Below are 44,731 nucleotides of genomic sequence, written 5' to 3'. Positions count from 1 at the left end.
ACCCGCTTAAGACCGCCAAACTTTAGAAACTCTTTAACTACCTTTAGCTTGAACTGCTTGCTGTACTTGCTCATAAAACAAAACCCCCTTGGTTGGACATAGCGTCCAACTTTTGGGGGTCAGTTCACGAAGGTGGCTTACCCATCAATAGTTACAGAAGAAATCTTTATTTACTAATTCTGCACTCAGAAGGTAGTAACTGAGAAATTAGATTGGTCTCAGTCGATCTGCATGACCAACCTCCAGCCCAAGTTGAGCCCTCAGGTTTTGACAAATCAATTGGCTTAGGTGAGTTTGTATCTGGCTCATTGGTGGGAACAAGGTGCAATGTGTTTTTACCTTCAGGCGCCACACTAATTTGGTAATCAATCGCAATTGCCCCTGATGGGGTAACTTCAATCAATTTAACGCTTCGTGTTGGCGTAAAGGTGAAAGATCCGCTTGTGGCTTCATCCATAGGCACAGTTCCACGACTAGCAAATGCTTCTGTGACGGCAAGCTTTGCGCTGGAGGAAAGATTCATGCCTTCAATAACTCGGCTACGAGCAATGTAGTCCTGATACTGAGGCACTGCCACTGCAACCAAAATTCCAATGATCGCCACTACCACCATGACTTCTATCAGCGTAAAGCCAGACTCTTGATGAGCCTCTTGTTGTCCCTGCTTGTCCTGATTTTTACTTTGCATATCTTCTAGCTCCTGAGGTGAAATACCTCATCATCCAGTCTATACCTCTTGAACTCAATGAGGCTAAGAAGTAAAAAAGCCGGCTTTCAAGGCCGGCTTTTCTGATTACCTGGAAAGAAATTTACGCTTCTTTGTGAGCATTCTTTTTCTTTAAATAGGTTCCAACCAAAATAACAATTGCGACACCAATCACCTCAAAGGCGAGCTTTGCATCACCTAATGCCTCTTGGATACTATCTTTAATAGCTGGATCATCAACCAACATACCACCAGCTAGAAGGCCTAATAAACCAGCACCCAAAGTAATAATGATTGGGAAACGCTCCATCACCTTTAACAACATGGCGCTGCCAAAAATGATTAATGGGATAGACATTCCAAGTCCAATAATCAGAAGCAATAAACGAGTTTCTTCTGGACCCTTTTGTGCGGCCGCGGCTACAGCTAAAACGTTATCCAAACTCATGACTAAGTCTGCAATCAAGATTGTACGTATGGCCGCCCAAATACTTGTCTTAGCCTCCATATGCTCTTCCCCGCCGCTATCAGACAATAACTGAATGCCGATATACAACAGCAATAAACCGCCGACGATTTTTAGATAAGGCAAGGTTAGCAAGGCTACTGCAGTAATGGTTAGTACTACACGCAAAATAATTGCTGCTGCGCTACCCCAAAAAATGGCTTTCTTTTGTTGGGCTGGCGGCAGGTTACGTGATGCTAAAGCAATCACTACTGCGTTATCACCCGATAACAAAATATTCGCAACAATAATTGATAAGAGTGCCGCCCAAAAGGTAGCGTCAGAAAATGCTGAAAAATCCATGATGTCTCCTACGTTTTTTATGTTTTAACTTCTTTTAAACCACTGATTACTACAAAAAAGGATGCTGAATATTCAGCATCCTTTTTTGACCGCTCATTACAACATAGCTTTTAACAATGCAGCCATTTCCGATGGGTTCTTTGTCACCTTGAAACCACACTCTTCCATCACAGCAAGCTTAGCGTCAGCTGTATCTGCGCCCCCAGAAATCAACGCGCCTGCATGACCCATCCGCTTACCCGGAGGAGCAGTAACGCCTGCAATAAAGCCAACTATTGGCTTCTTCATATTATCTTTACACCAGCGCGCTGCCTCTGCCTCATCAGGTCCACCGATTTCCCCAATCATGATGACAGCGTCTGTATCTGGATCTTCATTAAACATGCGCATCACATCGATGTGCTTCAAACCATTAATCGGGTCTCCACCAATACCTACTGCAGTAGATTGACCTAAGCCAATTGCAGTCAATTGACCAACGGCTTCGTATGTCAAAGTTCCAGAGCGGCTCACAACACCAATACGACCTTTCTTGTGAATATGGCCTGGCATGATACCGATCTTGATTTCATCAGGAGTAATAATTCCTGGGCAGTTAGGGCCAAGTAACAAAGTTTTCTTGCCGCCCTTAGCTTCTTTAGCTTTCATCTTGTTACGCACTTCCAGCATGTCGCGTACTGGAATACCTTCTGTAATACAGATCACGAAATCAAGGTCAGCTTCAACTGCTTCCCAGATTGCAGCGGCTGCGCCTGGAGGTGGAACATAAATGACAGAAGTAGTTGCACCAGTTTGGGCCGCAGCCTCTTTAACAGTCGCATAAATTGGAATATTAAAAATAGACTCGCCAGCCTTTTTAGGATTTACGCCAGCAACGAAACAGTTTTTACCGTTTGCGTATTCCTGACATTTTTCAGTATGGAACTGACCGGTCTTACCAGTAATACCCTGTGTAATGACTTTGGTGTTTTTATTGATCAAAATAGACATATTGAAATTCCTGGATTATTTGTTTTTGGCAACAGCCGCAACTACCTTAGTAGCGGCTTCAGCCATTGAGTCGGCGCTAATGATTGGCAAACCAGAGTCCACAAGAATTTTCTTGCCTAACTCTTCATTAGTACCCTTCATGCGCACAACCAAAGGAACTGTGAGATTTACTGCCTTACAAGCAGTAACAACACCGTCAGCGATCACATCGCAACGCATAATCCCGCCGAAGATGTTGACCAAAATGGCTTCAACACTCTTATTCTTGAGCATGATCTTGAATGCTTCGGTCACTTTTTCTGCAGTAGCACCCCCGCCAACGTCTAAGAAGTTTGCAGGCTCGCCACCGAATAACTTAATCGTATCCATGGTTGCCATTGCTAAACCAGCGCCGTTTACGAGACAGCCAATATTGCCATCTAAGGAGATGTAAGCCAGATCAAATTTAGAAGCTTCAATCTCAGCAGCATCTTCTTCATCGATATCGCGGTAAGCAACTATTTCTGGATGACGGAATAATGCGTTTGGGTCAAAGTTGAACTTAGCGTCCAAAGCCTTGATCTTGCCATTACCTTCAAGAATCAATGGGTTGATTTCAACCAATGAAGCATCGGTATCCCAATAGGTCTTGTACAAGTTTTTGAATACATCACGAGCCATCGGAATAGAGGCTTCAGGAACACCAATACCTTTTGCAACGATATCGCAGTCAGCATCTGTCATTCCAATCAATGGATCAACAAATACTTTGATAATTTTTTCTGGATGAGATGCAGCGACTTCCTCAATATCCATTCCGCCTTCGCTAGAAGCCATGATCACATTTTTTTGTGTCGCGCGGTCTGTAACGATACTGAAGTAATACTCTTTTTTGATATCTGCACCGTCTTCAATTAAAAGACGATTGACTTTTTGACCTTCTAGGCCTGTCTGGTGAGTCTTGAGTTGCATACCCAAAATTTCGGATGCGTACTTCTTTACGTCATCCATACTTCTTGCCAACTTCACACCACCGCCTTTACCACGACCACCAGCATGAATTTGAGCCTTCACAACCCATACTGGGCCGCCGAGCTTTTCAGCAGCCTTCATAGCTTCATCTACACTAAATGCAGGAATGCCATTTGGAACAGGCACATTAAATTGGCGCAGAAGTTCTTTGCCCTGGTACTCGTGAATTTTCATAATTACTCCGAAACGGTATCTTTTGTAGCAAGCGATGAGGATTAGTAAAACCGATATTGCCTTGATCCCATACTTACTCGAGAAATAGCTAAATTAGCCAAATTTGAATAAATGCGAACGGCTTGACCGACTTCATAAGTCTATCATGTTGCAATGCCGCAAATGGCAATTTTTGATCCGTAATTGCCCTAATCAGGGCTTTGACCGCCAATTATTCTGGCCACCACATCTGAACTAAAACCCTTAGACGCCAAAAACCGATATTGCCTTGCGCGTTCTTTTTGATCCTGGGCTTTTTCCCCGTATTTTCTTGTCCAAAGATCATATGCCCGCTGAAATTCAGTCTCCTTTAAAGCCCCAAGGAGCTTGGCTGATTGCTGCGAGTCCACCCCCGCCCTCTCTAGCTCATCAGCAATTTTTCGAGTCCCATATCGCTCACTGCGCCTTCGCACCAAGGCTTCCGCAAATCGCTCGTCGGATAACCAACCACGAGTCTCAAAATCATCCAAAACAGCCTCAATACTAAGAGTGGTAGCTTGCGAGGTTTGCTCCAATTGCTCAGCGCCCAACCTTGCCCATCTAGCCTCTGATTCGGCCAACTTGGCGGCTAAAGTTTTGCGACTATATTCTCGGAGCGATAAAAGACGCAAAGCCCGAGCTTTGAGACTCGGGCTTTGTTTAGGTTTTTTGCTAGCTAATTCTGACATTGAATGATTCAACGCGGTTATTCGACTTCCTCTTCCTCGCTGAGGACATCGGTCACTACTGCAGAGCCAGATTTGACGCCTAGTTTCTCGCGAATTTTTGCTTCGATATCTTTAGCAATCGCTGGATTCTCTTTCAAGAAATCGCGCACATTGTCTTTACCCTGACCAATTCGGTCGCCGTTATAGCTATACCAAGAGCCAGACTTTTCAACGATATCGGCTTCAACACCCATATCAATGATTTCACCTTCTCTTGAAATACCGGCACCGTACATGATGTCAAAAATGGCCTCGCGGAATGGAGGAGAAACTTTGTTCTTCACAACCTTCACACGGGTTTCATTACCAACGACTTCGTCACCCTTCTTAATGCTACCAATACGGCGAATATCTAAGCGCATAGAAGCGTAGAACTTCAGTGCATTACCACCAGTAGTAGTCTCTGGGGAACCAAACATCACACCAATCTTCATGCGAATTTGGTTAATGAAGATCACGGTGGTGTTAGTGCGCTTGATAGCGCCAGTCAATTTACGCAATGCTTGACTCATCAAGCGAGCTTGCAAGCCGGGCAATGAGTCACCCATATCGCCTTCAATCTCAGCTTTGGGAACCAAAGCTGCAACGGAGTCAATGACGATCAAATCGATTGAGCCGGAGCGCACTAGAGCATCTGCGATTTCTAAAGCTTGCTCACCAGTGTCTGGTTGAGAAATCAATAAATTATTCACATCCACACCTAGGCGGGATGCGTACTGAACATCTAAAGCATGCTCAGCATCGATAAATGCGCAAGTACCACCAAGCTTTTGCATTTCTGCAATCGCATGCAAAGTTAAGGTTGTTTTACCGGACGATTCTGGGCCGTAGATTTCAATCACACGACCACGTGCTAGACCGCCAACTCCCAAGGCGATATCCAAGCCAAGTGAACCACTCGATACCACTTGAATATCTTGGCTAATTTCAGCATCGCCCAATCTCATGATCGAGCCCTTGCCAAATTGTTTCTCAATTTGCGCTAAGGCTGCTGTTAACGCCTTTTGCTTATCTCCACTCATCCCCTCAAATTCTGAGGAAGCTGATTTTCTTTTGTCATCCAAGGCCATTTTTTATTCCTTTTTCACTGTGTATTGGGCTTTTTCCCGAAGTTTCATCTACTGTTTAACAACTTAGGATTTACTGTATATAAAAACAGTAGTATTTGCAAGCGACTTTTCAAGGGAATTTACAGATTTTTTACTAGTCCCTGCTCGATTGGGGTGCGGTCCCAATAGAAAAAGAGAGGCATTGCAATCGCCCATACAACGCCAACTAGGATAAAACCCGTGATTTGACCTCCGGGACCCCATCCTCCAGCCCCTAATCGAATGCCAGCCTCATAGGAAAGGGGGCCAGAAATAGCGCCCAATACGGCTGTCCAGATGGGTCTACCCCGCAACCAAGATAAGGAACCGTTTACGGTAGTGGCCACTAACACCCAAAGAGTCCACATCCATAAAGGGGATAGAAAGGGAGAAGGCCAATCATCTCGGAAATCCAAGTAGCCTAAATACATGATGAGGGAGTCAGTACAAATTCCAAAGAAGAGGGCTTTTAATAGGAGGCTCAATTCGGCTCTAGGGGATGGAGAGCGCCATGCATGAAACGCTATATAGGCCAAAGTACCAATTACCGGCCATAGCACCTGCTGATTAGCTGCACCCAATACACAAGCAAACCAACCAGCTTGAAAAAAGACAAAGTTCCAAAATTTAGCCATATATGAATTCTAGCCAGCCTAAGAAAAAAGCCACTGCCGGTCGGCAATGGCCTGTAGATTTGGTGGCGAATCAGGGATTTGAACCCCGGACCTGCGGATTATGATTCCGTCGCTCTAACCAGCTGAGCTAATTCGCCGAACTGATGATTATAAAACAATAGAAGGGGTGCTGTCTAAATGAAGCTGACTGTGCTGATGACGCTGATTAGTTTCGCCGCTACCTTACGCAAACCTCATCTAACCTCTATTTAAAAGCGATCGGGACCTAAAAGTAGCGGGGGGGAGAAATCACTTATAGTTATAAAAAATATAAAGGGGTTGTTGTGAAACTATTGGTAACACTAATCTTTGTTAGCGCACTAATTGCTTGCTCGCAAAAACCTGACAACCTCACGCTAAGCTGTTACGGCGCCGTTATTAAGACGGAAGCAAAAAAAGAAATTGTTACACCTCAGGTGACGCGAACCTACAAGATTAAAGATTACAAAATCGATGATTATGAGTGTACCCAGCAATCCAACATCATTAGCTGCAATTTGATCAAAGAGTCCAACGGGGCAAGGCAGCGTAAACGTATTATTTACAATACAAGTACGCTCTCATTTGCCGAAATTGATGCCACTTGGTCTATTGGTGAAAAGATAAACCCTAACGAACGCACTATTGCTCGAGCAGAATTTATTGGTAGATGCGAAAAGCCGATCCTGAATTAAAAGAATGACGTAGCTTAGTTACAAGCAAAGTATTCAGTAAACTTCGCTTGCGCTGCTCTTTGTGCCATCAATTCGAATCGGCTACGAATACTATTTCTCACGAAATACTCAATCACCAGGGATGGAATGATGGAGTGCGGCTCCACAATCGCTTCATACCTAAAAAGCGTCTTATCTCTTCCCTCGCTAAGCCTCCAAGACCCTCGATATTGTTTGTTATCACCGCTTAGCTGCTCAAAAGTAATCAGTTTATTTGGGGTCTCTGTGTATTCCATGAGTGATTTCATTTCAACCGGAAAAAAGAGTATCTGCTCTCTAATTAACCTTTGAACACGTACCTTATTACGAGTCCGCGATATCACTTTCGATTCAACAATCCCAGGAATACTCTTGGCCCCCTCATAGTCAGTAATAAAAGCATAGGCAGCACAGATATCGATTGGTACTGCATAACTAGCCTGAATTTTGAAGTACCCATCTTCTGAAATGACGCTTACTTGCACATCATATGGATTCGCATTTTCTTGTGCGTGACTATGCAGTGCGCTGATAAATAAGAATAGGCAAACAATCCATTTCATCATTTAATTTTCATACTAAATTGTAAAGGCAGGATTTTGACCTGACATGTTCTCTCTTGACTTAGATGTAAAGGCAGGATTTTGACCTGACATGTTCTCTCTTGACTTAGATATTGAGGGGTGCCTAGATGCTCCGCTGTTCATATGACAAGTTTATGAATCTAGTCAATAGCTGTCATATTTGAAGTTTAGATATCAAATCTAAACATGAGAATTTCACTTTTTAAAATGTATCCGTAAATATTTTAGTTAGCGATAGAGCTGTCATATTCGATCCTCAAAAATAAGAGTGCATTATGAGGCTTAAAGTGCAATGAGTTTGCTCTAAAGAATCGATCTTGGCACCCTTTTTCTAAGAAATCGTAATATAGATGCATGAAAAGAGATTTCCAAAAACGGCTTGTCTTAGTGTTCTTGAGTGTTTTGATGCCTCTTAGCGCTTCTGCAGCCCAAATCTTCATTACTAACTATCCATCAGAAGCCAATGCTAAGGTCTTTGTTACAAAGTACCTGTCTGAAGCGAACTGCATCGTCTACGAAACCCAATACTCCAGCGACAAGGAACCAGGGGTATGGTTTTATACAAAATATAAAAGTGATGCGCGAGCCACTATCTACTACACCCAATACAAATCCGATGCCGACCTTATTGTGTATTTCACAAAATACAAAAGTGATGCACGCTGCCGTTACTAATAAAGAAACTTAAAGCATGAAACTCATTTCAATTTCAGCAGGAAAAGTTTTGCCTTTGTTTGGCAACCACCACCCCGATTACAAATCAGTCGCTTCGGCAATTCATAAAAAGAGTATTAGTAATTTACAAAATCCCATTTCAGTTGAAATTACTACTCTTGGAGTGGAGAGTGATGAGCAGGCTGACTTGAATGTGCATGGTGGCATTGAAAAAGCGATCTACGTCTATCCAGCCGAACACTACGCTTTTTGGAACGAGCTACTCAGCCGAGAAACTAAAAAAGAAGTTGCTCTCCAACATGGAGCTATCGGAGAAAACTTCACCATCGAAGGTTTGCTCGAGAGCGAGGTCTACGTTGGCGATACATTACTGATTGGCGATCTAGAATTTTCTGTAGTCAAACTGCGTGAACCCTGCTTTAAGTTCAATGCAGCATTGGGCTATAAAGGTGCTAGTAAAGTGATGCTCCAGTCGGGCTTTAGCGGCTGGTATCTTCGAGTACTCAAAACCGGAGCTTTAACAGCTGGCGCCCAAATCACCTTAATTCCAGGGCCCAGAAATATCTCCATTTCCCAGCAAAATAAAAATCTACTCAAGAACCGTAATCAAATCAATTTGTGGGAATAAAAAAACCCGACCATTTTGTGGTCGGGCTTCTTATTTACTGCTGACTAAAGATACTTAGTCATTAGCGTAGATATCTACGTCTTTAGTTTCTTTAATAAACAGCGTACCGATTATCAATGTCATCGTAGCGATGATGATTGGATACCAGAGGCCGTAGTAAATATTGCCGTTTTGCGCAACCAAGGCAAAGGCGATTGTTGGCATCAAGCCACCGAACCAACCGTTACCAATATGGTATGGCAAGGACATTGAGGTGTAACGAATCCGAGTTGGGAACAACTCAACAAGCATCGCGGCAATTGGGCCATAAACCATGGTTACTAAGATCACTAAAATGACCAAAAGAGCCAGGGTTGCAGGAAGATTAATTGCAGCAGGATCAGCCTTTGCAGGATAGCCAGCAGCATTCAATGCATCGCGAATCGCTTTCTTAAACTCGGCATCTTTTGCTTTCGCATCCGCTGGAGCCATACCTTTAGCAGAGTAACCTTGGATCTCTGTGTCGCCAATCTTCACAACCGCAGTTCCACCGGCTGGGCCAGGAATGGTTGTGTAGCTTGCAGAGTTAGAAGCCATCACCTGCTTTGCAATATCGCAAGAGCTAGTGAACTTCGCAGTACCAGTTGGGTTGAACTGGAAGGTACATTCACTCACATCAGCAGTAATGCTTGCTGGTGCAGTTGCCATCGCTTTTTCTAACGCTGGGTTTGCAAAGTGGGTTAAGCCATTAAACAAGGAAACTGGCGTATTTGGGATGTACAAAATGATGGCTAACAACAAACCACCCATGATGATCACCTTACGGCCAATCTTATCTGACAAGCTACCAAACACGATAAAGAATGGTGTGCCAATGACTAATGAGGCAGCAATCAACAAGTTTGCGGTCTTAGGATCCACCTTCAATACTTGAGTAAGGTAGAACAAAGCATAGAACTGGCCTGTGTACCAAACCACAGCTTGACCAGCAACCAGACCAAACAAAGCCAAGATCACGATCTTTAAATTTTTCCACTGACCAAATGACTCTGTTAAAGGCGCCTTAGTCAACTTGCCTTCATTTTTCATTTTTGTAAATGCTGGTGATTCAGCCATAGATAAACGAATCCAGACTGAGACGGCCAATAAAATAATGGAAGCAATAAAAGGAACACGCCAGCCCCAAACATCAAAGTCTGGACCAGTGATTTCACGTGTGAACAAAATCACAAGCAAGGAGAGGAACAAACCCAGAGTAGCGGTTGTCTGAATCCATGCTGTGTATGCACCACGCTTACCGTTGGGAGCATGCTCTGCAACATATGTAGCAGCACCACCGTACTCACCACCCAAAGCCAAACCTTGCAACATGCGTAATGCAATTAGCAAGACTGGTGCAGCAACTCCAATCGTTGCATAGTTAGGCAAAATACCCACGATAAAGGTTGCGCCACCCATAAGCACAATAGTGACCAAGAAGGTGTACTTACGACCAATCAAATCGCCTAAGCGGCCAAACACCAATGCGCCAAATGGACGCACGATGAAACCAGCGGCAAAAGCTAACAAGGCAAAAATGAAGGCAGAGCCAGCATCTAATCCTGAGAAGAACTGCTTGGCAATAACGGCAGCCAAAGAACCGTAAAGGTAAAAGTCATACCACTCAAAAACCGTACCTAAAGAGGAAGCAAAAATAACTTTGCGCTCTGCAGCGGTCATTGGGGCTGCTTTAGTTGATGTTGACATCAGTAGCTCCTAACTATTTATAGAAATAAAAAAACAACTCGTCGATTATCCTTAAAAAAATTCAAAGAAATCCAACACTTAGGGTAATTACTCATGAAATTCAGTCGGGGTATTCCCGAAAACTGCATATTTAATGCAATACACTTAATCCATGATGACATCATGGATTTGCACTATTTCATAGCAAGTTGCCCAATCAAGGTGCATATTCGAAAAACCAAGTGCAATACCCAAAATTTGTCTATTTGCACTTCGATTTAATAGTCTCTGAAGTTATTAAAAAGGCATAGCTCAATATGCCGCCAAAAATATTACATAAGGAGCATTTCAAATGAAAAGACGTGACTTTCTAGGTAAAACAGCAATCGGCGCTGCTGCTGGAGTACTGGCTGCACCCGCCATTGCACAATCTATGCCAGAAGTGAAGTGGCGCTGCGCCTCTAGCTTTCCTAAAAGCCTAGACACCATTTACGGTGGTGGTGAATTTATCTCCAAGCGAGTAGCCGCACTGACCGATGGCAAGTTCCAAATTCGTATTTTTGGTGCAGGTGAAATCGTCCCAGCCTTCGGTACGGTTGATGCCGTACAACAGGGTACTGTGGAATGTACTCATACTGCCGGCTACTACTTTGTAGGCAAAAATAAAACGTTCGCTTTTGATACGACCGTTCCGTTTGGCATGAATCAGCGCCAGCAAAATGCTTGGATGTATTGGGGCGGTGGCTTAAAACTCCAACGCGAGTTCTTGCGTGACTACAACATTATTTCTTTCCCAGCAGGTAACACCGGCACTCAAATGGGTGGCTGGTTTAAAAAACCAGTGAAGACTGTTGCTGACCTAAAAGGTCTGAAGATGCGTATTGCCGGTCTTGGTGGCGAAGTAATGTCCCGCTTAGGCGCAATTCCACAACAGATTGCCGGTGGCGATATTTATCCAGCGCTTGAAAAGGGTGTGATTGATGCGGCTGAGTGGGTTGGTCCTTACGATGATGAAAAACTAGGCTTTTACAAAATTGCTCCTTACTACTACTACCCAGGATGGTGGGAAGCTTGTTCGATGTACTCCATGTATGTCAACATCAAAGAATGGGAAAAGTTACCTAAGCAATATCAAGAAGCTTTGGCCTCAGCATGTGCGGAGTGCAACATTGACATGATGGCCGAGTACGACTACAAAAACCCAATCGCTTTGCAAAGCTTAATTAAGAATGGTGTGAAGCTGCAATCTTATTCAACAGACATTATGAAAGCGGCATCCAATGCGGCATTCGAAATGTATGAAGAAGAAGCAGCCAAGAATCCATCATTCAAGAAGATTTACGAGCCTTGGAAAAAATTCCGCAACGATCAAATGCTGTGGAACAAAGTTGCTGAGCAAACACTCATGAGCTTCATGTTGACTAATCCAGTCAAATAAGGACTTATTGAGAATCTGATATGCCAAAACAATTTTTAGTTTTTGCAAGTTTCGTTGATCGTTTAAATGACCGTTTTGGTGTATTAGCGAGTTGGATGGTATTGATAGCCGTACTGGTCAGCACAGGAAATGCGCTGATTCGGTATGGCTTCAATGTCAGCTCCAATGGCTGGCTTGAAGCGCAGTGGTATTTATTCGCCGGTATGGTGATGTTTGGTGCTGCAACGACTTTTCGTCTCAATGAACACGTGCGAGTAGACGTACTTTATGCAATGTACCCTAACAAATTTCGACTCTGGTTAGACTTTTGGGGTGGCATTGTTTTCTTCTTACCGGTAACAATCATCATTGGTTACTACTCTTGGGAATTTTTTATTACGTCGGTAATTCAAAATGAAACCTCGAGCAATCCTGGTGGTCTGATTCGTTGGCCAGTGCGTGGCGTGATTACTTTGGGCTTTTTCTTATTAACACTCCAAGGTATCTCAGAAATTATCAAACGCTACGCTGCCATTATTGGCATGATTCAAATCGATCCTAAGTACGAAAGACCGCTCCAATGATTAGCCATGAATTGATGGCCCCCATCATGTTTGGGGGCTTGATTGTATTTTTGTTGCTTGGATATCCAGCCGCTTTCTCTCTTGGCGCGGTTGGCTTATTCTTTTCTTTTATCGGCATCGAAATGGGCATGTTTCAGCCCACTTTCTTGCAAGCGCTACCAGACCGAGTCTTTGGCATTCTCTCGAATGACTTACTGCTCTCAATTCCCTTCTTCACCTTCATGGGTGCGATTCTGGAGAAGTGCGGGTTAGCAGAAGACATGCTCGAAGGTTTGGGTCAATTGTTTGGCCCAATCCGTGGTGGTTTAGCGTATGCCGTCATCATTGTTGGTGCGATTCTGGGTGCGATTACTGGGACTGTTGCTGCATCAGTAATTGCGATGGGCTTAATCTCTCTGCCAATCATGCTGCGCTACGGTTACAACCCGCGTGTTGCAACGGGTGTGATTGCAGCCTCTGGAACCATTACTCAACTCATCCCACCATCACTCGTATTAATTGTGTTGGCTGACCAGTTAGGCAAATCGGTTGGCGATATGTATGCCGGCGCCATTGGACCTTCCATCATTCAAGTAGTGCTGTTCTGTTTGTTTATTTTCTTTTTATCCATTTTTAGACCACAAGATGTGCCAGCACTTCCACCTGAAGCGCGTCCAAAAATTGACTGGAAATTATTCAAGCGAATCTTGTGGGGCATTGTTCCCTCAATCGCACTCATCTTCTTAGTATTGGGCACCATCTTGATGGGTCTGGCTACGCCTACTGAAGGTGGAGCCATGGGCTCTGTAGGAGCTTTAGTTCTCGCTGCCATGAATAAGCGCCTAGAGAAACCGCTAGTCTGGGAGGCAATGACTTCCACGATGCGCATCAATGCCATGGTGATCTTCATTCTGATTGGCTCTACGGTATTTGGCTTAGCATTCCGCGGTGTTGATGGGGATCTCTGGATTGAGAATCTCTTATCAGGTCTACCAGGCGGTCAAGTAGGCTTCTTGATTGTGGTGAACTTGTTTGTCTTCTTCTTAGCCTTCTTCCTAGACTATTTTGAGATCGCCTTCATCATCATTCCATTATTGGCTCCCGTTGCTGACAAGCTCGGCATCGACTTGATCTGGTTCGGTGTTCTTCTCGGCGCCAATATGCAGACCTCATTCATGCATCCTCCATTTGGCTTCGCGCTGTTTTACCTGCGAGGGGTAGCACCAAAATCACTCAAGAGCTCTGATATTTACTATGGGGCCCTGCCTTGGGTTGGTTTGCAACTGATTCTGGTGGCCATCATCATCTTTATCCCAGAAACAGTGACCTACTTTGTTGATAAGCCAGCTGCTGTCTTTGATGCCAATGGCCCCTCCGTTGATCCATTGGCTGGCGTTGAACAAAATGAGATCACAGTAGACTCTAGTTCAGAGATCGAGCGACAATTGCGAGAAAATAAATAATATAAAAGCATTAGAAAAAATAGAGGGGTTTTGCAATGCAAGCAAAGTGGGGCATTCAGGGGATGGCGGTAGCGCCGCACTCCCTCGCTTCTGAATCAGCTTTAGCAGTTCTTCGTGAAGGTGGCAATGCATTAGAGGCAATGGTAGCTGCAGCAGCAACCATTGCTGTTGTCTACCCACATATGAATTCCATTGGTGGCGACTCTTTTTGGGTGATCCATTCACCAGGCAAAGCCATGGGCGGTATTGATGCCTGTGGTGCGGCAGCTGGCTTAGCAAGCAAGCAGTGGTACGCGGAGCGTGGCATTACCAAAGCGATTCCTTTTCGTGGACCAGTAGCAGCAAACACCGTTGCCGGCACTATCTCTGGTTGGGGTGCTGCGCACAAACTCTCAAAACAAGGTCTTGGCGGAAAGATCCCCTTATCGCGTCTGCTAGCGGATGCGATTCATTACGCTGAAGCAGGCGTACCAGTAACTTACAGCCAATCAAGCCTGACTGCTAAAAAGCGTGAAGAGCTCAATCCCATTCCAGGATTTGCTAAAACATTTTTAGTGAATGGCAAAGCGCCGGCTGTGGGCAGTATCTTTAAACAAGCGCGCCTAGCTAAAACCTTACGGCAAATTGCCACCAAAGGAACGGATGATTTTTACCGTGGCGATCTTGCAGATTTATTAGGCAAAGAACTCACTGATATTGGTAGCCCCCTTCGTTTAAGCGATCTACATCGTCATCGCGCCAAACTCATTGATCCGTTGGAACTAAAACACAGCCTAGGTAATGTCTACAACATGGTGCCGCCTACCCAAGGCGTTGTGTCACTCATGATCATTGGCATCTTGGATCAACTCAATCTCAAGCGCTTCAAGGTCGATAGCACTGAATATATTCATCATTGCGTTGAAGCGACTAAGCAAGCGTTTAAGATCCGTGATCAGTTTGTCACTGACCCCGCTTACATGACAAAAAATGCGCAGTCTTTTTTATCGCCAGCATTTCTGAAAAAGTTAGCTAAAAATATAGATCCAAACAAAGCTTTACCCTGGGGTCAAGGCAAGGGACCAGCCGACACAATCTGGATGGGCGTGATTGATGGTGACGGTAACTGCGTCTCTTTCATTCAAAGTATTTATCACGAGTTTGGCGCTGGTATTGTGTTGCCTCAGTCAGGAGTGAATTGGCAAAACCGAGGTTGCAGTTTCTCTTTAGATCCCAAGACACTCAATCATCTCGAACCCTATCGCAAACCTTTTCACACACTCAATCCTGCGATGGCTCTATTTAAAGATGGCCGCTCGATGGTCTATGGAACGATGGGTGGAGATGGTCAACCGCAAACTCAATGTGCCGTATTTACTCGTACAGCAACGTATGGACTGGATCCACAAGATGCGATTAGTCGTCCACGCTGGCTACTAGGGAGAACTTGGGGCCAAACTAGCGACAGCCTGAAATTAGAATCTCGCTTTAGCCCATGGGTTGCAAAAGAATTACATGCGATGGGTCATGAAATTGAGATGCTCGATGCTTTTGATGAAACCGTAGGTCACGCAGGTTGCATCATTCGCGAACCATCTGGCACTCTCCGCGGGGGCTGGGATCCTCGCAGCGACGGTGCCGTTAGCGCGTTTTAGTAATCCATATTTTGGGTACGCGCAGATCCCAATAAATAGCGGCTGCGCGTAAACCAAAGATTCCCAACATACAAAGTACGGAACCCTCAATCGCATACTGAGGTATGAAGTTCAATACCAGCACATAGGCACAACAACCCAGTGTTACCGGAATCGCATAGAGCTCATGAGACATGATCAGTGTTTTTCTACCGGCCAATACGTCGCGTATTAAGCCACCGCCAATTGCCGTAATCACCCCCAAGATGACAGGCGCAACAGGCAAGCCAAAATCCATACCCCAGGCCTTGTCTGCCCCCTGAATCGCAAATAGGGCAGCACCAAAACCATCGATATACAACATCCAGCGATATATCTGTGGTTGGGTAAAAAAAGACTCAGCAAAAAATGTCAATACGCTCGCACCCAATGCAAGCCAAACATAAATCTGTCCTTCAGACCAAAAGATAGGGGCTTCCAAGATAATGTCTCGAATAGTCCCCCCGCCTATTGCAGTGATCAAACCAAGTACTAAAACACCAAAAAGATCGACTCCACGATCGGCTATAGCCAATACGCCAGTGACCGCAAAGGCCATGGTTGCAATGATGCCAATCCAAAAATGAATTTCGTACATAAGAAATAGTCTAAAGCAAATGAAAGAACCTTCTCGCCAATTTGCTTCATGAATATACTGTTAGCCATGAATACAACGAAAGCATCTCCATGAAACCCCAGCTCTATAGCTATTGGCGTAGCTCTGCTGCCTTCCGTGTTCGTATCGCATTGAATATCAAAGGTGTGGACTATGAAGTGCTGCCAGTACACCTAAATAAAAATGGTGGCGAGCAACTATCTGAGGCGTATGCAAGTAAAAACCCCAATCGCCTTGTACCCTTATTTGATGATGGAAAAAATAGCATCCATCAATCACTTGCCATCATTGAGTACCTTGATGAGATTGCGCCTCAACCGGCTTTGCTACCAAGTTCACCGATCGATCGCGCTTGGGTACGTTCCTTGGCCATGGATATCGCTATTGATATTCACCCCATTAGTAATTTACGAGTACTACGCTACTTAATTAAACAAGTTGGCGCCAGTAATGAAGTAAAGGATGCCTGGTATCAACATTGGATCAAGTTAGGGCTTGCCAGCGTTGAAAAACAATTATGTAACGATCCACGCCTTGGGCGTTTTGCTTTTGGTGATCAACCTGGCCTGATTGATATTTGTTTAGTGCCGCAAATATTTAATGCCTTAAGCACCAAGATGGATATGAGCCCATACCCTACTCTCATGAAAATCTTCCATGAGTGCATGAATTTACCTGCGTTTATAGATGCTTCATGGGAGAAACAAATTGATGCAGAAGGGCCAAACCCCTCTATTTGATTGGTGATTCCATCATCTTGACTAAGACATGAACAGATTCGTTATACGGCGTCGTAATTCCATGCCGCTTGCCTAGCTCGACAATATAGCCATTTAAGAAATCAATCTCTGTCATTTTTCCTCTAGCCAGATCCTGGGCGGTTGAGGAAACCTGAGTAGCCATAGTGCTAGCAATAGAAGCATTTGCCGCAAGTGCCTCTGACATCGTGATATTGACATCTTCAAGCTCAGCAATCGCAAGAAACTCTTTGGTAATTTCTTCAATCAGTTTCACAATGCCAGGAGACTTCACCATCTCCCCATAAGCAATCTGACCAATCCCAGAAATCGCATTGAAAGAACAGTTCACCAAAAACTTGAGCCACATATCTCTTTTAATCTGCGGCGCAATCGAACACGGAACCTTTGCCCCTTCAAATAACTTACAAATCTCTACAAGCCGTTGATCGCCTTGAGGAACAGCGTTTGATGGATCACCAATCAGCAACTCACCTCTACCATGATGTTTCATAGTTCTTTGATCAATCATCCCTGCAGCAACATAGACCACCGCCGCATAAACCGGATTCACAATGATATTGGTGGCAATGTCAATATTGGCCACCCCATTTTGCAAACTGAGGATTACTGCCTTAATTGGCAAAATTGATTTAATTTCTGCAAGCGTGCGTTCTGTATCGAGCGACTTCACACTGAGTAAAACTAAATCGGCATCACTCAGAATAGCAAGATCAGAGCTTGCTTTGACCGCAATCGTTTCATGAAATGCTTTGCAATCCATCTGCAAGCCAGATTCATTGAGGGCCGTGGCTCGCTCAGGCCTGGCTATAAAAGTAACATCATGATGTGCACGGGCTAACATGCCACCAAAGTAACACCCTACTGCACCCGCACCTAAGACGTATATTTTTTGATTACTTTGTGTTTTATAAATCAAGGACCAGTGTTCCGATTTTGATATGAGAGATACAGGGAGTTAAGTACTCCTGATGCTCGGCATCACTCAAAATACAATCTCCGTGCTCTACATCACCACTGATATATCTTGTCTTACATGTACCGCATAAACCTGATTGGCAAGAAGTCGGTATCTCAATGCCTGATCTTGCCAAAGCATCGATAATGGACTCGTCTCGCGTGACATTTATTTTTTGGCCAGTACTCTGAACCTCAATCACTAGCCCTTCAGAGTCCGTGCTGGAAATTTTATTCACTTTTTTGTCTCACTCCACATCAAGAATGGGCTGCGATTGCAGCCCATCTCTTCTGATCTATAGATTAATGCTTAAACTGTGCTTTGGCAGTTTGCTCAAGCTCTTCCATTTTTTGCTTCACAAAGTCAGAGCGCTCTTTACCCTTGTACTGCTCGCTTTCGGTGAGAATGGCAATCACGCTCTTTGCAACAAAGCGTCTTTGCGCTACTTCTTCTTCAGTCGTGGCGCCAATTGGCAACTCAAATACATTACCTGAACAATAGCTATTGGGTGCGCCATTCAATTCCTTTAACCACTCAGCAAAGGCTTCTGCGCCTGCCGCTGGATTAGAGCCACGAACGGCATCACGCAACATCTTCCTAAATAAATAAGGGCCTGCATCAAACTTTGTTGGATTCTCAAGCGCATGAATAGCGATTGGTCTCTGACTAATGATGGCCTCGTAATCACCAGGCGCGTATTGAGCCATCTTGTAATTAGATCGCGCCCTATGGTCTGCTGGAATATCTACAATATCGTTAATCGTGTGATTGCCAAAACGCTCAGCCCTTCTCAAGGCAACTTGGCCATCCAAAAAGTCGATTGATTCATATCCGACCAGCTCTTTTTGTCCGATACCGCGAGTATCAATACCAGGGCCCATCACGCGCCAGCCAATCATCTTGCTATTAAAGTCGTCGACTGGAACTGTCCAACGGATGATATGGAAACGACTAAATAATTTTTTATTGGAGCCATCTTCAGAGGTATAGGCATGCAAGCTCAGATTTGGCAATACCTGGTGCTGAACGCGAATAAATAATTTGTCGTTATTAACACGACGCGCACCTGAACAAGCTAAGCCTCTGCCACCATGAATGGGCACAAACTGCATATCAGGGTGCACTTCCATCGTTGGGGAGCCCACTTCGTCAAATGTTGTACCTTGAAAATGGCCACCAACTACATTCTTAGCAGCATGCAATTCTGCTGTATGGAAATTATCGGCAGCATTGTCTTGCACTTGTAACCAATTACAGTGCTGGAAGTTGCTATAGGGCACCAGTTCATCGCCGGGGGCTACCGTAAAATCAGACTCCCACTCTGGAAATGGTGGCTCTTTATCGGGAGGTCCCATATAAGCAAATACCAACCCATTTCTTTCAAATGCTTTGTAAGCACCTTGCTGAATCGAGCAGGCATATTTTTCTGCTTCAGCTTCCTCGCCCTTAGGGAAGGGTGCATTCAAACAAGTGCCGTCCACATCAAACACCATACCGTGATAGCAGCACTTAATACCGTGCTCTTGAATTTGCCCATATTCAAGTGAAGCGCCACGATGCACGCAATGAGCATGCAATACACCCACGCTTCCGCTACCATCACGAAACGCCACTAACTCTTCACCTAAGATGGTTAAAAATTTTGGAGTGTCAGTCAATTCAATTGACATGCATACCGGATGCCAAAAACCACGCATATACTCACCCATGGGTGTGCCGGGACCAACTTCTGTAAGCTCGGGATCATGCCCTGGAACTTTATTGGTGTAGTAGCCACCATAAGGAACTAATTTCTTAGGCGTTGCAGATCCTGCGGATGCACCGACCTTTTTCTCCGCTTGCTCCTGTTTACTTGTCATTACTGAGACTCCTGTTGTAACTAGCTATATCTAAAACTGTTCAATTAATCAAACATATCTGGCTGGTTTTCTTTTAGATAACCCCAGATTGGCTGGAAATGTAACCAACCAATATATTCGCTGCCCACGTGTTCACGGCTGTAGCGTGCAGTTTCTGGCGATAGCAACACAGGCTTAACACCTGTAGCCTCAACCATCATCTGCTGCTTACAACAACGCTCTAAAGCGATAAACCAGAACGCTGCAGCTTCAATACTATGACGACTTACTGTTAACAAGCCATGATTACGGTGAATAATCGCTTTCACTTTTTTCAAAGAACCTGCTACGTTGTAGCCAGAATTATCCTCAACTGCTACTTGACCAGCCTGTTCCGCTAAAACCATATGGTCTTCAAAGAATGCTGCGGCATCTTGAGAGATTGGATCCAATGGTTTACCTAGTGCCGCAAAGGCTGTTCCATAGACTGTATGTGCATGACACATAGCCACGATATCGGGATGTTTTTCATGAACTGCTGCGTGCAATACAAATCCAGCACGATTCAATGCATGCTTACCCTCCAAAATATTGCCTTCATGGTCTGCCAAGATTAAGTTAGACACTTTTACTTGATCAAAATGCACTGCCATTGGATTCGTCCAGTACAGATTTGGATGTTCCGGATCACGCACAGTTAAATGTCCTGCAAATCCATAATCAAACTTTTCTAAGGCGAATGCTCGGCAAGCAGCAACCAATCGCTCCTTGAGATGCTGACGTTCCTCAGCAAAACTATTGAATTTTGCTTGGTAGGGAAAAATCTGGGATTTGTCTTCAGGTTGATAAATAGACTCTCTGTCGCCCAAGTCCAATTTACGTTCTTTCTCCATTACCTCAGCCATGTGAATTCCTTTTTCTGTAATTGAAGCGAATTTGGTGTTTTGAGAACACTCAAACTATAACCAAGCCGTAATCATCGGCTTTCCCGAGGGTTTTGACAAACGATAACCATTCATGAATAGATGAATGAAAATCATGTATATTCTATTTACATGAGAAAAATACCAAATTATGTACTTTTGCGAGCTTTTGAAGCGGCTGCACGCCTCGAAAGCTTTACCTTGGCTGCTCATGAGCTACATCTCACTCAGTCAGCCATTAGCCATCAAATTAAAGAGCTTGAAGACTATTTTGGTAAGTCGCTATTTTTGCGAAAGAACCGTAAAGTTGAGCCGACAGCTGAAGGGCGGCGTTTATTAGATTCACTCTCTAGAGTATTTGATGTCATTGAAGCAGCATGCAATGAAGTAACCCTTGCTCCAAATTCACAAGTTCTTGCCTTGCACTGCTCACCCAGTTTTGCAGCCAAGTGGCTCAGCCCAAGACTGCCAGAATTCATTAAAGATAATCCTGATATCACTATTCGACTCACTTCCGGAGCTGAGCCCATTGACCTTTTGCGCAATCAAGAAATTGATATTGCCATCTCGTATCAATCGACTCATGAGGGCCCAGGAATTACTTCCCTATCTTTAGGCGAAGAAAACATTGCGCCACTATGCTCTCCTGAATTAATTGACCCGAAAATTCCAGTAGAAGAATTAATGAGTAAATTAACCTTGATTGAGTCTTCACTTAATCACCATACCTGGGAGCAATGGTTTGAGATTAATCATCTCAAAAACCCATCGACACGGAAAATGTCATTTGATCGTGCAGCCCTTTCTGTATCAGCTGCAGTAGATGGCATCGGTGCCGTGCTTGAGAGTGTGCGCTTTGCCGAAAGAGAACTCTCGCGTGGAGAGCTTGTGGAACTGGGCAAAGGTATCTTTTTACCGACTACCGATAGAACCCATTTTTTATCCTATCGGTCAAATACTAAAAACAGTCAAAAAATTAAAGTCTTCAAAGACTGGATATGCATTAAGGCTGGTGTTGCTACAAGCTAAAGTAATGGCTCATTTATTAGCTAAACACTTTTTCCATTTCACGACGAAATTGAATGGCTTGCTTAGTGGCATCGTAATCTACATCACTCCAGCACACTGGCTTTCCTGCTGGAATATCCTTATTCAATACCATGTTGTGAGCCAAACCAATAGGTAGAGCTCCGAGCTTTAATGAATCTGAGGCAGTCATCAGTTTTCCGTAGACAGTGAAGCCACCCTCTCCATCCAACTTCTCGCCTACTTTGAGCGTACGCTTAGCGGTAGCCACTACATCACCCTTCCAATCGCCAGTCGCTCCAGTAGCCTCTCCACGTACCGCAATACTGGCTACTGAAATACCCAACTCCAGACCGATCAAGTGATAAGGCTTATACATCGCTGCATATTTACCGGTGTTATCTGTTTTTAGGCCGTATTGTGAGAAGCAATCAATCACATATTGACTGGGCGCTTCAAACACTGCAAAAACACCCCAACGTAAATCCCTAAATACCGGACGCCCATCTCTCTCAACTGAAGATACCACCTCAACAGTTCCTTTTTGAGTCAGGATCCCACCTTCGGAAATCGGTCGGAAAATATGTGGCAAGTCGTCCACTCCGCAAGGTGGAAACTCTAATCCATTGCTTGGCGGATTTAAGTCGCAAGCGTTTGACACTGCAGCCATTTCCAGCGCAGATTTCGTGCCATCCAAAAAAGAATTGAACATTTGCGCATTGAAATCACCGCCAGCAACTTGCTCCTCAGAAAATCCATAGTGAGCCCAAACGGTATTGGGTGTGGACTGATGATAGATAGGTAAATATTTAGTGCCCTTACCTGCACACACCACTTCTAAGCCAATCGTTCTTGCCCAATCCACCAGCTCCGCAATAAGAGCGGGCTGATCTCCAGAAGCCATCGAGTAAATCACGCCCGCCTCTGCTGCTTTGCGTGCCAGTAATGGTCCTGCTAAAACATCTGCTTCTACATTGACCATAATGATGTGCTTGCGATGATCAAAACAAAGCAGGGCATGTCGAATACCAGCAGCAGGGCTGCCTGTAGAGTCGATCAAAATATCAACGTGCTCACTAGCGATCATTCTTTCTGCATCATCAGTCACAAAAGTGGCGCCCGACTTAGCAGCATCTTGCAGTGATGTAGCGCTATAGCGAGGCGCATCCCAGCCTACGCGAGCAAGCGATTCTTTGGCGCGCGCAGGAGAAAGGTCAGCCACCGCAACCAAATGAATGCCTGGGGTACGCGGTGCTTGCGAGAGATACATGGAGCCAAATTTACCAGCGCCAATGATGCCTACACGCACGGGGTTATTGTTAGCAGCGCGTGCTTTGAGCTTTTGAATCAGGGACATCTAAAAATCTCCAGTAAATTCAGTAATCAAAAATAGTGAAGTCATCATAAGGCATCAAGAGCAAATATTATTTTTTCAATGATGCTTGCGCTACCTTATAAATGCTATTTGCATTTACACCGAAATACTCACGTAAGGCAGCTCTTGTATCACTTCTACCGAAACCATCCGTACCGAGCGTGATGTAACTTCTATCTTCTGGAATATAGGCACGTATGCTTTCTGGTAAAGCATGGACATAGTCAGTTGCCGCAATAATTGGGCCGTGACCTTGTGTTAGAACCTGGCTAATAAATGCCTGCTCAACATCAGCCTCACCTGAAAGTCTAGCTTGCTCTTTTGCCTTACCATCCCTTGCTAACTCACTCCAACTAGTCACGCTAAATACATCAACATGGATTCCAGAATGAACAAGCATCTCTGCCGCTTTTAATACCTCGGTCATGATGGCACCGGAACCCAGCAAACTCACATAAGAATTACCATCACCCTTGGCGGCCTTCATTGTCTTGAACTTATAGCACCCACGAATAACGCCCTCAGTTACGTTCTCAGGCAAATCGGGTTGGGCGTAGTTTTCATTCATAAGGGTGATGTAATAAAACAAATCTTTTTGATCAACTAGCATGTCCCGCATACCTTGATCCATAATCACCGCCAACTCGCCAGCAAAGGCAGGATCATATGCCTTGCAATTCGGAATGGTTGCAGCAACGAGTTGGCTACTACCATCTTGGTGCTGCAGGCCTTCGCCACCTAATGTTGTTCTACCAGAGGTTGCGCCCAATAAAAATCCTCTAGCGCGTTGATCAGCAGCCGCCCAGATCGCATCGCCAATTCTCTGAAAGCCAAACATCGAGTAATAAATATAAAAAGGCAACATCGCAATTCCGTGGACGCTATAGCTAGTTGCTGCAGCAGTCCAGCTAGCAATGGCGCCCGCCTCACTAATGCCCTCTTCCAAAATTTGTCCATCCAATGCCTCGCGATAACTAAGCACGGAACCAATATCTTCTGGTTCATAGCGTTGGCCAACACTGGAGTAAATACCAACCTGCTTAAATAGATTGGCCATACCAAATGTGCGCGCTTCATCTGCAACAATGGGTACCACTCTAGGTCCCAACTGTTTATCTTTTAGCAAATTTCCAAGCATGCGCACAAAAGCCATCGTTGTGGACATCTCTTTATCTTCAGCCTTGATGGCAAAAGCTGCATATGAAGTGATATCAGGCACATTGAGCTTGTCGCATTCTGAATAGCGCTTAGGTAGATGTCCGCCAAGCTGATTGCGCTGATCTTTTAGATATTTGAGCTCCTCGCTATTCTCATCAGGCCTAAAGAAAGTGAGGCTAGTAGCCTGTTCATCGGTCAATGGTAAGTTAAAGCGATTACGATATTCGATCAAAGCCTCATCATCTAACTTTTTCTGGCTATGGGTAGTCATTTTTCCTTGGCCAGCATTGCCCATGCCATACCCTTTTTTGGTATGGGCCAAGATCACGGTAGGTTGACCTACATGGTTGGCAGCGGCTTGATAAGCTGCATGGATTTTGACTAAATCATGACCGCCTCTTTTCAGTCGATCGATTTGCTCATCCGTCATTCCCTGAGCAAGGCGTGCTAATTCTTCATTTTGTCCAAAGAAATTTTTGCGATTAAAGCTGCCATCCTTTGCTGCAAATGTTTGCATTTGTCCATCGACAGTTTGTGCAAAAGCCTTGACTAGCGCTCCGGTAGTATCTCTTGCAAAAAGCCCATCCCAATCACTACCCCAAACTAATTTGATAACGTTCCAACCAGAACCTCTAAACAGTTTTTCTAGCTCATCAATAATTCTGCCGTTGCCACGTACTGGGCCATCCAAACGTTGTAGATTGCAATTGACCACCCAAACTAAGTTATCCAGCTTTTCTCTAGAGGCTAATGTCAGAGCACTCATACTTTCTGGCTCATCCATCTCGCCATCACCAAATACACCCCAGACTTTTCTAGTTGAGCAATCTAGTAATTTGCGATCACTGAGGTAACGCATAAAACGCGCATGATAAATCGAGCTAATCGGACCAATCCCCATTGAGCCTGTTGGAAACTGCCAAAAATCTGGCATTAACCAAGGATGTGGATAGCTTGATAAACCTCTTGCTCCTGATTCAGGCGCAGTAATCTCGCGTCTGTAATGGGCAAGATCATTTTCAGTCAGTCGTCCCTCTAAATAGGCGCGGGCATACACTCCTGGAGCACTATGTGGCTGAAAGAAAACCAAGTCTCCACGCTCAGTAGCATCACCGCCCTCAGTCCTTGCGCGGAAAAAATGATTAAACCCAACCTCAAACAAATCTGCTGCACTAGCATAGCTTGCAATGTGACCACCCAATTCACCATAGGCTTCATTTGCTTTCGCGACCATTGCCAGCGCATTCCACCGCATGAGTGAAGCCAGCTTTTCTTCAATCGCAAGATCTCCTGGAAAAGGAGGCTGCTGATCCACAGGGATAGAGTTGATATAAGGTGTGACTAAATCAGGTACCCAATTAATTTGATTTTTATTAGCCAGCTTTACTAAATTATCCAGAATGAATTTAGCCCGCGCACTATCGCCTGAAGCGAGCAAATCCATAAAGGCCTCATTCCACTCCGCGGTTTCTGCAGGATCAGTGTCGATGTGCTCTAGATTTAAATATTTTTTGATGTCGGGAGCGTTCATGAAAAATTCCTCTGTAACTTTTTATGCTCTAAATTCATAACATCACCTTACGAAAATCACCCAATAATTGGGTGAGATGGGTAGTGAAGTGCGTAGCTAAGGCGCCGTCAATGACGCGATGATCAGCGGTCATGGATAGTGGGCAAATCAAACGTGGAACAAATTGTGAACCATTCCACACAGGCTTCGTGGCCGACTTATTCACCGCTAAAATAGCTACTTCGGGTGCATTCACAATAGGAGCGCAGTAGGCACCGCCAATACCGCCCAATGAAGAGATCGTAAAAGAAGCGCCCTGCATCTGATCCGGCTTTAGCTTTCCTTCTCGAGCCAGCAGGGCTAATCCAGCAGTCTCTTTGGCGATCTCGCGAATGCCTTTCTGATCAGCATTACGTATCACGGGTACAACGAGACCGCCTGCAGTATCTACTGCAAAGCCGATATGGAAATACTTTTTCAAAATAAGATCTTCGCCATCGAGCGAAGAATTCAATGTGGGATACTGCTTGAGAGTAGCAACTACGGCTTTGATTAAGAATGCCAACAAAGTAATTTTTACTTCATCTTTTTGATTCTCTTTATTTAATGCGGCACGAAACTCTTCTAGATCAGTAATGTCAGCATCATCGTGATAGGTTACTGCCGGAATCATGACCCAATTACGCGCTAGATTGGCAGCTGAAACTTTCTGAATGCGACTGCGAGCTTGGCGTTCTATTTCTCCAAACTTTGTAAAGTCCACTTTAGGCCAAGGCAGAAGATTAAAACCTGCAATGCCATGACTCACTTGAGAAGAAACACGCTCTCTTGCCAACATGGAGTGCTTGATAAATTGCTGAACATCTTCTTTGGTAACTCGACCTCTTTGGCCACTACCGTGAACTTGCCCAATATCGACACCAAATTCACGTGCAAATTTTCTAGTGGATGGTCCAGCCCAAAACTCGGGCCCAGCAGCGGCCTGATCCCTTTCAATTTGTAGCAAATTCTCAACCCCAGGAAACGCAATCTCAATACCCACAACCCCTCCAACCATTCACGGGTGTTTCAACGACTTTATTGTGTTGGATTACAGGCAAAATAGGATGCTAATAATGAGCTATAAATCCTAATTTTCAGCATAATATGCTGATATCAGTAATTTTTGAGGAATTTTATGAAGCTAGACCCCATAGATATCAGAATTTTGAACGAACTCCAGAATGATAGCTCCCATAGCAATGTGGAGCTATCTAAGCGGGTTCACCTATCCCCGTCACCGTGCCTCATGCGCGTCAAAGCATTGAAAGATAAAGGTGTCATCAGAAACTATGTTGCGCTGGCAGACCCCAAGGCTTTAGGGCTTGGCTTAAATGTCTTTATTTCTATTAGCCTGAAAGAGCAGTCTAAAGAAGCGTTGGCTGCATTTGAACAACGCATTTCTGAACACGATGAGGTTATGGAGTGCTATCTGATGACTGGTGATAGTGACTATCTTATCCGGGTGGCAGTAGCTGATATGGGTGCATTGGAAAAATTTATCCTGGAGCAATTAACGCCTATCCCTGGGATTGAAAAAATCCGCTCTAGCTTTGCCTTAAAACAAGTACGCTATAAAACTGCCTTACCATTACCAAAGTAAAAGCAGGGCAATATAGAATTTATCTGAGACACTATTAAGAAAGAAAGTAATGCCACAAAAAAATAAAGTAGCACTCGTCACTGGAGCAGGAGTAGGCATTGGAAGGGCAGCAGCTAAAGCGCTTCTTAAAGGAGGCTATCAGGTCGTTCTCACTGGGCGCAATCTAGAGAAACTAGAAAAGGCAATTATCGATATTGGCGGAACAAACGAAAACTGTCTTGCGATCACTTGCGATGTTGGACAGCCTGACCAAGTCAAGAAATTATTCGCCGCTCTAAAAGAACGCTTTGGACGCATTGACGTGCTTTTTAATAATGCAGGTATTGGCGCCCCAGCAATTCCGATGGAAGACTTGACATACGAGCAGTGGATGAATGTGGTGAATTCAAATCTCTGCGGCGCATTCTTGTGTTCTCAAGAAGCAATTCGCATGATGAAAGCGCAATCGCCTCAAGGTGGCAGAATTATTAACAATGGCTCAATCTCTGCACATGCCCCAAGACCAATGTCAGCGCCCTATACAGCTACTAAACATGCGATTAGCGGCTTAACAAAAACAATTTCGCTTGATGGCCGCCCATTTAATATTGCTTGCGGTCAAATTGATATTGGCAATGCAGCAACCGAAATGACTGAGCGTATGGCTGCCGGAATCATGCAGGCCGATCAATCAATTAAAGTTGAGCCGCGCATGGATGTTGACCATGTTGGAGAAGCTGTTCTACACATGGCCCAACTTCCACTAGAGAGCAATATTCTCTCAATGACAATCATGGCTACCAACATGCCTTTTGTTGGCAGAGGTTAATTAAATTACCGTGGCTCAAATGATCATTAGCAGGGATAAGTCATGAAAAACTCGCATCGCCGTAAGGTACTCTCCCTGGTAATTGCTGCCACACTCTTACCCAGTTTTCATGCTATCTCTGCCCCAGATAATGATTATCCAAATCGCTCGATAAAACTGGTTATCCCCTTCCCTGCGGGAGGTAGCACTGATGCAATGGCGCGTAATCTCGGCCCAGCCCTCGGAAAAGTACTCGGGCAATCGATTGTGATCGAGAATAAATCTGGCGCCTCCGGTACAGTTGGCGCAGATTTTGTTGCAAAAGCTGCACCTGATGGATACACGCTACTGATGGGAACCTTACATCTCACGATTGCCCAATCCGTTTTCCCAAAACTCAATTACCGTATTGATAAGGATTTGATTCCGATTGGAACGGTGGGAATGATTCCCAATGTTGTAGTGGTAAATGCATCCATTCCAGCAAATAACATCAAAGAATTAGTTGCCCTAAGCAAAGTAAATTCTGATAAATATGATTACGCTTCAGTTGGACCGGGGTCTGCACATCACCTTATTGGAGAGATGTTCAAAATTAAAACGGGCGCTAGCTTAACTCATATACCGTATCGCGGTAGTGCTCCTGCTGTAGTTGATTTGCTTGGCGGTCAAATATCGGTCATGTTTGATACGATTCCATCCGCCCTGCCTCATATCAAGGATGGAAAAACAAAAGCATTGGCCGTGACAACTGCAAAACGTTCTAGCACCCTACCAAATGTGCCCACCTTAATTGAGTCTGGAATAGCAATCGACGTGGGCACTTGGAATGGATTAATGGCGCCTGCAGGCACCGATCAAGCAATCACCGATAAACTCAATCGAGCAATTGTGTCCGTGCTAAGTGACCCAGAGATGCGCAAACAATTGCAAGCACTTGGCATTGAACCAATGCCAAGCACCCCAGCCGAACTGAAGGTACGCATCAGCAAAGAAATTGTTGACTACAGTAATTTGGCTAAAGAACTAAAGCTCAGCGTTGAATAGTTCAAAACTTAAGCAATTTTTTTGAGCGTCTTAATATAACGCTGTGCATTTTTTACATAGCGTCCAGCGATTTCGCCGATACTTGTAATTTGCTCTGGCGTGAGGGCTTTCACTGCTTTAGCAGGAGAGCCAATAATCATCGAACCATCTGGAAATTCTTTACCTTCAGTAACTAAGGCACCAGCACCAACCAAACAATGCTTACCAATCTTGGCGCCATTCAAAATTACTGCGCCAATCCCAATTAGGCTCCCATCACCAATACTGCAGCCATGGAGCATCACTTGGTGACCCACAGTCACATTCTTGCCAATCAAGAGAGGATAGCCAGGATCTGTATGAAGTACTGATGCATCTTGCACATTACTGCCTTCACCAACTTGAATCAGATCGTTATCGCCGCGGATCACAACTTTGGGCCAAATATTAGCGCTTTGATGAAGCTCAACCCTACCAATCACTTCCGCGCTCTCAGCAACCCAAGCACCTTCCGCTAATTGAGGGGCATTTCCGTCTAGTTCATATATAGCCATGACTCATTATAGATATGAATCAGGCCATATATGAAAGACTAAAGCTATCACTTACTGTAAAAGAATTACCAGTTCGGCTCACGATCTGGAGTAGAGGAAATACGATGCACACTTAAGTCAGCCCCCTCAAATTCTTCTTCCTGTGACATCCGAATTCCAAGGACAGCTTTTAAGGTTCCATAAACTAAGATGCCGCCGATCACAGCGATACCAACCCCTAAGACACTGCCAATCAGCTGACCCGTAAAAGTTACTCCGCCAATTCCACCCAATGCCTTGGCACCAAAGATGCCAGCAGCCAGACCACCCCACAAGCCACATAATCCATGCAAAGGCCAGACGCCGAGTACGTCATCAATCTTCCAGCGGTTTTGTACCAAGGTAAACATATAGACAAACAAGGCACCTGCTACTAGGCCAACCACTAAAGCACCAACCGGATGCATTAAGTCGGATCCGGCACATACTGCTACCAAACCTGCAAGAGGTCCGTTATAGGTAAAGCCAGGATCGTTGCGTCCAACTACCCATGCAGCAAGAGTGCCGCCGACCATTGCCATCAAAGAGTTCATAGCAACTAAACCACTGATTTTGTCGATTGTTTGCGCACTCATCACATTAAAACCAAACCAACCTACCGCCAAAATCCAAGCACCTAATGCCAAGAAAGGAATACTAGATGGTGGATGTGCGGAGATTTGGCCCTCTTTGGTATAGCGACCACGGCGCGCACCCAAGAGAACCACTGCCGGCAAAGCGATCCAACCACCAACTGCGTGGACTACAACAGAGCCAGCAAAGTCGTGGAACTCCTCACCGGTCAAGCCTTTGATCCAAGCCTGAATACCGTAGTGCTGATTCCAAGCAATACCCTCAAAGAAGGGATACACAAAACCCACCAATACAAATGTTGCGATTAGCTGTGGATTAAATTTAGCGCGCTCAGCAATACCGCCTGAAATAATTGCTGGAATTGCAGCAGCAAAAGTTAATAAGAAGAAAAACTTTACCAACTCGTAACCATTTTTCTCAGCTAGTAATTCAGCACCGGAGAAAAAGCTCACGCCATAGGCAATGCTGTAGCCAATAAAAAAGTAAGCGATGGTCGAAACAGCAAAGTCGACCAAAATTTTTACTAAAGCGTTCACTTGATTCTTCTTACGAACCGTTCCGAGTTCTAAGAAGGCAAAGCCAGCGTGCATGGCAAGAACCATGATCGCGCCGAGCAAAATAAACAAAGCATCAGTACCTGATTTCAAAATTTCCATGTGATTTTCCCCTTCTATTTTTTGCATCATTATGGGGAATAAAAAAATCTAAAAAGGTGCAAATTGCACTTATTTAGTGCACAAATTAGGTATATTCATGGTTTATGATGGTTTTACATACACCCAAGGGAGAACCCATGAAGAAAGTCCTCGTTTTTTTAGCTGCTTTTGCGGCATTTTCTGGCCTAGTACAAGCTCAATCAAACGCCAACGTAAAGTTACTGAGTACCCAAGAACTTATAAACGTTTGCAAATTACCTGCTAGCCCAGAATCCCGCAGCTTCTGTATTGGCTACTCCACCGCAATTTATGACACTTACCTGGCTACACGTCATCCACAACGCGCACAACCTTTTATTTGCTTGAAGCAACCTGCTCCATCACGCGATGAAGTGATTGCTGATTTCGTCAAATTTGGACAAGAGCATCAACAAACTGCTGATAAACCAGCAGCAGGCGTGTTCTTGGGCTTTTTAGCTGCACGCTTTCCATGCGCCAAAAAATAATCCGAGCACTCTTCAATTAAAAATTAATTTAAAGGATCTGTTGATATGAAAAAAATTATCGCGATTACTGTAGCAACTCTCGCAATTGCCGGTTGTTCAAATATGAGCAACACTGAACAACGCACCCTATCCGGCGCAAGTATTGGTGCAGCTGCTGGTGCAGTTGGCACCGCTATTTTCCATGGCAACCCGATCTGGGGTGCAGTTGGTGGTGCAGCTGTTGGCGCTGCATCTGGTTATGTTTATGACGCTTATAAGAAAGAACAAGCATCTGAATATAACTCTGGATACAACGCTGGTAAAAATAATAAGCCGGCTAATGCACCTAACTAACTTCGTTATCTAGCTGTCGCCTAAGCAACTTCAAGGCACACACTGCCCAGCTTGTATTAATTTACCAGCTGGGTTTTTATTTCGATATCGCCAGCTAAAGCCTTATGAATTGGGCATTTATTAGCAATCTCTATTAATCGTTCTTTTTCTTCTGCGCTCAGATTGCCTTGCAACTGGATGTCACGAATCAATATTTCAACATCATCTACTCGCTCAATATCGACTGTCACAATCGCATTCTCTAAATTCATCGACTTTCGCGTTGAATACATTTTGAGTGTCATGCTCGTGCAGGCAGCCAAAGCGGCACCTAAATACTCATGGGGGGTAGGGCCAGTTTCATTGCCACCATGAGTCACGTAAGCATCAGATAAAAAATGCAAGTCGCCGGTAGTCAATTTTTGTTGCAACGGGCCATCGCCAAACTGGGATACTACTTTTCTCATCATCTCTCCAAATTGATTAACTGAATATTGATTTTTTAAAAAATGATTTAACTTGCATGGGGTTTGCTGATCTTCTCGACAGTAGGTAATCCAGCCTTCTTCCAAGAACTAAATCCGCCCTCCAGATGGCACACGTTGGGTATGCCCATTTTTTGCAAAGTCTCGGTCGCTAAGGCTGAGCGCCAGGCAGAAGCACAATATAAAACCAGTCTTTTGCCTTCGCCAAAAATAGGCTTGTAATAAGGGCTATCGGGGTCAACCCAAAATTCCAACATCCCCCGCGGAGCATGTAAAGCATTGGGAATCATGCCCTCTCGCTCGAGCTCTCTTACATCACGAATATCCACAAATACCGTATCGGAATTTGACAATAATTCTTGCGCCTGATCCAAAGGAACTGTTTCAATTTGCGCCATAGCGCCATTAATCAGAGCCTGATATCCAATCTTTAATTTCACCAAAATCTCCTAAAGTGCCAATGTTTTGTATTGCTTGGTCACCTGCTAACATTCTCCTATGAACTTTACTCTCACTGAACTTGGTGCAAGTATTATTTTTGCAATCGCAGTCTTGCACACCTTTTGTACTAGTTATTTTGAATCTCTCGCTAAAACCATCCCGAAACATGCTGGTCTTTGGCATCTCCTGGGTGAGGTCGAAATTGTCTTCGGCTTTTGGGCTGCCGTTCTCATTATCTACATCTCTTTTATCGATCATTTAGGCGCTGCAAAAACCTATTTAGATCAACGTAACTTTACAGAGCCGTTGTTTGTCTTTGCCATCATGATTGTGGCTGGCAGTAAACCCATTTTGTATTTTTCGACACAACTCTTGCATACCATTGCCAAAGGTATGCAAGTCTTACTACGCACTCGTAGCGCTCCAACCCTTTATTTTCTGACTCTAGGGATCACGCCGCTCTTGGGCTCTCTCATTACTGAGCCGGCAGCGATGACCTTGGCAGCTTTTTTGCTGCGCGATTTGGTATACCGCCACCAGTGCTCGAAGGCCTTGCTGTTTGGGACCCTAGGGGTACTGTTTGTGAATATTTCGATTGGTGGAACACTGACTAACTTTGCTGCGCCACCAGTACTCATGGTTGCCTCAACCTGGGGTTGGAGTTCGGCATTCATGTTCACTAATTTTGGTTTTGAATCTTGTGTTGCGATTTTTATCAACGCTCTTGGCGCAACACTCTTATTTCAGAAACAACTAATTGAACCAAGCGAGTCTCATAAACCTATCAAGATTCCAGTTGTCGTCATTACGATGCACCTAATCTTTTTACTAGGCATAGTGGTATTTGCACACGATCCTATTATTTTTATTTGGCTCTTATTATTTTTTATTGGCTTCACTACAGCCTATCCAAAACATCAAAGCCCACTCATTATCAAAGAAGCACTCCTAGTTGGATTTTTCTTGGCGGGATTGGTTGTCTTAGGCGCTCTTCAAGGATGGTGGTTGCAGCCCATTCTGGAAATGATGAGCCCTACAGCAGTGTTTTATGGAAGCCTAACCTTAACTGCGATTACCGATAACGCGGCATTAACTTACTTAGGATCACTAGTGACAGGCACCTCACTCGAATTCAAATTAGCCTTAGTAGGGGGTGCTGTTGCTGGCGGCGGTCTCACAGTCATTGCCAATGCCCCAAATCCAGCGGGTATTGCGATATTGCGCAGTTACTTTCCAGGGGGCGCCGTTTCAGCACTTTATTTACTGCTTGCTGCGTTACCACCCACATTAGTCGCTATTGCAGCATTTCGCCTCTTATAGGTAAAGCAAAGCACTTCCACAGTAAAATCTGAGCTTCGCCCCCAGTTATAAACCTGAGAACGGCATATGAAAAAGCTCTATATCAAAACCTTTGGCTGTCAAATGAACGAGTACGACTCGGGCAAGATGGCAGACCTCCTGCATGCTGATGAAGGCATGGTCATGACAGACTCTCCTGAAGATGCAGATGTCGTGCTCTTAAATACCTGTTCGATTCGAGAAAAAGCGGAAGACAAAGTCTTTTCTGATCTCGGTCGCTTACGCGAGCTTAAAAAAACAAAGCCTGAATTGCTCATCGGAGTTGGCGGTTGCGTAGCTAGCCAAGAAGGTCAACAAATTGTGAGTCGCGCACCCTATGTTGATGTGGTGTTTGGTCCGCAAACTTTACATCGATTAACTGACCTGATTGCGCAACGTCGTAAAACCGGTATTTCTCAGGTGGATATTTCTTTTCCAGAGATAGAAAAGTTTGATCATCTCCCTGCCTCGCGTCAGACTCGGGGCTCTGCCTACGTATCTATAATGGAAGGCTGCTCAAAGTATTGCAGCTATTGTGTCGTTCCCTATACCCGTGGAGAAGAAGTTTCTAGACCATTCGATGATGTACTTGCCGAAGTCGCTGGACTTGCGAGCAAGGGCGTTAAAGAGATTGTCTTGCTTGGCCAAAACGTCAATGCTTACCTTGGCAGAATGGGTCACACAGAAGAGATTGCTGACTTTGCCCTTTTAGTTGAATACATTGCAGAGATTCCTGGAGTTGAACGAATTCGCTTTACTACCAGCCACCCAAAAGAATTTACACAGCGCTTGATTGATGTTTACGCCAAGGTGCCAAAGCTTGTAAGCCACTTACACCTACCAGTGCAACATGCTTCAGACACGATCTTATCCGCAATGAAGCGCGGCTATACAGTCTTGGAATACAAAAGCATTATTCGAAAAATGCGTGCTGTTCGCCCTGACCTCACTTTATCTAGCGATTTCATCGTGGGCTTTCCGGGGGAAACGGATGCAGACTTTGAGAAGCTTTTAAAGATGGTTCGAGAACTCGAATTTGATAACAGCTTTTGCTTCATCTTTAGCCCAAGGCCTGGCACCCCAGCAGCGAACTTAAGTGATGACACTCCTTATGAGGTCAAGCTCAAACGTTTACAAACACTGCTTGCTGTGATCGAAGGCCAAGCTCATCAGATTAGTCAAAAAATGTTGGGCAATACTGAAAAAAAAGTATTAATCGAAGGATTGGCGAAGGACGGGGTCAATTTACAAGGCCGCGCAGAAAATAATCGGGTAATTCACTTTACCGCCCCCAAGCAAGAGATAGAGTCTTTGATTGGTCAAATGGTGGATATTCAAATTACTGAAGTCCTCAACTACACCTTAAGAGGTGAACTGGTAGAAGCTCATGCAAACTAATACCAAATTAAAAACTTCCAAACTCGATATAGAGATTCAGTATACAAGCCCAGCAATTGAATCTGCCTTGGTGAAAGTAGCATCATCTACACTCATCAAAAAATGGGTCAAGGTCACCACGAATAGCGTGGGACTACTAACACTACGGTTTGTGAATGCTGCGGAAGGTAAAAAACTGAATACCGCATATCGTCAAAAAAATTATGCAACCAATGTGCTGACTTTTCCCTACGAGCGCTCTAAAAATAGTGTTGCAGCGGATATTATTTTTTGCCTACCAGTAATCCAAAAAGAGGCCAAAGCACAAGAAAAAACATTGAAAGCACACTTAGCGCATTTAGTAGTTCATGGCTGCCTTCATGCTCAGGGATTTGATCATGAGGCTGAAAAGGACGCTAAAAAGATGGAGGCTATCGAAATCAGCCTTCTTAAAAAATTGGGGTTTCCGAACCCTTATTTAGCGACCTAATTTTTACTCCGACATCTTTCTAAGCTATTCTTGCAATATGCCCGACCCCAAATCCCTATTAGATCGCCTAGCTGATTTTTTATCCCCTCAGCCAACTAGCCCTAGCGAACGCCGTCAAGAACTCATTGAAACGCTGCGCGAAGCACAAACCGAAGGCTTAATTGATGCCGATGCCCTCTCCATGATTGAGGGTGTATTTCAGGTGGGTCAATTGTGCGCGCGAGATATCTTGGTCCCGCGCGCCCAAATCGACTGGATCGATATCAGTCAACCCTTACCTGAAATTGTAAGGATCGCAATTGAAGCAGCTCACTCTCGTTTTCCTGTTTTTGAAGGATCCCGCGACAATGTCATTGGTATCTTGTTAGCCAAAGATTTATTACGTCATTCCACTGAAAAAGATTTTCAGGTGCGTGATTGGTTGCGCCCTGCAGTATTTATTCCCGAATCTAAGCGTTTGAGTGTTCTATTGCGCGACTTCAAAGACAATCGAAATCACTTAGCTGTTGTAGTAGATGAATACAGTGGTATTGCAGGCATCATCACGATCGAAGATGTACTGGAGCAAATTGTTGGTGATATTGAAGATGAGCACGATATCGACGAAGAGGCCGACAATATTATCTCCTTAGATAATGGCGATATTCGCGTTAAAGGTATTACTGAACTTGAGCAACTGAATGAAGCCCTTGGCACGCACTTTGCGGAAGAAGATATCGAAACTGTTGCAGGCCTGGTGATTCAGCACTTAGGGCGCGTTCCCAAGATAGGCGAACTGATTGAGATGAATGACATTGAATTCGAAGTTCAGCGCGCCGATCCACGGCAAATTCATATCCTGCTAGCGCGACAAAAAGCTAAAAAAGCAGACTAAGGACTGGCTTGGTTGATCGGCAATCTTCTAAGCGCAAGAATGCAGTGGCACTGCTGATACTGTTCGTATTGGGTGGATTACTTGCTGGAGCTGCAGAACTACCCTATGGCGGCTGGATTCAAATCCCCCTCCTCAGCGTGATTTGGTGGCAATTAAGAGCGCAAGAATCTGAATCGCTGAAGAAATTTTTTGTGCATGGCCTTGCTTTTGGTCTCGGCTACTTCGTAGTGGGTTTGTGGTGGCTTTATATTAGCCTGCATGATGTCGGCGGCATGAACTCGCTGCTTTCTTGTATGGCTGTATTTTTGCTTTCGGCCTATGTGGCTTTCTATTTTTCTGCTGCCAGCCTATCGATTCGTATTTTCAAAGATTCCAGTCTGCTGGGATTTTTCTTGGCATCGAGCTGGGTGATCAGCGAGTATCTGCGCGGTGAAATATTTACTGGCTTTCCTTGGATGGGGCTAGCTGAGAGCCAAGTCAATGGCCCCTTTGCTTCGATTGCGCCTTATTTAGGCGGGCTGGGATGTACTTTTTTAACTGTATACACCTCCTGGCAATTACTACGACTCAAAAAAGCTTTTTTCACGAGCACAGCATCAATAGCTTTGCTTACCTTGATCACCAGCCTGTCTAGTCTATGGAGTTTTACTCAGCCGACCGGCCAACCTATTACAGTTCAGTTGATACAAGGAAACTTTGCGCAAAGTTTGATTTTTCGACCAGAAGGTGTGCTAAAGCAGATTCAGTTTTATGAAAACTCTATATACCAATCACGCGCGCAACTGATTGTTGCTCCTGAGACTGCATTTCCGTGGCCAGAAAATAATCTGCCAGCCCATCTCATTGAAAACTTACAGAACTTTTCTAATCAAACGGGCAGTAATTTACTTTTTGGAGTGATTGGAAGAAATCCAATCCCCAACGATGGTAGAGAATATTCAAATCGTGCTTTGGGGCTTTCACCCGAATCAAAATCTTATCGCTATGACAAAGATCACCTAGTCCCCTTTGGTGAATTTATTCCCCCTGGCTTTCGCTGGTTTGTAAATGCCTTTAGTGTTCCCTTAAGTGATTTCGCTAGAGGCGGAAATGATCAAGCTCATTTCACTATTACTCGCAAAGACCAAGCTGCACTGCATGCCGCAATCACAATTTGCTACGAGGATGTCTTTGGTGGCGAGCTTGTAAGTCGTATCCGCAATAATTCTGAGCCCACAAATCTCTTAATCAACTTAACCAACCTTGCATGGTTTGGTAAATCTCAAGCACCTGCCCAACAATTAAGACTATCGCAATTACGCTCTCTCGAAACGGGGTTACCTGCTCTACGAGCGACAAACACCGGCATCAGCTCCGTCTTAGGTCCTGATGGCAAAGTACTGCAATCACTTCCAGAATTTACCCAAGCAAGCTTAAGCACCCAAGTTCAAGCCTATGCTGGAAAAACACCTTTTGTTGTTTGGGGAAATTTCCCAATTTTGAGCATTTCGTGCCTCCTCTTGATCTGGGCCTTTATTCGCCATAGACGTTTTTAGTCTTTTTTAACTCTGCGGCGCCCTAGCCATGTAAAATCAATGGCTTAGCCAGGTTAAACATGCTTACTTTTCAGCAAATCATTCTCAAACTTCAAGATTATTGGGACCAACAAGGTTGTGCCCTATTACAACCCATTGACCTTGAGGTGGGCGCAGGCACATCCCATACCGCTACTTTCCTCAGAGCCATTGGTCCAGAACCCTGGAAAGCTGCCTATGTTCAGCCATCCCGCAGACCTAAGGACGGTCGTTATGGCGAGAACCCAAATCGCTTGCAACACTACTATCAATATCAAGTTGTTCTTAAGCCAGCCCCAGAAAATATTCTTGAGCTCTACTTGGGATCCCTATCTGCCCTTGGTCTTGATCTAAAAGAAAATGACATTCGCTTTGTAGAGGATGATTGGGAGAACCCAACGCTAGGTGCGTGGGGTTTGGGCTGGGAAGTTTGGCTCAATGGCATGGAAGTAACGCAATTCACCTATTTTCAGCAAGTAGGCGGCTTAGATTGCAAGCCCGTCTTAGGCGAAATCACTTATGGAATCGAGCGCCTGGCAATGTACATTCAAAATTGCTCAAACGTGTACGACCTTGTTTGGGCTGAAGGCATCTCTTATGGCGATGTTTATCACCAGAATGAAGTAGAGCAATCTTGCTACAACTTTGAGCACTCCAATACCGATCTGCTGTTTGCAAACTTCAGTAATTATGAAAGTGAAGCAAAACGCTTGATGGAAGTGCCCTTAGCATTACCTGCTTATGAGATGGTGCTGAAAGCAGCGCATACCTTCAACCTCTTGGATGCAAGGGGTGCCATCTCTGTTACGGAACGTGCTGCCTATATCGGTCGGATTCGAAATCTATCCCGCGCAGTTGCGCAAGCCTATTTTGAATCCCGAGAAAAACTTGGCTTTCCAATGTGTCAACACCAGTCTAAAGTATGAGCACATCACATTCAAACTCTCAATCAGCTAACTTATTAATTGAGGTCTTTACAGAAGAGTTGCCACCAAAATCCTTACGTCGTTTGGGCGAGGCTTTCAGTGACGGTATTTTTGCTCACCTAAAATCCGCCAATCTAACAACGGACGACTCCGCTGTTACAAGCTTTGCTACTCCGCGTCGTTTAGCAGTTCAGATTAGCCATGTGCTTAGTCAGGCAGAAGACTATCCAATAAGAGAGAAGCTGCTTCCCACCAGCATTGCTTATGACCCTGAGGGTAAAGCAACCCCTCCGCTACTTAAAAAATTAGCGGCACTTGGATATACAGATATTGTTCTAGCCACTTTAGAAAAATCAGGTGAAGGTAAGAATGAGGCTCTTTACCTTAACGTAATAGCCAAGGGTGCAGCACTTGAAAAAACGGCACAAACTGCGCTTGAGCAAACACTCAGTAAATTACCGATTGCCAAAATGATGCGCTATCAAGTGCAACAAAAAAATGGCGAATTAGCAGATGTTCAATTTGCTCGCCCTGCCCATAGCATGATTGCCTTGCATGGCAACACTGTTCTTAAAATACATGGTCTAGGTATTGAAGCTAGCAATCAAACTGAGGGTCATCGCTTCCTAGCGCCTGGCACTCTCAGTATTAGTGCTGCAGATCAATATCAAAAAGATCTTGAAAGTAAAGCTAAGGTTATCCCAAGCTTCAATAAACGTCGCAGCCAAATTGAAGCTGCTCTTTTGAAAGCTGCTGGTGAAGATCTAGTCTTAATGCCTGATAGTCTGCTAGATGAAGTCACTGCCCTCGTTGAATGGCCAGCCATTTATGAATGCCGGTTTGACCAAGAGTTCTTAGAGGTTCCTCAGGAATGCTTGATCCTCACCATGCAGACCAATCAAAAATACTTTGCCCTGACAGATAAGCAAGGTAAATTGCGCAATCGCTTTTTGATTGTCTCCAACATTGAAACGACTACACCAGAGGCTATCATCTCTGGTAATGAACGCGTTGTTCGTCCTCGCCTTTCTGATGCACGCTTTTTCTTCCAGCAAGACCAAAAACGCTCATTAGCTTCTCGAGTTGCTGATTTAGGTAAGGTGGTTTATCAAAATCAGCTAGGTAATCAACTCGATCGCACTAAGCGCGTTCAAGGTATTGCTACTGGTATCGCCAAAAAAATAAGCGCTGATGAGAAGCTAGCTCGTCGCGCAGCTGAAATCGCTAAGACAGACTTACTCACCGATATGGTTGGTGAGTTCCCGGAACTCCAAGGCATCATGGGTCGTTACTATGCAACGCATGACGGCGAAAATACTGAGGTGGCAGCTGCTTGTAGCGAGCACTATATGCCACGCTTTGCAGGCGATGCACTTCCCCTGACACAGACTGGCACGATTCTTGCGATTGCAGATAAATTAGAAACCCTAGTTGGTATTTGGGGTGTAGGTTTAGCGCCAACTGGCGATAAAGACCCATATGCATTGCGTCGTCATGCACTAGGTATTTGCCGCTTGCTCTTAGAGAAGAATCTTGCCTTAAGCCTACCGGATATCATTGAGCTCGCACGCTCACAGTTTTCTCAGAAAGATGTGCAAGAGAAAGCCAAAGCAGCGGATATTTATGAATTCATCATCGATCGCCTACGCGCATACTTGCGCGACCAATCAGTTGCTGGGAAACCATTTACTAGCGCAGAAATTGATGCTGTTCTAAGTCAATCACCAGCTCAGATTAATGATCTGATTGAGCGCTTAAGTGCACTTCGTGAATTTAATGCTCTACCGCAGGCGGCGCAATTAGCTGCTGCCAATAAACGTATCAGCAATATTCTCAAAAAAACCACCACAGATATTTCTGTAAACTGCTCAGATAAGCTCTTGCAAATTCCAGCTGAGATTACTCTACATCAAGCATTAGAGGCCATAACACCAGCCCTGAATGCGGCCTATGAAAAGCGCCAATTTGTAGAGCTCTTAAAAGCACTTGTCGCTTTAAGTAAGCCGATTGATCAGTTCTTTGCAGATGTGATGGTGATGGATCCCAATCCCGAGCTGCGCGATAACCGCTTGGCGCTCCTGCAACAACTTCACCAGAAAATGAATCTCGTTGCCGATCTCGGCAAACTAGCATGAGCACTAGCTCTTCGAAACTCATTATTCTCGATCGCGACGGCGTGATTAATGAAGATCGTGACGACTACGTTAAATCTGTAAATGAGTGGGTACCACTTCCCGGCAGCCTCGAGGCTATTGCCCTACTCAATCAAGCAGGCTATCAAATTGCAGTTGCGACCAACCAATCTGGATTAGCAAGAGGTTATTTTGCGATTACCGATTTGCATGCGATGCATAGCAAAATGGAAAAACTGCTGCAACCTTTGGGCGGAAGCATCGACAGCATTTTCTTTTGCCCACACACCGATGCCCATGGATGCGATTGCCGCAAGCCAGCGCCTGGCCTCATGAAAGAGATTGCCCTGCGCTATAAAAGAGCGAGTAGCAATCAACCTTTATTGGGCGTTCCTATTGTGGGCGATTCCTTGCGAGATCTTCAGGCAGGAATTGCATTGGGCGCATCACCCCATTTAGTCCTCACAGGCAAGGGGCAAAAGACGCTTGCAACAGGTGGTTTGCCTGAAGGCACTCAAATTCATGCCGATTTGATGGCTTTTGCAACTACACTGCTAGAAAACCAAGTCTAGGATATTGATGGTCTTTGTTCGCTCAACCCTATTTGCCCTGTTTTTACTGATCTTCACCCCAATTTGGTCAGTGCTTTGCATGTTGGCATTTCCTTTCTTGAGCCCTGAAAATCGCTATCGCTTTATTGGACTTTGGAACAAGGTTGTGATTTGGTTGCTTTGGCATCTCTGTGATGTTCATTATGAAATTCGCGGCATGGAACATATGCATGCAGTGCTAGATCAGCCAGTAGTGATCCTTAGCAAGCACCAATCTGCTTACGAGACTATTGCTTATATTGCCTTGCTTCCCAAACAGCTTTGCTTTGTATTCAAGCGAGAATTGCTTTGGATCCCATTTTTTGGCTGGGCCTTAGCTTTACTCAAGATGATTCATATCAATCGTGCCAATAAACAAACGGCGGCTCTATCTGTCGCAAGCCAAGGACGTAAACGCCTTAGCGAAGGTAAATGGATCATGCTATTTCCAGAGGGCACTCGAACGCCAAGAGGCTCAACCAAGCCCTATCGCAAAGGTGGGGCTCGGCTAGCTAGCGCAACTGGAGCATTGGTTATTCCTATTGCTCACAATGCCGGTAGCTGCTGGCCCAAGAATAGCTTTCTAAAAAAACCCGGTACTGTGATTTTTTCAATTGGTCCGGCAATTACTTCCGAAAGCAAGTCTGGGGAGCAGTTACAACAAGAAGTTGAAGGTTGGATTGAAACTGAAATGCGCGTCATTGATCCGAGCGCTTATAAATGATCCACTTGTACCAACTTCATTTAAGCGGCTAAGAGCTTAGCCCACTCTATATAGCGATTAACTGAAATATCTTGAGCCCTAGCTTTGAGCTCTCCCTCACTTAATTTCAAGCGATCAGCAAAAGCATGCAAATTCGTGCGCAACATTTTTCTCCTCTGCGCAAAAGCTGCAGCCACTACTTGCTCTAGTGCATTCCATTGAGACAGAGTCAAGCTGAAATCTTTTCTAGGAATCATCCGCACCACAGCAGAATTGACTTTAGGTGCTGGATCAAATGCCTCGGGCGGGACTTCTAATACTAATTCCATGTGGTAGCGAGCCTGCAGCATCACAGAAAGCCTACTAAAGTCAGAACTACCGGCATGAGCAACCATTCTCTCGACGACTTCTGCTTGCAGCATAAAAACCTGCTCGTCGATATGCGCTGCCGCTGACACCAAATGAAAAAGTAGTGGTGAAGAAATGTTATAGGGCAAATTACCGACTACCTTGCATAGGCCTTTTTTTCCTAAATGATTCTGGGACCATTCAATAAAATTAAATTTGAGCGCATCACCTTCTATGACCCTTAAACCCTTGAGATTTTCTTGATTCCAATAAGCTACTAAGTCTCGATCAATCTCTAATAAATCCAGTTGGTCGAGATTACTCAGTAAAGGTCTAGTTAAAGCGCCCAGGCCAGGCCCAATCTCAATCACATACATATCTGGGCTGGGATTAATTAAAGCCACTATGGAATAAATAATGCCTTGATCTTGTAAGAAATTCTGACCAAATCGTTTACGTGCACGATGCATGAATCAACTTTTTTCTTTTTGATTGAGGGCTACTTGGTAGGCTAATCGCAAGGCCTCCAACATAGATCCAGGATCTGCAATACCTTTGCCAGCAATATCTAAAGCCGTGCCATGATCCACTGAAGTGCGAATGATAGGCAAACCTAATGTGACATTGACGCCACCGCCAAAGGTAACAAATTTAAATGGCGCCAAACCTTGATCGTGGTATATCGCAATAAAGGCATCAACACTTTCTAATGATGCTGGATCAAACATGGTGTCACCCGGATAAGGGCCAGAAACATCGATACCAAGCCTTTTAGCAGTCTCAATTGCAGGGCCGATGACGTCGATTTCCTCGCGACCCAAATAACCTGACTCACCAGCATGTGGGTTCAATCCTGCAACACGTATTACCGGACTCGAAATACCAAACTTTGTACGTAAATCATGCTGCACTATCTGAATAGTTTCAAGCACGAGCTCTTGGGTTAATGCGGCAGAGACCGCTTGTAATGGTAGGTGGGTGGTAGCAAGCGCTACTCGCAAGTCTCTAGGCTCCTTCAAATTGAAGAAGCTCTTAGGAAGAGTGGCACAAAGCATCATCACCACATGCGGCGCCTTACACCGCTCTGCTAAATATTCGGTATGGCCTGTAAATGGCGTGCCTGCCAAATTAATCGCACTCTTTTGAATGGGTGCAGTAACCATGGCATCGAAACGCCCACTTAAGCATCCATCAATAGCCTCATTCAAATTATTGATCACGTATTGAGCATTCCGTGGGTTTACGACACCCTGAACAACTGGCTCTGAAAGAGGAATACTCTGAATTTTTAAACGCGCAGATAAATCAATGGGGCCTTGAGAAACTAACTTTAGCAAGTCAGCATCACCCAATAAGGTAATCACTGCACTCGGCTGTTCAGTCAAAAACTGCTGCGCAGCCGCTACCGAAATCTCGGGTCCAATACCGGCTGGCTCGCCAGTAGTGATAGCTAAATTAACGTGGGTCGCTACTTGCAGCATCATCTGCATTCAAGATTTTGACAGTTGCCGTATCTCTTAGCTCACGTAACCAATCCTGATAGGCTTGCTCAAATTTTCTTTCCCGAATCGCAGCACGGGCAAATTGACGTTGCTTTTCAACAGTCAGCTGGGCTTCACGTCGTTCCAAGACTTGAATGAGA

General features: G+C 44.7%; 46 protein-coding genes, 1 tRNA gene and 1 pseudogene (1 of these 48 running past the window's edge). 23 read left to right on the top strand and 25 right to left on the bottom strand.

The annotated features are described in order from the left end of the window. Positions 1-166 precede the first annotated feature (166 nt). The 8 genes from ICN21_RS08845 to ICN21_RS08810 all read right to left on the bottom strand — a co-directional run bounded on the left by ICN21_RS08845 (position 167) and on the right by ICN21_RS08810 (position 6,295). Positions 167-688, bottom strand: coding sequence for a pilin (locus ICN21_RS08845; protein WP_216178143.1), 522 nt, complete (start codon positions 686-688; stop codon positions 167-169). A 121-nt stretch (positions 689-809) separates the two neighbouring features. After that, positions 810-1,514 carry a TerC family protein gene (locus tag ICN21_RS08840; RefSeq protein WP_215318939.1) on the bottom strand — a complete coding sequence of 235 codons (705 nt, stop codon included), beginning with the start codon at positions 1,512-1,514 and terminating at the stop codon, positions 810-812. A 96-nt stretch (positions 1,515-1,610) separates the two neighbouring features. Next, positions 1,611-2,504, bottom strand: coding sequence for a succinate--CoA ligase subunit alpha (gene sucD / locus ICN21_RS08835; RefSeq protein ID WP_216126802.1), 894 nt, complete (start codon positions 2,502-2,504; stop codon positions 1,611-1,613). Between the two features lie 15 nt (positions 2,505-2,519). Further along, positions 2,520-3,689 carry an ADP-forming succinate--CoA ligase subunit beta gene (sucC, locus tag ICN21_RS08830; protein WP_216178142.1) on the bottom strand — a complete coding sequence of 390 codons (1,170 nt, stop codon included), beginning with the start codon at positions 3,687-3,689 and terminating at the stop codon, positions 2,520-2,522. A gap of 188 nt (positions 3,690-3,877) precedes the next feature. After that, positions 3,878-4,396, bottom strand: a complete 519-nt coding sequence (gene recX / locus ICN21_RS08825; protein ID WP_216178141.1) for a recombination regulator RecX — start codon at positions 4,394-4,396, stop codon at positions 3,878-3,880. Positions 4,397-4,413: 17 nt separating this feature from the next. Beyond that, entirely contained in the window at positions 4,414-5,505 is a 1,092-nt protein-coding gene (gene recA / locus ICN21_RS08820) for a recombinase RecA (RefSeq protein WP_215295804.1), read from the bottom strand. Between the two features lie 119 nt (positions 5,506-5,624). Then, on the bottom strand, positions 5,625-6,158 hold the full coding sequence (locus ICN21_RS08815) for a DUF2878 domain-containing protein (protein ID WP_216178140.1): 534 nt from the start codon (positions 6,156-6,158) through the stop codon (positions 5,625-5,627). Between the two features lie 60 nt (positions 6,159-6,218). Continuing rightward, positions 6,219-6,295: transfer RNA gene (locus tag ICN21_RS08810), tRNA-Met, on the bottom strand. 186 nt (positions 6,296-6,481) lie between these two features. Between ICN21_RS08810 and ICN21_RS08805 the strand changes: the two genes are divergently transcribed. Then, the gene (locus ICN21_RS08805; RefSeq protein WP_216178139.1) at positions 6,482-6,871 is read left to right on the top strand and encodes a hypothetical protein; all 390 of its coding nucleotides are present in this window, start codon (positions 6,482-6,484) and stop codon (positions 6,869-6,871) included. A gap of 14 nt (positions 6,872-6,885) precedes the next feature. Here the strand turns inward: ICN21_RS08805 and ICN21_RS08800 are convergent, their stop codons facing one another. Further along, positions 6,886-7,452, bottom strand: coding sequence for an SRPBCC family protein (locus ICN21_RS08800; RefSeq protein WP_215297502.1), 567 nt, complete (start codon positions 7,450-7,452; stop codon positions 6,886-6,888). Positions 7,453-7,827: 375 nt separating this feature from the next. Between ICN21_RS08800 and ICN21_RS08795 the strand changes: the two genes are divergently transcribed. Together ICN21_RS08795 and ICN21_RS08790 are read left to right on the top strand one after the other, a co-directional pair. After that, positions 7,828-8,148, top strand: coding sequence for a DUF6150 family protein (locus ICN21_RS08795; RefSeq protein ID WP_216178138.1), 321 nt, complete (start codon positions 7,828-7,830; stop codon positions 8,146-8,148). Between the two features lie 16 nt (positions 8,149-8,164). After that, positions 8,165-8,776, top strand: a complete 612-nt coding sequence (locus tag ICN21_RS08790) for an MOSC domain-containing protein (RefSeq protein ID WP_216178137.1) — start codon at positions 8,165-8,167, stop codon at positions 8,774-8,776. Positions 8,777-8,830: 54 nt separating this feature from the next. Here the strand turns inward: ICN21_RS08790 and ICN21_RS08785 are convergent, their stop codons facing one another. Beyond that, the gene (locus ICN21_RS08785; RefSeq protein WP_216178136.1) at positions 8,831-10,501 is read right to left on the bottom strand and encodes an MFS transporter; all 1,671 of its coding nucleotides are present in this window, start codon (positions 10,499-10,501) and stop codon (positions 8,831-8,833) included. Positions 10,502-10,832: 331 nt separating this feature from the next. Here ICN21_RS08785 and ICN21_RS08780 point away from each other — a divergent pair, with 331 nt between their 5' ends. Genes ICN21_RS08780 through ggt form a run of 4 tightly spaced genes read left to right on the top strand, consistent with a single transcriptional unit; the run spans position 10,833 to position 15,557 of the window. Then, the gene (locus ICN21_RS08780) at positions 10,833-11,918 is read left to right on the top strand and encodes a TRAP transporter substrate-binding protein (RefSeq protein WP_215295829.1); all 1,086 of its coding nucleotides are present in this window, start codon (positions 10,833-10,835) and stop codon (positions 11,916-11,918) included. A gap of 20 nt (positions 11,919-11,938) precedes the next feature. Further along, a complete protein-coding gene (locus tag ICN21_RS08775; protein ID WP_215295830.1) occupies positions 11,939-12,481 on the top strand; it encodes a TRAP transporter small permease subunit in 543 nt (180 codons plus the stop codon). After that, positions 12,478-13,923, top strand: coding sequence for a TRAP transporter large permease subunit (locus tag ICN21_RS08770; RefSeq protein ID WP_216126818.1), 1,446 nt, complete (start codon positions 12,478-12,480; stop codon positions 13,921-13,923). Before ICN21_RS08775 ends, ICN21_RS08770 begins: the two co-directional genes overlap by 4 nt. Positions 13,924-13,958: 35 nt before the next feature. Beyond that, the gene (ggt, locus tag ICN21_RS08765; RefSeq protein ID WP_216178135.1) at positions 13,959-15,557 is read left to right on the top strand and encodes a gamma-glutamyltransferase; all 1,599 of its coding nucleotides are present in this window, start codon (positions 13,959-13,961) and stop codon (positions 15,555-15,557) included. Here the strand turns inward: ggt and ICN21_RS08760 are convergent. Further along, entirely contained in the window at positions 15,544-16,173 is a 630-nt protein-coding gene (locus ICN21_RS08760; protein ID WP_215295833.1) for a trimeric intracellular cation channel family protein, read from the bottom strand. The two genes, ggt and ICN21_RS08760, sit on opposite strands and share 14 nt — an antisense overlap. A gap of 89 nt (positions 16,174-16,262) precedes the next feature. Between ICN21_RS08760 and maiA the strand changes: the two genes are divergently transcribed. Next, positions 16,263-16,931 (top strand): maleylacetoacetate isomerase, encoded by a 669-nt coding sequence (maiA, locus tag ICN21_RS08755; protein ID WP_216178134.1) that lies wholly within the window; start codon positions 16,263-16,265, stop codon positions 16,929-16,931. Here maiA and ICN21_RS08750 read toward each other — a convergent pair. The 4 genes from ICN21_RS08750 to ICN21_RS08735 all read right to left on the bottom strand — a co-directional run bounded on the left by ICN21_RS08750 (position 16,924) and on the right by ICN21_RS08735 (position 20,650). Beyond that, positions 16,924-17,868 carry a ketopantoate reductase family protein gene (locus tag ICN21_RS08750; RefSeq protein WP_216178133.1) on the bottom strand — a complete coding sequence of 315 codons (945 nt, stop codon included), beginning with the start codon at positions 17,866-17,868 and terminating at the stop codon, positions 16,924-16,926. The two genes, maiA and ICN21_RS08750, sit on opposite strands and share 8 nt — an antisense overlap. Continuing rightward, positions 17,858-18,145: a 2Fe-2S iron-sulfur cluster-binding protein gene (locus tag ICN21_RS08745; protein WP_215295836.1), complete on the bottom strand. Its 288-nt coding sequence runs from the start codon at positions 18,143-18,145 to the stop codon at positions 17,858-17,860. Before ICN21_RS08745 ends, ICN21_RS08750 begins: the two co-directional genes overlap by 11 nt. Before the next feature lie 64 nt (positions 18,146-18,209). Then, positions 18,210-19,766 carry a Rieske 2Fe-2S domain-containing protein gene (locus ICN21_RS08740; RefSeq protein WP_216178132.1) on the bottom strand — a complete coding sequence of 519 codons (1,557 nt, stop codon included), beginning with the start codon at positions 19,764-19,766 and terminating at the stop codon, positions 18,210-18,212. 44 nt (positions 19,767-19,810) lie between these two features. Next, entirely contained in the window at positions 19,811-20,650 is an 840-nt protein-coding gene (locus ICN21_RS08735; protein ID WP_215295838.1) for a class II aldolase/adducin family protein, read from the bottom strand. 150 nt (positions 20,651-20,800) lie between these two features. Here ICN21_RS08735 and ICN21_RS08730 point away from each other — a divergent pair, with 150 nt between their 5' ends. Beyond that, complete coding sequence (locus ICN21_RS08730; RefSeq protein ID WP_255534276.1) at positions 20,801-21,697, top strand: LysR substrate-binding domain-containing protein; 897 nt, start codon at positions 20,801-20,803, stop codon at positions 21,695-21,697. Positions 21,698-21,713: 16 nt separating this feature from the next. On the opposite strand, the gene ICN21_RS08725 is transcribed toward ICN21_RS08730, so the two are convergent. The 3 genes and pseudogenes from ICN21_RS08725 to ICN21_RS08715 all read right to left on the bottom strand — a co-directional run. Further along, on the bottom strand, positions 21,714-23,051 hold the full coding sequence (locus ICN21_RS08725) for an NAD(P)H-dependent oxidoreductase (protein WP_216178130.1): 1,338 nt from the start codon (positions 23,049-23,051) through the stop codon (positions 21,714-21,716). A gap of 67 nt (positions 23,052-23,118) precedes the next feature. Beyond that, positions 23,119-25,758, bottom strand: coding sequence for an alpha-ketoglutarate dehydrogenase (mdeB, locus tag ICN21_RS08720; RefSeq protein WP_216178129.1), 2,640 nt, complete (start codon positions 25,756-25,758; stop codon positions 23,119-23,121). 34 nt (positions 25,759-25,792) lie between these two features. Beyond that, positions 25,793-26,695 (bottom strand): annotated as a pseudogene (locus ICN21_RS08715) (2-oxo acid dehydrogenase subunit E2); the annotation flags it as partial. Between the two features lie 219 nt (positions 26,696-26,914). Between ICN21_RS08715 and ICN21_RS08710 the strand changes: the two are divergent. Genes ICN21_RS08710 through ICN21_RS08700 form a run of 3 tightly spaced genes read left to right on the top strand, consistent with a single transcriptional unit; the run spans position 26,915 to position 29,213 of the window. After that, positions 26,915-27,379: an Lrp/AsnC family transcriptional regulator gene (locus ICN21_RS08710; RefSeq protein ID WP_216178127.1), complete on the top strand. Its 465-nt coding sequence runs from the start codon at positions 26,915-26,917 to the stop codon at positions 27,377-27,379. A gap of 49 nt (positions 27,380-27,428) precedes the next feature. Continuing rightward, a complete protein-coding gene (locus tag ICN21_RS08705; protein ID WP_216126848.1) occupies positions 27,429-28,187 on the top strand; it encodes an SDR family oxidoreductase in 759 nt (252 codons plus the stop codon). A gap of 42 nt (positions 28,188-28,229) precedes the next feature. Continuing rightward, positions 28,230-29,213, top strand: a complete 984-nt coding sequence (locus ICN21_RS08700; RefSeq protein ID WP_216178126.1) for a tripartite tricarboxylate transporter substrate binding protein — start codon at positions 28,230-28,232, stop codon at positions 29,211-29,213. An 8-nt stretch (positions 29,214-29,221) separates the two neighbouring features. Here ICN21_RS08700 and ICN21_RS08695 read toward each other — a convergent pair whose 3' ends face one another. Continuing rightward, positions 29,222-29,746: a gamma carbonic anhydrase family protein gene (locus tag ICN21_RS08695; RefSeq protein WP_216178125.1), complete on the bottom strand. Its 525-nt coding sequence runs from the start codon at positions 29,744-29,746 to the stop codon at positions 29,222-29,224. 65 nt (positions 29,747-29,811) lie between these two features. Continuing rightward, positions 29,812-31,014, bottom strand: coding sequence for an ammonium transporter (locus ICN21_RS08690; RefSeq protein ID WP_215295846.1), 1,203 nt, complete (start codon positions 31,012-31,014; stop codon positions 29,812-29,814). Positions 31,015-31,151: 137 nt separating this feature from the next. On the opposite strand from ICN21_RS08690, the gene ICN21_RS08685 reads away from it, so the two are divergent. After that, positions 31,152-31,520, top strand: a complete 369-nt coding sequence (locus ICN21_RS08685) for a Rap1a/Tai family immunity protein (RefSeq protein WP_215295847.1) — start codon at positions 31,152-31,154, stop codon at positions 31,518-31,520. A 45-nt stretch (positions 31,521-31,565) separates the two neighbouring features. After that, the gene (locus ICN21_RS08680) at positions 31,566-31,853 is read left to right on the top strand and encodes a membrane lipoprotein lipid attachment site-containing protein (RefSeq protein WP_216126861.1); all 288 of its coding nucleotides are present in this window, start codon (positions 31,566-31,568) and stop codon (positions 31,851-31,853) included. A 56-nt stretch (positions 31,854-31,909) separates the two neighbouring features. On the opposite strand, the gene ICN21_RS08675 is transcribed toward ICN21_RS08680, so the two are convergent. Both ICN21_RS08675 and ICN21_RS08670 read right to left on the bottom strand, forming a co-directional pair. Beyond that, positions 31,910-32,299 (bottom strand): OsmC family protein, encoded by a 390-nt coding sequence (locus tag ICN21_RS08675; protein WP_216178124.1) that lies wholly within the window; start codon positions 32,297-32,299, stop codon positions 31,910-31,912. A 47-nt stretch (positions 32,300-32,346) separates the two neighbouring features. After that, complete coding sequence (locus ICN21_RS08670; RefSeq protein ID WP_216178123.1) at positions 32,347-32,757, bottom strand: rhodanese-like domain-containing protein; 411 nt, start codon at positions 32,755-32,757, stop codon at positions 32,347-32,349. 58 nt (positions 32,758-32,815) lie between these two features. On the opposite strand from ICN21_RS08670, the gene ICN21_RS08665 reads away from it, so the two are divergent. The 9 genes from ICN21_RS08665 to ICN21_RS08625 all read left to right on the top strand — a co-directional run bounded on the left by ICN21_RS08665 (position 32,816) and on the right by ICN21_RS08625 (position 42,762). Further along, positions 32,816-34,078 carry a putative Na+/H+ antiporter gene (locus ICN21_RS08665; protein ID WP_216178122.1) on the top strand — a complete coding sequence of 421 codons (1,263 nt, stop codon included), beginning with the start codon at positions 32,816-32,818 and terminating at the stop codon, positions 34,076-34,078. A 66-nt stretch (positions 34,079-34,144) separates the two neighbouring features. Next, positions 34,145-35,494, top strand: a complete 1,350-nt coding sequence (miaB, locus tag ICN21_RS08660; protein WP_216178121.1) for a tRNA (N6-isopentenyl adenosine(37)-C2)-methylthiotransferase MiaB — start codon at positions 34,145-34,147, stop codon at positions 35,492-35,494. Then, positions 35,484-35,963, top strand: coding sequence for an rRNA maturation RNase YbeY (ybeY, locus tag ICN21_RS08655; protein WP_216178120.1), 480 nt, complete (start codon positions 35,484-35,486; stop codon positions 35,961-35,963). The genes miaB and ybeY overlap by 11 nt, the downstream gene beginning before the upstream one ends. Positions 35,964-36,000: 37 nt before the next feature. After that, positions 36,001-36,837 (top strand): HlyC/CorC family transporter, encoded by an 837-nt coding sequence (locus ICN21_RS08650; RefSeq protein ID WP_215319010.1) that lies wholly within the window; start codon positions 36,001-36,003, stop codon positions 36,835-36,837. Positions 36,838-36,845: 8 nt separating this feature from the next. After that, positions 36,846-38,372: an apolipoprotein N-acyltransferase gene (gene lnt, locus ICN21_RS08645; RefSeq protein ID WP_216861677.1), complete on the top strand. Its 1,527-nt coding sequence runs from the start codon at positions 36,846-36,848 to the stop codon at positions 38,370-38,372. Positions 38,373-38,431: 59 nt separating this feature from the next. After that, a complete protein-coding gene (gene glyQ, locus ICN21_RS08640; RefSeq protein ID WP_215295854.1) occupies positions 38,432-39,316 on the top strand; it encodes a glycine--tRNA ligase subunit alpha in 885 nt (294 codons plus the stop codon). Next, a complete protein-coding gene (gene glyS, locus ICN21_RS08635; RefSeq protein ID WP_216178119.1) occupies positions 39,313-41,451 on the top strand; it encodes a glycine--tRNA ligase subunit beta in 2,139 nt (712 codons plus the stop codon). The genes glyQ and glyS overlap by 4 nt, the downstream gene beginning before the upstream one ends. Then, complete coding sequence (gene gmhB / locus ICN21_RS08630) at positions 41,448-42,020, top strand: D-glycero-beta-D-manno-heptose 1,7-bisphosphate 7-phosphatase (protein ID WP_216178118.1); 573 nt, start codon at positions 41,448-41,450, stop codon at positions 42,018-42,020. Before glyS ends, gmhB begins: the two co-directional genes overlap by 4 nt. A gap of 7 nt (positions 42,021-42,027) precedes the next feature. After that, positions 42,028-42,762: a 1-acyl-sn-glycerol-3-phosphate acyltransferase gene (locus tag ICN21_RS08625; protein ID WP_216178117.1), complete on the top strand. Its 735-nt coding sequence runs from the start codon at positions 42,028-42,030 to the stop codon at positions 42,760-42,762. Positions 42,763-42,782: 20 nt separating this feature from the next. Here the strand turns inward: ICN21_RS08625 and rsmA are convergent, their stop codons facing one another. The 3 genes in view from rsmA to ICN21_RS08610 are tightly spaced (at most 3 nt apart) and all read right to left on the bottom strand, a layout consistent with a single transcriptional unit that may run on beyond the window. Then, entirely contained in the window at positions 42,783-43,559 is a 777-nt protein-coding gene (gene rsmA, locus ICN21_RS08620) for a 16S rRNA (adenine(1518)-N(6)/adenine(1519)-N(6))-dimethyltransferase RsmA (RefSeq protein ID WP_216178116.1), read from the bottom strand. Positions 43,560-43,562: 3 nt separating this feature from the next. Then, positions 43,563-44,579: a 4-hydroxythreonine-4-phosphate dehydrogenase PdxA gene (gene pdxA, locus ICN21_RS08615; protein WP_370624081.1), complete on the bottom strand. Its 1,017-nt coding sequence runs from the start codon at positions 44,577-44,579 to the stop codon at positions 43,563-43,565. After that, positions 44,545-44,731, bottom strand: the end of a protein-coding gene (locus ICN21_RS08610; protein WP_255534274.1) for a peptidylprolyl isomerase. Its footprint extends 1,160 nt past the window's final position; the window shows 187 of its 1,347 coding nt (coding positions 1,161-1,347); its start codon lies beyond the right edge, outside the window; the stop codon is at positions 44,545-44,547. The genes pdxA and ICN21_RS08610 overlap by 35 nt, the downstream gene beginning before the upstream one ends.

The organism is Polynucleobacter sp. AP-Feld-500C-C5 (genome assembly GCF_018882265.1).
Classification (GTDB): domain Bacteria; phylum Pseudomonadota; class Gammaproteobacteria; order Burkholderiales; family Burkholderiaceae; genus Polynucleobacter.
This window is presented reverse-complemented; position numbering and strand designations above follow the sequence as displayed.

Excerpts from the sequence above, each read along its gene's own strand:
- ICN21_RS08845 (WP_216178143.1), bottom strand. The coding sequence starts at position 688 with ATGCAAAGTAAAAATCAGGACAAGCAGGGACAACAAGAGGCTCATCAA.
- ICN21_RS08840 (WP_215318939.1), bottom strand. The coding sequence starts at position 1,514 with ATGGATTTTTCAGCATTTTCTGACGCTACCTTTTGGGCGGCACTCTTA.
- sucD (WP_216126802.1), bottom strand. The coding sequence starts at position 2,504 with ATGTCTATTTTGATCAATAAAAACACCAAAGTCATTACACAGGGTATT.
- sucC (WP_216178142.1), bottom strand. The coding sequence starts at position 3,689 with ATGAAAATTCACGAGTACCAGGGCAAAGAACTTCTGCGCCAATTTAAT.
- recX (WP_216178141.1), bottom strand. The coding sequence starts at position 4,396 with ATGTCAGAATTAGCTAGCAAAAAACCTAAACAAAGCCCGAGTCTCAAA.
- recA (WP_215295804.1), bottom strand. The coding sequence starts at position 5,505 with ATGGCCTTGGATGACAAAAGAAAATCAGCTTCCTCAGAATTTGAGGGG.
- ICN21_RS08815 (WP_216178140.1), bottom strand. The coding sequence starts at position 6,158 with ATGGCTAAATTTTGGAACTTTGTCTTTTTTCAAGCTGGTTGGTTTGCT.
- ICN21_RS08800 (WP_215297502.1), bottom strand. The coding sequence starts at position 7,452 with ATGAAATGGATTGTTTGCCTATTCTTATTTATCAGCGCACTGCATAGT.
- ICN21_RS08795 (WP_216178138.1), top strand. The coding sequence starts at position 7,828 with ATGAAAAGAGATTTCCAAAAACGGCTTGTCTTAGTGTTCTTGAGTGTT.
- ICN21_RS08790 (WP_216178137.1), top strand. The coding sequence starts at position 8,165 with ATGAAACTCATTTCAATTTCAGCAGGAAAAGTTTTGCCTTTGTTTGGC.
- ICN21_RS08785 (WP_216178136.1), bottom strand. The coding sequence starts at position 10,501 with ATGTCAACATCAACTAAAGCAGCCCCAATGACCGCTGCAGAGCGCAAA.
- ICN21_RS08780 (WP_215295829.1), top strand. The coding sequence starts at position 10,833 with ATGAAAAGACGTGACTTTCTAGGTAAAACAGCAATCGGCGCTGCTGCT.
- ICN21_RS08775 (WP_215295830.1), top strand. The coding sequence starts at position 11,939 with ATGCCAAAACAATTTTTAGTTTTTGCAAGTTTCGTTGATCGTTTAAAT.
- ICN21_RS08770 (WP_216126818.1), top strand. The coding sequence starts at position 12,478 with ATGATTAGCCATGAATTGATGGCCCCCATCATGTTTGGGGGCTTGATT.
- ggt (WP_216178135.1), top strand. The coding sequence starts at position 13,959 with ATGCAAGCAAAGTGGGGCATTCAGGGGATGGCGGTAGCGCCGCACTCC.
- ICN21_RS08760 (WP_215295833.1), bottom strand. The coding sequence starts at position 16,173 with ATGTACGAAATTCATTTTTGGATTGGCATCATTGCAACCATGGCCTTT.
- maiA (WP_216178134.1), top strand. The coding sequence starts at position 16,263 with ATGAAACCCCAGCTCTATAGCTATTGGCGTAGCTCTGCTGCCTTCCGT.
- ICN21_RS08740 (WP_216178132.1), bottom strand. The coding sequence starts at position 19,766 with ATGACAAGTAAACAGGAGCAAGCGGAGAAAAAGGTCGGTGCATCCGCA.
- ICN21_RS08735 (WP_215295838.1), bottom strand. The coding sequence starts at position 20,650 with ATGGCTGAGGTAATGGAGAAAGAACGTAAATTGGACTTGGGCGACAGA.
- ICN21_RS08730 (WP_255534276.1), top strand. The coding sequence starts at position 20,801 with ATGAGAAAAATACCAAATTATGTACTTTTGCGAGCTTTTGAAGCGGCT.
- ICN21_RS08725 (WP_216178130.1), bottom strand. The coding sequence starts at position 23,051 with ATGTCCCTGATTCAAAAGCTCAAAGCACGCGCTGCTAACAATAACCCC.
- mdeB (WP_216178129.1), bottom strand. The coding sequence starts at position 25,758 with ATGAACGCTCCCGACATCAAAAAATATTTAAATCTAGAGCACATCGAC.
- ICN21_RS08710 (WP_216178127.1), top strand. The coding sequence starts at position 26,915 with ATGAAGCTAGACCCCATAGATATCAGAATTTTGAACGAACTCCAGAAT.
- ICN21_RS08705 (WP_216126848.1), top strand. The coding sequence starts at position 27,429 with ATGCCACAAAAAAATAAAGTAGCACTCGTCACTGGAGCAGGAGTAGGC.
- ICN21_RS08700 (WP_216178126.1), top strand. The coding sequence starts at position 28,230 with ATGAAAAACTCGCATCGCCGTAAGGTACTCTCCCTGGTAATTGCTGCC.
- ICN21_RS08695 (WP_216178125.1), bottom strand. The coding sequence starts at position 29,746 with ATGGCTATATATGAACTAGACGGAAATGCCCCTCAATTAGCGGAAGGT.
- ICN21_RS08690 (WP_215295846.1), bottom strand. The coding sequence starts at position 31,014 with ATGGAAATTTTGAAATCAGGTACTGATGCTTTGTTTATTTTGCTCGGC.
- ICN21_RS08685 (WP_215295847.1), top strand. The coding sequence starts at position 31,152 with ATGAAGAAAGTCCTCGTTTTTTTAGCTGCTTTTGCGGCATTTTCTGGC.
- ICN21_RS08680 (WP_216126861.1), top strand. The coding sequence starts at position 31,566 with ATGAAAAAAATTATCGCGATTACTGTAGCAACTCTCGCAATTGCCGGT.
- ICN21_RS08675 (WP_216178124.1), bottom strand. The coding sequence starts at position 32,299 with ATGAGAAAAGTAGTATCCCAGTTTGGCGATGGCCCGTTGCAACAAAAA.
- ICN21_RS08665 (WP_216178122.1), top strand. The coding sequence starts at position 32,816 with ATGAACTTTACTCTCACTGAACTTGGTGCAAGTATTATTTTTGCAATC.
- miaB (WP_216178121.1), top strand. The coding sequence starts at position 34,145 with ATGAAAAAGCTCTATATCAAAACCTTTGGCTGTCAAATGAACGAGTAC.
- ybeY (WP_216178120.1), top strand. The coding sequence starts at position 35,484 with ATGCAAACTAATACCAAATTAAAAACTTCCAAACTCGATATAGAGATT.
- ICN21_RS08650 (WP_215319010.1), top strand. The coding sequence starts at position 36,001 with ATGCCCGACCCCAAATCCCTATTAGATCGCCTAGCTGATTTTTTATCC.
- glyQ (WP_215295854.1), top strand. The coding sequence starts at position 38,432 with ATGCTTACTTTTCAGCAAATCATTCTCAAACTTCAAGATTATTGGGAC.
- glyS (WP_216178119.1), top strand. The coding sequence starts at position 39,313 with ATGAGCACATCACATTCAAACTCTCAATCAGCTAACTTATTAATTGAG.
- gmhB (WP_216178118.1), top strand. The coding sequence starts at position 41,448 with ATGAGCACTAGCTCTTCGAAACTCATTATTCTCGATCGCGACGGCGTG.
- ICN21_RS08625 (WP_216178117.1), top strand. The coding sequence starts at position 42,028 with ATGGTCTTTGTTCGCTCAACCCTATTTGCCCTGTTTTTACTGATCTTC.
- rsmA (WP_216178116.1), bottom strand. The coding sequence starts at position 43,559 with ATGCATCGTGCACGTAAACGATTTGGTCAGAATTTCTTACAAGATCAA.
- pdxA (WP_370624081.1), bottom strand. The coding sequence starts at position 44,579 with ATGCAGATGATGCTGCAAGTAGCGACCCACGTTAATTTAGCTATCACT.